At 62.6% G+C, this 56,141-nt stretch carries 53 protein-coding genes, 2 tRNA genes, 1 rRNA gene and 2 pseudogenes; 32 read left to right on the top strand and 26 right to left on the bottom strand.

Annotated features, from left to right (window positions below):
- Positions 1-141: 141 nt before the first annotated feature.
- The 4 genes from HB375_RS16665 to HB375_RS16650 all read left to right on the top strand — a co-directional run bounded on the left by HB375_RS16665 (position 142) and on the right by HB375_RS16650 (position 4,707).
- Complete coding sequence (locus HB375_RS16665) at positions 142-1,479, top strand: epoxide hydrolase family protein (RefSeq protein WP_205800240.1); 1,338 nt, start codon at positions 142-144, stop codon at positions 1,477-1,479.
- Positions 1,480-1,608: 129 nt separating this feature from the next.
- On the top strand, positions 1,609-2,901 hold the full coding sequence (locus tag HB375_RS16660) for an epoxide hydrolase family protein (RefSeq protein ID WP_167674142.1): 1,293 nt from the start codon (positions 1,609-1,611) through the stop codon (positions 2,899-2,901).
- Between the two features lie 83 nt (positions 2,902-2,984).
- Positions 2,985-4,028: an alpha/beta fold hydrolase gene (locus HB375_RS16655; RefSeq protein ID WP_167674141.1), complete on the top strand. Its 1,044-nt coding sequence runs from the start codon at positions 2,985-2,987 to the stop codon at positions 4,026-4,028.
- Between the two features lie 382 nt (positions 4,029-4,410).
- On the top strand, positions 4,411-4,707 hold the full coding sequence (locus HB375_RS16650; RefSeq protein WP_167674140.1) for a cupin domain-containing protein: 297 nt from the start codon (positions 4,411-4,413) through the stop codon (positions 4,705-4,707).
- Positions 4,708-4,785: 78 nt separating this feature from the next.
- On the opposite strand, the pseudogene HB375_RS16645 reads toward HB375_RS16650, so the two are convergent.
- Positions 4,786-5,701: pseudogene (locus HB375_RS16645) on the bottom strand (alpha/beta fold hydrolase).
- Between the two features lie 166 nt (positions 5,702-5,867).
- Here HB375_RS16645 and HB375_RS17965 point away from each other — a divergent pair.
- The 6 genes and pseudogenes from HB375_RS17965 to HB375_RS16620 form a co-directional block, all read left to right on the top strand.
- Positions 5,868-6,041 (top strand): annotated as a pseudogene (locus HB375_RS17965) (DDE-type integrase/transposase/recombinase); the annotation flags it as partial.
- An 81-nt stretch (positions 6,042-6,122) separates the two neighbouring features.
- On the top strand, positions 6,123-6,863 hold the full coding sequence (locus HB375_RS16640; RefSeq protein WP_167674139.1) for an alpha/beta fold hydrolase: 741 nt from the start codon (positions 6,123-6,125) through the stop codon (positions 6,861-6,863).
- A 261-nt stretch (positions 6,864-7,124) separates the two neighbouring features.
- Positions 7,125-7,880 carry an SDR family oxidoreductase gene (locus HB375_RS16635; RefSeq protein ID WP_167674138.1) on the top strand — a complete coding sequence of 252 codons (756 nt, stop codon included), beginning with the start codon at positions 7,125-7,127 and terminating at the stop codon, positions 7,878-7,880.
- Between the two features lie 285 nt (positions 7,881-8,165).
- Positions 8,166-9,311, top strand: coding sequence for an efflux RND transporter periplasmic adaptor subunit (locus HB375_RS16630; protein WP_167674137.1), 1,146 nt, complete (start codon positions 8,166-8,168; stop codon positions 9,309-9,311).
- Entirely contained in the window at positions 9,308-12,445 is a 3,138-nt protein-coding gene (locus HB375_RS16625; RefSeq protein ID WP_167674136.1) for an efflux RND transporter permease subunit, read from the top strand. Before HB375_RS16630 ends, HB375_RS16625 begins: the two co-directional genes overlap by 4 nt.
- 288 nt (positions 12,446-12,733) lie before the next feature.
- Positions 12,734-12,883, top strand: coding sequence for a hypothetical protein (locus HB375_RS16620; protein WP_167674135.1), 150 nt, complete (start codon positions 12,734-12,736; stop codon positions 12,881-12,883).
- A gap of 137 nt (positions 12,884-13,020) precedes the next feature.
- On the opposite strand, the gene HB375_RS16615 is transcribed toward HB375_RS16620, so the two are convergent.
- Positions 13,021-13,110: transfer RNA gene (locus HB375_RS16615), tRNA-Ser, on the bottom strand.
- Positions 13,111-13,385: 275 nt separating this feature from the next.
- Between HB375_RS16615 and rplU the strand changes: the two genes are divergently transcribed.
- The 5 genes from rplU to proB all read left to right on the top strand — a co-directional run bounded on the left by rplU (position 13,386) and on the right by proB (position 17,147).
- Entirely contained in the window at positions 13,386-13,778 is a 393-nt protein-coding gene (gene rplU / locus HB375_RS16610; protein ID WP_167674134.1) for a 50S ribosomal protein L21, read from the top strand.
- Between the two features lie 35 nt (positions 13,779-13,813).
- Positions 13,814-14,080 carry a 50S ribosomal protein L27 gene (gene rpmA / locus HB375_RS16605; protein WP_167674133.1) on the top strand — a complete coding sequence of 89 codons (267 nt, stop codon included), beginning with the start codon at positions 13,814-13,816 and terminating at the stop codon, positions 14,078-14,080.
- A gap of 187 nt (positions 14,081-14,267) precedes the next feature.
- The gene (locus HB375_RS16600; protein ID WP_167674132.1) at positions 14,268-14,912 is read left to right on the top strand and encodes a GNAT family N-acetyltransferase; all 645 of its coding nucleotides are present in this window, start codon (positions 14,268-14,270) and stop codon (positions 14,910-14,912) included.
- Between the two features lie 85 nt (positions 14,913-14,997).
- Complete coding sequence (gene obgE, locus HB375_RS16595; protein ID WP_167674131.1) at positions 14,998-16,035, top strand: GTPase ObgE; 1,038 nt, start codon at positions 14,998-15,000, stop codon at positions 16,033-16,035.
- Positions 16,023-17,147 (top strand): glutamate 5-kinase, encoded by a 1,125-nt coding sequence (gene proB, locus HB375_RS16590; RefSeq protein ID WP_205800239.1) that lies wholly within the window; start codon positions 16,023-16,025, stop codon positions 17,145-17,147. Before obgE ends, proB begins: the two co-directional genes overlap by 13 nt.
- Here proB and HB375_RS16585 read toward each other — a convergent pair.
- Positions 17,144-17,992 (bottom strand): DUF72 domain-containing protein, encoded by an 849-nt coding sequence (locus HB375_RS16585; RefSeq protein ID WP_167674129.1) that lies wholly within the window; start codon positions 17,990-17,992, stop codon positions 17,144-17,146. The two genes, proB and HB375_RS16585, sit on opposite strands and share 4 nt — an antisense overlap.
- Before the next feature lie 88 nt (positions 17,993-18,080).
- Between HB375_RS16585 and HB375_RS16580 the strand changes: the two genes are divergently transcribed.
- From HB375_RS16580 to HB375_RS16550, 7 genes are all read left to right on the top strand, one after another.
- A complete protein-coding gene (locus HB375_RS16580; protein ID WP_425515192.1) occupies positions 18,081-19,322 on the top strand; it encodes a glutamate-5-semialdehyde dehydrogenase in 1,242 nt (413 codons plus the stop codon).
- Entirely contained in the window at positions 19,319-19,984 is a 666-nt protein-coding gene (locus HB375_RS16575) for a nicotinate-nucleotide adenylyltransferase (RefSeq protein WP_343232433.1), read from the top strand. The genes HB375_RS16580 and HB375_RS16575 overlap by 4 nt, the downstream gene beginning before the upstream one ends.
- 166 nt (positions 19,985-20,150) lie before the next feature.
- Positions 20,151-20,465 (top strand): ribosome silencing factor, encoded by a 315-nt coding sequence (gene rsfS / locus HB375_RS16570; RefSeq protein WP_246728561.1) that lies wholly within the window; start codon positions 20,151-20,153, stop codon positions 20,463-20,465.
- A 15-nt stretch (positions 20,466-20,480) separates the two neighbouring features.
- Positions 20,481-20,975 carry a 23S rRNA (pseudouridine(1915)-N(3))-methyltransferase RlmH gene (gene rlmH, locus HB375_RS16565; RefSeq protein ID WP_167674127.1) on the top strand — a complete coding sequence of 165 codons (495 nt, stop codon included), beginning with the start codon at positions 20,481-20,483 and terminating at the stop codon, positions 20,973-20,975.
- A gap of 3 nt (positions 20,976-20,978) precedes the next feature.
- Entirely contained in the window at positions 20,979-22,328 is a 1,350-nt protein-coding gene (locus tag HB375_RS16560) for a murein hydrolase activator EnvC family protein (RefSeq protein ID WP_167674126.1), read from the top strand.
- Positions 22,328-23,644, top strand: a complete 1,317-nt coding sequence (locus HB375_RS16555; RefSeq protein ID WP_167674125.1) for a S41 family peptidase — start codon at positions 22,328-22,330, stop codon at positions 23,642-23,644. The genes HB375_RS16560 and HB375_RS16555 overlap by 1 nt, the downstream gene beginning before the upstream one ends.
- A gap of 147 nt (positions 23,645-23,791) precedes the next feature.
- Positions 23,792-24,319: an RNA pyrophosphohydrolase gene (locus HB375_RS16550; protein WP_167674124.1), complete on the top strand. Its 528-nt coding sequence runs from the start codon at positions 23,792-23,794 to the stop codon at positions 24,317-24,319.
- Between the two features lie 100 nt (positions 24,320-24,419).
- Here the strand turns inward: HB375_RS16550 and HB375_RS16545 are convergent.
- Positions 24,420-24,504 (bottom strand) — tRNA-Leu (locus HB375_RS16545).
- A gap of 155 nt (positions 24,505-24,659) precedes the next feature.
- Here HB375_RS16545 and HB375_RS16540 point away from each other — a divergent pair.
- Together HB375_RS16540 and HB375_RS16535 are read left to right on the top strand one after the other, a co-directional pair.
- The gene (locus HB375_RS16540) at positions 24,660-25,241 is read left to right on the top strand and encodes a YqaA family protein (RefSeq protein ID WP_167674123.1); all 582 of its coding nucleotides are present in this window, start codon (positions 24,660-24,662) and stop codon (positions 25,239-25,241) included.
- A gap of 13 nt (positions 25,242-25,254) precedes the next feature.
- Entirely contained in the window at positions 25,255-25,743 is a 489-nt protein-coding gene (locus tag HB375_RS16535; protein ID WP_167674122.1) for a disulfide bond formation protein B, read from the top strand.
- Between the two features lie 4 nt (positions 25,744-25,747).
- Here the strand turns inward: HB375_RS16535 and HB375_RS16530 are convergent, their stop codons facing one another.
- On the bottom strand, positions 25,748-26,317 hold the full coding sequence (locus HB375_RS16530; protein WP_343232432.1) for an HNH endonuclease: 570 nt from the start codon (positions 26,315-26,317) through the stop codon (positions 25,748-25,750).
- A 201-nt stretch (positions 26,318-26,518) separates the two neighbouring features.
- On the opposite strand from HB375_RS16530, the gene HB375_RS16525 reads away from it, so the two are divergent.
- The gene (locus HB375_RS16525; protein ID WP_167674121.1) at positions 26,519-27,037 is read left to right on the top strand and encodes a DedA family protein; all 519 of its coding nucleotides are present in this window, start codon (positions 26,519-26,521) and stop codon (positions 27,035-27,037) included.
- A gap of 4 nt (positions 27,038-27,041) precedes the next feature.
- On the opposite strand, the gene HB375_RS16520 is transcribed toward HB375_RS16525, so the two are convergent.
- The 8 genes from HB375_RS16520 to HB375_RS16485 form a co-directional block, all read right to left on the bottom strand.
- Positions 27,042-27,923, bottom strand: coding sequence for a 3-hydroxybutyryl-CoA dehydrogenase (locus tag HB375_RS16520; RefSeq protein WP_167674234.1), 882 nt, complete (start codon positions 27,921-27,923; stop codon positions 27,042-27,044).
- A gap of 77 nt (positions 27,924-28,000) precedes the next feature.
- The gene (locus tag HB375_RS16515; RefSeq protein ID WP_167674120.1) at positions 28,001-28,945 is read right to left on the bottom strand and encodes an electron transfer flavoprotein subunit alpha/FixB family protein; all 945 of its coding nucleotides are present in this window, start codon (positions 28,943-28,945) and stop codon (positions 28,001-28,003) included.
- 18 nt (positions 28,946-28,963) lie between these two features.
- Complete coding sequence (locus HB375_RS16510; RefSeq protein ID WP_167674119.1) at positions 28,964-29,713, bottom strand: electron transfer flavoprotein subunit beta/FixA family protein; 750 nt, start codon at positions 29,711-29,713, stop codon at positions 28,964-28,966.
- Positions 29,714-29,814: 101 nt separating this feature from the next.
- The gene (locus tag HB375_RS16505) at positions 29,815-30,522 is read right to left on the bottom strand and encodes a rhomboid family intramembrane serine protease (RefSeq protein ID WP_167674118.1); all 708 of its coding nucleotides are present in this window, start codon (positions 30,520-30,522) and stop codon (positions 29,815-29,817) included.
- 114 nt (positions 30,523-30,636) lie between these two features.
- On the bottom strand, positions 30,637-31,212 hold the full coding sequence (locus tag HB375_RS16500; protein ID WP_167674117.1) for a cob(I)yrinic acid a,c-diamide adenosyltransferase: 576 nt from the start codon (positions 31,210-31,212) through the stop codon (positions 30,637-30,639).
- Positions 31,213-31,238: 26 nt separating this feature from the next.
- The gene (locus HB375_RS16495; RefSeq protein WP_167674116.1) at positions 31,239-31,820 is read right to left on the bottom strand and encodes an acyloxyacyl hydrolase; all 582 of its coding nucleotides are present in this window, start codon (positions 31,818-31,820) and stop codon (positions 31,239-31,241) included.
- Between the two features lie 112 nt (positions 31,821-31,932).
- Complete coding sequence (locus HB375_RS16490) at positions 31,933-32,124, bottom strand: twin transmembrane helix small protein (protein WP_167674115.1); 192 nt, start codon at positions 32,122-32,124, stop codon at positions 31,933-31,935.
- Between the two features lie 89 nt (positions 32,125-32,213).
- A complete protein-coding gene (locus HB375_RS16485) occupies positions 32,214-34,733 on the bottom strand; it encodes a TIGR02302 family protein (RefSeq protein ID WP_167674114.1) in 2,520 nt (839 codons plus the stop codon).
- A gap of 515 nt (positions 34,734-35,248) precedes the next feature.
- Between HB375_RS16485 and HB375_RS16480 the strand changes: the two genes are divergently transcribed.
- Complete coding sequence (locus tag HB375_RS16480) at positions 35,249-38,812, top strand: cadherin domain-containing protein (RefSeq protein WP_167674113.1); 3,564 nt, start codon at positions 35,249-35,251, stop codon at positions 38,810-38,812.
- A gap of 302 nt (positions 38,813-39,114) precedes the next feature.
- Here the strand turns inward: HB375_RS16480 and lysA are convergent, their stop codons facing one another.
- Together lysA and lptM are read right to left on the bottom strand one after the other, a co-directional pair.
- Complete coding sequence (gene lysA / locus HB375_RS16475) at positions 39,115-40,383, bottom strand: diaminopimelate decarboxylase (protein WP_167674112.1); 1,269 nt, start codon at positions 40,381-40,383, stop codon at positions 39,115-39,117.
- Between the two features lie 8 nt (positions 40,384-40,391).
- Positions 40,392-40,643, bottom strand: coding sequence for an LPS translocon maturation chaperone LptM (gene lptM / locus HB375_RS16470; RefSeq protein ID WP_167674111.1), 252 nt, complete (start codon positions 40,641-40,643; stop codon positions 40,392-40,394).
- A 276-nt stretch (positions 40,644-40,919) separates the two neighbouring features.
- On the opposite strand from lptM, the gene HB375_RS16465 reads away from it, so the two are divergent.
- Positions 40,920-42,983 (top strand): calcium-binding protein, encoded by a 2,064-nt coding sequence (locus tag HB375_RS16465; RefSeq protein ID WP_167674110.1) that lies wholly within the window; start codon positions 40,920-40,922, stop codon positions 42,981-42,983.
- 93 nt (positions 42,984-43,076) lie between these two features.
- Positions 43,077-43,736, top strand: coding sequence for a thiol:disulfide interchange protein TlpA (gene tlpA, locus HB375_RS16460; RefSeq protein WP_167674109.1), 660 nt, complete (start codon positions 43,077-43,079; stop codon positions 43,734-43,736).
- A 3-nt stretch (positions 43,737-43,739) separates the two neighbouring features.
- On the opposite strand, the gene HB375_RS16455 is transcribed toward tlpA, so the two are convergent.
- The 9 genes from HB375_RS16455 to purC all read right to left on the bottom strand — a co-directional run bounded on the left by HB375_RS16455 (position 43,740) and on the right by purC (position 50,106).
- Positions 43,740-44,054: a hypothetical protein gene (locus HB375_RS16455; RefSeq protein WP_167674108.1), complete on the bottom strand. Its 315-nt coding sequence runs from the start codon at positions 44,052-44,054 to the stop codon at positions 43,740-43,742.
- A gap of 171 nt (positions 44,055-44,225) precedes the next feature.
- Positions 44,226-44,561 carry a Grx4 family monothiol glutaredoxin gene (grxD, locus tag HB375_RS16450; protein ID WP_167674107.1) on the bottom strand — a complete coding sequence of 112 codons (336 nt, stop codon included), beginning with the start codon at positions 44,559-44,561 and terminating at the stop codon, positions 44,226-44,228.
- A 44-nt stretch (positions 44,562-44,605) separates the two neighbouring features.
- Complete coding sequence (locus tag HB375_RS16445) at positions 44,606-44,842, bottom strand: BolA family protein (RefSeq protein WP_167674106.1); 237 nt, start codon at positions 44,840-44,842, stop codon at positions 44,606-44,608.
- A 12-nt stretch (positions 44,843-44,854) separates the two neighbouring features.
- On the bottom strand, positions 44,855-47,065 hold the full coding sequence (gene purL, locus HB375_RS16440; protein WP_167674105.1) for a phosphoribosylformylglycinamidine synthase subunit PurL: 2,211 nt from the start codon (positions 47,063-47,065) through the stop codon (positions 44,855-44,857).
- Between the two features lie 117 nt (positions 47,066-47,182).
- Positions 47,183-47,881, bottom strand: coding sequence for a phosphoribosylformylglycinamidine synthase subunit PurQ (purQ, locus tag HB375_RS16435; protein WP_167674104.1), 699 nt, complete (start codon positions 47,879-47,881; stop codon positions 47,183-47,185).
- 7 nt (positions 47,882-47,888) lie between these two features.
- Complete coding sequence (locus tag HB375_RS16430; protein ID WP_167674103.1) at positions 47,889-48,425, bottom strand: hypothetical protein; 537 nt, start codon at positions 48,423-48,425, stop codon at positions 47,889-47,891.
- Positions 48,426-48,453: 28 nt separating this feature from the next.
- On the bottom strand, positions 48,454-48,702 hold the full coding sequence (gene purS / locus HB375_RS16425; protein ID WP_167674102.1) for a phosphoribosylformylglycinamidine synthase subunit PurS: 249 nt from the start codon (positions 48,700-48,702) through the stop codon (positions 48,454-48,456).
- Between the two features lie 64 nt (positions 48,703-48,766).
- Positions 48,767-49,294, bottom strand: coding sequence for a hypothetical protein (locus tag HB375_RS16420; RefSeq protein ID WP_167674101.1), 528 nt, complete (start codon positions 49,292-49,294; stop codon positions 48,767-48,769).
- A 17-nt stretch (positions 49,295-49,311) separates the two neighbouring features.
- Positions 49,312-50,106 (bottom strand): phosphoribosylaminoimidazolesuccinocarboxamide synthase, encoded by a 795-nt coding sequence (gene purC / locus HB375_RS16415; RefSeq protein ID WP_167674100.1) that lies wholly within the window; start codon positions 50,104-50,106, stop codon positions 49,312-49,314.
- 236 nt (positions 50,107-50,342) lie between these two features.
- Here purC and HB375_RS16410 point away from each other — a divergent pair, with 236 nt between their 5' ends.
- From HB375_RS16410 to gluQRS, 3 genes are read left to right on the top strand one after another with little or no spacing between them, the layout of a single operon-like run.
- Positions 50,343-50,666, top strand: a complete 324-nt coding sequence (locus tag HB375_RS16410; protein ID WP_167674099.1) for a DUF1476 domain-containing protein — start codon at positions 50,343-50,345, stop codon at positions 50,664-50,666.
- A gap of 60 nt (positions 50,667-50,726) precedes the next feature.
- A complete protein-coding gene (locus HB375_RS16405) occupies positions 50,727-51,497 on the top strand; it encodes an HpcH/HpaI aldolase family protein (protein ID WP_167674098.1) in 771 nt (256 codons plus the stop codon).
- 7 nt (positions 51,498-51,504) lie between these two features.
- Positions 51,505-52,401: a tRNA glutamyl-Q(34) synthetase GluQRS gene (gene gluQRS / locus HB375_RS16400; RefSeq protein ID WP_167674097.1), complete on the top strand. Its 897-nt coding sequence runs from the start codon at positions 51,505-51,507 to the stop codon at positions 52,399-52,401.
- Here the strand turns inward: gluQRS and HB375_RS16395 are convergent.
- Complete coding sequence (locus tag HB375_RS16395) at positions 52,380-53,297, bottom strand: AEC family transporter (RefSeq protein ID WP_167674096.1); 918 nt, start codon at positions 53,295-53,297, stop codon at positions 52,380-52,382. The two genes, gluQRS and HB375_RS16395, sit on opposite strands and share 22 nt — an antisense overlap.
- 5 nt (positions 53,298-53,302) lie before the next feature.
- Complete coding sequence (locus HB375_RS16390; protein ID WP_167674095.1) at positions 53,303-55,330, bottom strand: peptidoglycan DD-metalloendopeptidase family protein; 2,028 nt, start codon at positions 55,328-55,330, stop codon at positions 53,303-53,305.
- Positions 55,331-56,077: 747 nt separating this feature from the next.
- On the opposite strand from HB375_RS16390, the gene HB375_RS16385 reads away from it, so the two are divergent.
- Positions 56,078-56,141 (top strand): 16S ribosomal RNA (locus HB375_RS16385); the annotation flags it as partial.

Below are 56,141 nucleotides of genomic sequence, written 5' to 3'. Positions count from 1 at the left end.
GTACCTGGCCAAATTTCGGGACCTCCGGATATTCAAGGAACGAAAGTTCATCCCGGTAATTCACGGTTGCGGAGGGTGATGCAAGCTGATCTTCGGTCAAATCATTCACCGGCACGCAAGCCCGCTTGTCCACCAAGGAGAATGACGATGTCCTTTCTTACAACCTCAGCCGCAATGCTTCTTGCCACGTCGGCAACCGCGGTAGCCGTCAGCCTGATCCCCGTAGGGCTTGCCGCGGCACCCGCCACACCTGGCACAGCGGCCGCCACACCGGGCAAAGCGACCGAAGATACCGCAATCCACCCTTTCCGCACCGTCATTCCCGACGATGCGCTTGTCGATCTCCGCCGCCGCATCGCGATGACCCGCTGGCCCGATAAGGAAACCGTCACGGATCAGTCGCAGGGCGTTCCATTGGCAACGATGAAAGAGCTGGCGAGCTACTGGGGGACAGACTACGACTGGCGCAAGGCCGAGGTGAAGCTGAACGCCTACCCGCAGTTCGTAACGAACATCGATGGGCTGGACATTCATTTCATTCACGTTCACTCGCCTCATCCGAACGCGATGCCGCTCATCGTCACGCACGGATGGCCCGGTTCGATCGTCGAGCAGCTGAAGATCATTGAGCCCCTGACCAATCCCACCGCCCATGGCGGACGTGTGGAGGACGCCTTCGACGTCGTGATCCCATCGATGCCAGGCTATGGCTTTTCCGGAAAGCCAACAGGCACCGGCTGGGGCCCCGAGCACATGGCCCGGGCCTGGGCGGAGCTGATGCAGCGCCTCGGCTACAGCCACTACGTCGCCCAGGGTGGCGACTGGGGGGCGTTTGTCGTCGACCAGATGGGCTTGCAGGCCCCGGCGGGATTGCTTGCCATCCACACTAACATGCCTGCCACCGTTCCAGCCGACGTTGACAAGGCTCTCCAAACCGGCGGCCCGGCGCCATCGGGTCTCTCAGCCGAAGAACAGCGTGCTTATGAGCAGTTGGTGAGAACTTTCAAGCAAGTCGACTACGCCAGGCTGATGGGGTCGCGCCCGCAGACCTTATACGGCATTGCGGATTCACCTGTCGGCCTCGCCGCTTGGCTTCTGGACCACAATGATGCTGATGGCCAGCCGGCCGCCGCAGTCGCGTCGGCACTGAACCGGACCACGAGCGCCACGGGCGAACTGACGCGGGACGAGATCCTCGACAACATCACGCTTTATTGGCTGACAAATACGGGTGTCTCGGCGTCTCGCCTCTATTGGGAATACAAGGGCGGCTTTTTCAACGCCAAGGGGGTCTCCATCCCGGTTGCCGTAACCGTCTTTCCGGGCGAGCAATATCAGGCACCGCGGAGTTGGACCGAGAGGGCGTATCCCAAACTCATCTACTACAACAGGGTCGACAAGGGCGGCCACTTCGCCGCGTGGGAGCAGCCGGAGCTATTCGCTCAAGAGATCCGTGCCGCGTTTCGACCGCTCCGCTGATCGCTCAGAGGACGCGGCGCACGCGCCATGCGCCGGCTCCCGTGCATGGGCCGAGTTGATCGCGTCCTTCGAATTCGAACCGACCACGACCGACTGAGGCCTCATCGACCCCTACGCAGGAGAATGACGATGTCCTTTCTGACCACCTCAACCGCCATGCTTTTGGCCTCGTCAGCAGCCGTGCTCGCCGTTAGCTTGATCCCCACGCCTCTGGTTGCGCAGCCAGCCACAGCGGGCGCTGCGACTGAAGACGCAGCGATCCGGCCGTTTACATTCCGCGTGTCTGACGAGGAACTTGCCGATCTCAAACGGCGGATTAAGGCGACCAAATGGCCCAGTCGGGAGTTGGTCGTGGATGACACGCAGGGCGTGCGCCTTGCGACGATGCAGAAACTCGCCGACTATTGGGCCAGCCAGTACGACTGGCGAAAGGTCGAGGCGCGCCTCGCCGCGCTGCCGCAGTTTGTCACCAACATCGACGGTGTCGACATCCACTTCATCCACGTCAAAGCAAAGGAACCGAACGCGCTGCCGGTGATCATCACGCATGGTTGGCCGGGTTCGATTATCGAGCAGCTGAAGGTCATCGACCCGCTGACCAATCCGACGGCTCATGGCGGGACTGCGGCGGACGCGTTCGACATCGTCATTCCCTCGATTCCAGGGTACGGCTTTTCCGGTAAGCCGACAGAGCTCGGATGGGATCCACAGCACATCGCGCGCGTCTGGGCGGTGCTGATGGACCGGCTGGGGTACAAGAAATATGTCGCACAGGGCGGTGACTGGGGCGATGCCATTTCCGAGCAAATGGCGCTTCAGAAGCCTGCGGGGTTGCTTGGCATCCACACCAACATGCCGGGAACCCTCCCTGATAATATTTCAGCGGCGCTTGCCGGCGGACCACCGCCCACGGATCTCTCAGCTGACGAAAAATATGCATGGGACCAGCTGGACTTCTTCTACAAGCACCGTGTGGGTTACGCGCAAGAAATGGGCAACCGTCCGCAGACGCTCTACGCTCTGGAGGATTCGCCCATCGGCCTTGCCGCGTGGATGCTCGACCATGATGCGGCCAGCCAAAAGCTCATCGGACGAGTCTTCGACGGGCAGTCAGAGGGCCTCACGCGTGACGATATCCTCGACAACGTCACGCTCTACTGGCTGACGAACACGGGTGTCTCGTCGGCGCGTCTCTTTTGGGAGAGCAAGCTTGCATTCTTCGCTCCCAAGGGCGTTACCATTCCGGTCGCGGTGAGCGCGTTTCCGGACGAAATCTATACCGCACCGCGTCGTTGGACCGAGAAAGCGTTTCCCAACCTGATCTACTACAACCGCCTCGGCAAAGGCGGCCACTTTGCGGCATGGGAGCAGCCGGAACTCTTCACCCAAGAGATCCGGGCAGCGTTCAAGTCACTGCGCTGATCGGGAGGAGGCAGCGTGCACGTAATGCGCGCCGTTGTCTCCCGCCACACGAGGCACGTTCGGTGCCAATTGGGGAGAGGTCGATGCCCGAAGACGTCAAATACAATCGCCGTCGCTTTTTGAGCACCGCGGCCATGACCATTGCTGCGGCCGAACTCGCCATGATCGGTTCGGCGAAAGCGCAAACCAGCGGAGGAGCATCGCCCGCGATCAAGCCGGTGACGAGTACGTCGTTCGGCTCGCTGAAGCAGATCGATGCCGGCGTCCTGAACGTCGGATACGCCGAAGCCGGCCCTGCCAATGGCCCGGTGGTCATTCTTCTGCATGGCTGGCCCTACGACATTCACAGCTATGTCGATGTCGCCCCGTTGCTGGCATCGAAGGGCTACCGCGTGATCGTGCCTTACCTGCGCGGCTATGGCTCGACGCGTTTTCTCTCAAGCGAAACCTTCCGGAACGGTCAGCCTTCGGCGCTCGCGGTCGATATCACCGCGCTGATGGATGCGCTCAAGATCGAGAAGGCGATCCTCGCCGGCTTCGATTGGGGAGCGCGGACGGCCAACATCATCGCTGCGCTGTGGCCGGAGCGTTGCAAGGCCATGGTCTCGGTCAGCGGTTATCTGATCGGCAGCCAGGAAGCCGGCAAGATGCCGTTGCCGCCCAAGGCTGAGCTCCAATGGTGGTACCAGTTCTATTTCGCCACAGACCGCGGCCGCGCCGGCTACGATCAATACCGGCATGATTTCAACAAGCTCATTTGGCAGCTCGCGTCGCCGAAATGGGATTTCAATGACGCCACATTCGATCGCACCGCGGCGTCCTTCGACAACCCGGATCATGTGAGCATCGTCATCCATAATTACCGCTGGCGGCTCGGCCTCGCGGCCGGAGAGCCGAGGTATGACGATCTGGAGAAGCGCCTTGCCGAAGGCCCGGTCATTGCCGTGCCGACCATTACGATGGAAGGCGATGCCAATGGGGCGCCACACGCGGACGCCAGTTCCTATGCCAAGAAATTCTCGGGCAAATACGCGCACCGGCTCGTCACGGGCGGCGTCGGGCACAATTTGCCCCAGGAAGCGCCGAAGGCCTTTGCCGATGCGGTGGTCGAAGTAGATCGCTCTTGATCGGCCCTTGTCGCATTCAAGAACCCGTTCTCTGGCCATTGAGGTCCACATCGACAAGAACCGCGAGCCGCCGTGCGGAACGACGAAACCGGGACCTCCGCGATCAAGCCTGCGGTCGCTGCCGATCGATCACCCGCGTTGAAGCAGTTCCCGTGAGCAATGATCGCTTGCGACCCTCACGTCTCTGACCGATCTGTTTAATAAGGAGGACCGCGATGACTCAAATCCACCAGCCGGGCCAAGCCGCTTTCAGTGCGGTCCTTCCCGAAGACATCGACTGGAAGCCATTCCCGGCGTTCCCGCCTTCGGTCCGCCTTGCTGTCATTGTCGGTCAGCCATCCGAACTGGTCCGTACGTCATCAGGGTCAAAGTGCCATCGGGCGTGAAGCTGATGCCACACCGACATCCGGAGGATCGGGTCTACACAGTCATATCCGGCGTTTTTTACATTGGCCTTGGGGATCAGTTCGACGGCAACAAGCTGGAGGCTTATCCACCGGGTAGCGTCATCGTTCTTCCGGGCAATACATCCCACTTCCACTGGGCAAGGTCCGGCGAGTACGTCACCCAAGTCACCGCCATTGGTCCGTTGGGAATAGGATACATTCATCCCGACGACGATCCGCGTGGCGAGAGTTTTCAGGATCAGAGCGGTGACGCTGGCCCGCGAGATGATTGAATAGAAGAGGCTCTGACTTTGCCCCAGCCTCACAGCACACCGTGTTAATCGACATTCCGGCTCCCTCAATCGAGTCGATCAGCTCTTGTCGAGGAAAGCACGTACGGCGCTGATCGTGGCGGCAGGCTGCTCCTCCATTAGCCAGTGCCCGGGAATTCGGGATTACGAGTTCGGTGACGTCGGTCGCAGCAGCCCGCATGACCACCGCCATGGTGGGTCCGAATGATTTTACGCCGCCGACTGCCAACACCGGCATCGTCAACTTTCCTTGCGCCACGAAGACCCTGTTGTCGTTCGCGTCCTGGTCGAAGGCCGCGAACTGATTGAAGCCGGCGTGCATCGCGCCAGGCTGGGCATAAATCCTCGCATAGTGTTCCCGCGAGGCCTCGCCAAAGCTCTTCGGGTTGGCCGAGAACTCGTTCCAGAAGCGATCGAGATAAATCCGTTCCCGCCCGGCCACCAGTCGCTCGGCGTCGGGACCCTGAAACGAAAAATGCCACAGGGCCCAATTGCGTACGATCTCGTCCCATGGGCCAATCCCCGGCAGTGGGGCGTCCATGATCACGAAGCGCGCGACCCGCTCGTGATGCTGCGCGGCAAACGCGTAGCCAACCATGTTGCCGATGTCATGGGTGACGAGGTCGACTTTGTCGATCTTCAGGGAGTCGAGCACGCCCGCCATGTCTTGGCCCTGGGTTTTCTTGTCGTAGCCGGTTTCGGGCCGGGACGAGAGTCCCATGCCACGCAGATCCGGGGCGACGACGGTATGATCGCGGGCGAGGTCGGTGGCCAAAGGCGCCCACATGTCACCGGTCTCGCCATAACCATGCAGCAGCAGGACTGCCGGTCCCTGGCCGCCGACCCGGACATGTAGGATTGTCCCGTTGGTCTGGATCTCTTGCGTGCGAAAACCGTCGGGATAGGGCTGAACCTGCGCCGCGACGGGCAGCGATGTGACAAGGGCAGTTAAAGCGCTCGACACAATCCGGAACATGTCGGACCTCGTCCAATCGAAGGAAGGCAGCTCTATGCGATCTCTTTAGCCTTTCCGAGAGCCGAGAGTATGGCATGCGTGCCGGATCGCCCGGCGTGGAAAAGGAGGGGATGGAGCCCGACACCTACGAGGTGGCTTTGTCGAACCAACGGAGGTACGTGACCAGTGGCGGTACCGAGCAATCGACAGCACCGCGACACGGTGGAATTCTGGTTCAGCGTTCGGAGAAATCTCACGGACGCCAAGGTTTCCGCGCAAGGCATTGAAGCGGCACGGTCGGCCTGAGAGGATTGTGATCAATGGCAGCCAGACGAACCGTGAGGCGGTTCTATTATCGGACATTCGGCGCTATCGGCGTTGAATTGTTCGGTGCACCAGCCAAATATACAGCAGCTGCCGCCAAACTCAGCGGAGTAGCACCATGAAACGCTCGATTCTGGCTCTCCTCACGGGAACCGCGCTTGCGGCGTCATCCCCTACGTACGCAGCCGTCAAGACTATCGTTTTGGTGCACGGCGCCTTCGCCGATGTCTCCGGATGGAAGCCGGTAGCGGACATTCTCCAGAGTCACGGTTACTCGGTACGGGTCGTCCAGGAGCCCGAGACGAGTTTCGCGGCAGATGTGGCTGCGACGCGCCGGGTTCTCGACACGTTGGGTCCTTGCGTGCTGGTCGGCCATAGTTATGGCGGGATGATCATCACCGAGACGGGAGCGCATCCCGACGTCAAGGCTCTTGTTTATGTAGCGGCGATGCAACCGGACGTCGGTGAGAGTCTGTCTGATCTGGCAGGTAAAATGCCAGCGGCTGCCAAGAGCATCGGGCCTGTTGGCGACGGCTTTCTGGCCGTCAACCCCGCTGCGTTTGCGAGTGATTTCGCTGCGGACGTTCCCAATCCGGTCGCTCGTTTTATGGCGATCTCCCAAGTACCAGTTTCAGGCGAGGCCTTCGATGCGAAGGCCACGGTTGCGGCTTGGAAACAAAAGCCGAGCTACGCAGTCATTCCCACACAAGATCGAATGATCAATCCAGACCTCGAGCGATTCATGGCGAAGCGAGCCCAATCGCAAGTCATTGAACTTCCAGGCAGCCACGCAATCTTTCTTTCGCACGCGCGCGAAGTGGCAGCATTGATCGAGAAAGCGGCTACGGCAGCGAAGTAGGCCATCATTTCTCGATGTCTGCCTCCGGCGTATTGCAACGGACGCGCCGGTCAATCCGGCGCGTTCAGTGAGGTACGTGGAACTGAAATCCCCTGGAACATGCTGGGTGCTCCAGGGTCATGCGGTAACGGCGGTCGACTGGTAACAGCGTGTGGCGCTGCCCCCGGCTTATGGCCTCCTCTGACGGAGCGCACTGCGTTCTGAATCTCGTCGCACTGCAAAGTGGCAGGGTCTCCGGTTATCTACAAGGGAGGGTAAGTCATGAAGATCGTCGTCATCGGCGGCACCGGCCTGATTGGCTCGAAGACCGTTGCGATTCTGCGCCAGGGCGGCCACGAGGTCGTCGCCGCCTCGCCGCAAAGCGGAATCAACAGCATCACCGGCGAGGGGCTGACAGAGGCCATGGCCGGCGCGCAGGTCGTGATCGATCTCGCCAATTCGCCTTCATTTGAAGACAAGGCGGTGCTGGAGTTCTTCGAGACCTCCGGCCGCAACCTTCTCGCGGCGGAGGGCGCAGCGGGCGTCCGGCATCATGTCGCGCTATCCATCGTCGGAACCGACCGGACGCCCGACAATGGCTATTTCCGCGCCAAGGTCGCCCAAGAGAAGCTGATCCAGACCTCCCGTGTCCCCTACACCATCATCCGCTCGACTCAGTTCCTGGAATTCCTCGGCGGCATCGCCGATGGAAGTGCAGTTGGAAATGTCGTCAGGCTTTCGCCCGGCCTCTTCCAGCCCATCGCCGCGGACGACGTTGCTGCCATCGTTGCCGATGTGGCGCTCGCGGCGCCGCGAAACGGCATCGTCGAGATCGCCGGCCCGGAACGAGCGCCGTTCAACGAAATCGTCGCCCGCTACCTGAAGGCTGTCGGCGACCCGCGTGAGGTCGTGCGCGATCCCGACGCCCAATACTTCGGCGGCCGGGTCGAGGAGCGCTCGCTCGTGCCGTTGGGCGAGGCACGCCTCGGCCGCATCGGCTTCGACGAATGGCTCCGCCGCTCCCGGGCAGGAGCCTGATACCGCATCCGCCATCCGAAGGATGCCATTAGGAGTAGGGGGCAAGCCAGCGCGGCGGTGGCTCCCCATGCTGCGTGCCATACTCTGGGCACGTAGTCAGGTTAAACAAAGCCACTTGGGTCGCTTTCCTTCTCCGGCGGAAGAGTGGCTCCGGTTGCACTGTTATCCCGAGCACGGAGCCGGGCCCGCGACCGTCGGACGATGACGGCACCCCTTTCGCCCACGGTCCCGCTCTCCGGTACGCTCTGGCCGGGATGACGGTGAGTGCGTTGGGGAGGAGATACGATGAGCCCGTATCAGTGCAAGACCCCCTCGTGGAGGCTGGCCTTTCTTCTCGGTCTTCTGCTGCCGGCGGCGTGCAACGCTCCGCAGCAAGCGGCGGCTCCGGCGCCGCAGCCAGCGGTCGGTGTGCGGCCCGCGGAGATGCGCGGGGTGAGCCAGTCCTTCCAGTTCGTTGGGCACATCAAGGCGGTGAGCAAGGTCGATCTGCGGGCTCGCGTCGAGGGCTTTCTCGAGCGGGTCGCGTTTCGGGAAGGTCAAACCGTCAAGGCCGGCGAACTCCTCTACCAGATCGAGAAGATCCAATTCAAAGCGCGGGTCGACCAGGCAAAAGCGAACGTGGCTTCGGCCGAGGCCGTCGTGACGAACGCCCAGCTCCAGTACGATCGACAACTGTCGCTCTCTCAGCGCCAATTCGCGTCCCAGTCGGTCGTCGATCAGGACAAGGCCAATCTCGACAGCGCCAAGGCCAACATCCTGCAGATGAAGGCCGCACTCACACAGGCTGAGGTCAATCTCGACTACACCGAAATCAGGTCGCCGATCGACGGGCTGATCGGTCGCACGGCCTACACGGTGGGGAATCTCGTCAATCCGGCGAGTGGCGTGCTTGCGACGATCGTGAGCAAGGACCCGATCTATGTGCTCTTTCCGGTGAGCGTGCGCGACCTCGAACTTATTCGCGAGGCAAGGCGCGAGGAAACGGGCAGCCCCGCCAAGATCGAGATCCGCCTCCGCCTGTCGAACGGCGCCAAATACCCGCATCGCGGTGTGTGGGATCTAACCGACCCGCAAGTCGATCAGCAGACGGACACGCTCATCATGCGCGCCACGGCGCCCAATCCCGACGGGCAGCTGATCGACGGCCAGTTCGTGACGGCGGAGGTCCGCCTGCGCCAGGAAGAGCCGCGCTTAGTCATTCCGCAGGCAGCCTTGCAGTTCGATCAGAGCGGCTATTACGCCCTGGTGGTCGATAATCAGCACAAGGTGCAGCAGCGCCGCATCACGCCTGGTGCGAACCGCGATGCCGATGTGGTCGTCACCGCGGGCCTTCAGGAAGGTGACAACGTGATCGTCGACGGGGTTCAGAAGGTCCAGCCCGGGCAGGTCGTGCAGGCGAATGTGCTGGCGCCAGAGGCCAAAAGCCAATGATCTCGAACATCTTCATCGACCGGCCTCGTCTCGCCTTCGTGATCTCGATCGTCATCACTCTTGCTGGTCTGCTCGCGATGCGGGCGATCCCGGTCGCCCAGTTTCCCGATATCGTGCCGCCGCAGGTCTCGCTCACGACCCTCTATCCCGGAGCCGACGCGGAGGTGGTCGAAACGACTGTCGCTCAGCCAATCGAGCAACAGATCAACGGCGTCGACAATGCCCTCTATTATCAGTCGACGAGCGGAGCCGACGGCAGTTACTCGCTAACCGTCACCTTTGCGCTCGGCACCGATCCTGACATCAATACGGTGAATGTCCAGAACAGGGCCCAGCTTGCAACGCAGCTCCTGCCGCAGGAAGTCCAGCGTCAGGGATTGGTCATCCGCAAGAAATCGGCGGCGCTTTTGCAGGTCATCACGCTCTCGTCGCCGCGGGGAACTCATGATGCGCTGTTTCTCAACAACTATGCCACTATCAACATCATCGATCCGCTGGCGCGCATCCCCGGCGTCGGCCAGGCAAGCCTCTTCGGTCCCCTCGATTATTCCCTGCGCCTTTGGCTCGATCCCGACCGCCTGACGGCTTTCAATCTGACTCCGGCCGATGTGATCTCGGCGATCCAGTCCCAGAACCTGCAAGCCGCAGTGGGCCGCATCGGCGCGGAGCCCGCACCGGGCAACCAGCAACTGCAGCTCACCATCAAGACCAAGGGACGTCTGACCCGGACGGAAGAGTTCGAGAACGTTGTCCTGCGCGCAAACCCCAATGGTTCCGTCGTCCGCGTCAAGGACGTGGCCCGTGCCGATCTCGGCGCAAAGACACAGGACCGTTACACCCGATTCAACGGCGCACCATCTGCAGCGATTGGTATCTATCAGACGCCCGGCGCCAATGCGGTCGAGGTGGCGCGGCGCGTACGGGAAGTGATGGACGGCCTGGCAAAGCGTTTTCCGGACGATATGCGCAGCGATCTCTTCTGGGATGCGACCACCTTCGTCACCGCAACCGTCAACGAGGTCATTCGCACCCTGATCGTCGCTTTCCTGCTGGTGGCGCTCGTGGTGTTCCTGTTCCTCGGCAAGCTGCGGACGATGGTGATCCCGATGATCGCGGTGCCGGTCTCGATCATCGGCACCTTCGCGGTCATGCTCGTCATCGGTTATTCAGCCAATACGGTATCGCTCCTTGCCTTGGTGCTCGCCATCGGCATCGTCGTCGACGATGCAATCGTCGTCACCGAGAACGTGGAGCGAGTGATGGAAGAGGAGCCGACTCTGTCGGTCCCCGACGCCACCAAGAAGGCCATGGCGGAGATCACCGGGCCGATCATCGCGATCACCCTTGTCCTGTTGTCAGTGTTCATTCCGGTGGCATTCATTCCCGGTATCAGCGGTCAGCTTTTCCGCCAGTTCGCCGTCGCGGTGTCGACTGCGATGGTCATCTCCGCAGTGAACGCCCTCACTTTGAGCCCGGCCTTGTGTTCGGTTCTTCTGAAGCGCACCGGGCCGCGTCGCGGACCGATGCGTTACGTGCTCGGCGCGATCGATCAAGCGCGCGACGGGTACGCCGCGCTGGTGCGCCATTTCGTCCGTGTCGCAATCGTCAGCCTGATTGTCGTGGCCGGAGTCGCGGCGGGCTCGTTCTTTCTCTTCAGAGTGACGCCGCAAGGCTTCCTGCCGTCGGAGGATCAGGGCGCGATCTTCGCCGCCATGCGGCTGCCCGAGGGCGCGTCCAACGAGCGCACCGAGAAGCTTGTCGCTCAGGTGGAAGACATCATCCGACAGACCCCGGGGGTCGCGCGCGTCCTGTCGGTGGTGGGTTTGAATTTCATCGATTACGTGGCCTCGTCGAACAATGCCTTCTTCGTGATCCGCATGAAACCGTACGAGGACCGTACCGATCCGGCTCAGAGCGTCGATGCAGTCCTCGCCCGCCTGCGCCCACAGCTCTCCGCCATCCAGGGAGCCGTCGTCTTCCCGTTCAACTTGCCGCCCATTCTCGGGCTGGGCAATACCGGTGGCTTCCAGTACGCGCTCGAAGCTCTGCAGGGCCAGAGTCCCACGGACATCGCGGCCGTCAATCGCGCGCTTCTCGTTGCCGCCAATCAGCAACCCGAGCTTGCCGCCGTCTTCAGCACCTTCGCCGCTGACACGCCGCAGATCTATCTCGACATTGATCGCGACAAGACACAGGTGCTGGGCATCCCCATCAGCAGCATTTTCAACGCGCTTCAGGCGTCACTCGGCGGATTTTACGTCAATGATTTCAATCTCTTCGGCCGGACTTGGCAGGTCAATGTCGAGTCGGAGGCCAAGTTCCGCAATGAGATCGAAGACATCTACCGGGTTTATGTCCGCAATGCCGCGGGCGCGATGGTGCCGATCCGCGCCCTGGCACAGGCGCGGCTCGTGCAAGGACCGCAGGCGCTCGTGCGCTACAATGGCTTCCGCGCCACGATCATCAACGGCGCCCCCAAGCCGGCCTACAGCTCCGGCCAGGCGCTCACGGCGATGGAGCGGATCTCGGCGACGACACTCCCGCGCGGCTATGGTTTCGAATGGACCGGGACCGCGCTGCAGGAAAAGACAGCAACCGGTCAGACTGGCGTCGTGCTCGGCCTCGCCGTGCTTTTCGCCTATCTGTTCCTGGTCGCGCTCTATGAGAGCTGGAACATCCCGATCCCGGTTCTCTTGTCGGTCACCGTCGCCGTGTTCGGCGCCATCGCGGCGGTGAAGCTGTCCGGTCTCGCCTTCGACGTCTACGCGCAGATCGGGCTTGTGGTGCTGGTGGCACTCGCCGCCAAGAACGGGATTCTGATCGTCGAGTTCGCGCTTCAGCAGCGGCTCCAGGGCGCAAGCATCGGCGATGCGGCGATTACTGGCGCGCGCCTGCGCTTCCGGCCGGTGATGATGACGAGCCTTGCGTTCATCTTCGGCCTCCTCCCGCTGGTGATCGCCGAAGGCGCCGGAGCGCTCAGCCGTCGTGCCGTCGGCACTCCTGTCTTCGGCGGCATGCTCGCTGCCGCATTCTTTGGTATCTTTGTGATCCCGATGCTCTACGTGGTCTTCCAGAAGCTGCGCGAACTCAGCGCCGCAAAGTCGGCATCGAAGGCCCGCCTCGCAGCGGAGTGAGGGGCAGCCTGTCTCGGTTCCCCATTCGCCATCGACGCTGGCTTTGATTGCGATTCAAAAGTGGCTTCGCAATCGCGGGCGTTCAACGGGCGGAATCGTTCAGTCGTAGGCTCTCCGGTCAAGCGGATAGCCCCCACGAGGCTCAGGCATTGTCGTGAACGTGTGGCGCCGTCTTTTTGTCCCGCGGTGACGTCACGCACGACGTCACGCACGACGTCACCGGTGACGTCATAAGTGACGGTCTAAGTGACAAGGGCTGCGTCGCGGGTGCGACAAGAGGGCGGCCACATGAGCCGCTGGTTTCGCTTTTATGATGCCGTGCTGGATGACCTGAAGATCCAGAAATTGTCGCCGCACATCTTCAAGGCATGGGTCAACAGCGGCCGGTTCGGTCAGCTCCCCTGCCTGCGAGTAGTTGCCTCACCCGATCAAGTGTAGTCCATCAATCGATGGGACTACTAGGACGCGGCGGGATTTGACGGCGGCAGAGCGCGCAGCTGCTGGGGCCCATGTTGGGACCCAAAGCGTGTCCGCTCAATAACTTGCTTATAAATCAGATACTTAATCGAATAAGATGGCGGAGAGGGGGAGATTCGAACTCCCGATACGGTTGCCCGTATGCCGCATTTCGAGTGCGGTGCATTCAACCACTCTGCCACCTCTCCGGAGGGCCTGATCCTGTTGCCAAGGTCGGCTGGTTGAGGCGGGGTGGATATCATGGGCCTCTCAGGTCTTCAAGCACCCTTCTGCGGGTTTTTGCCGGGTTTTTGATTGACATCGGGGCGGGCTGTCCCTACAGACACCCCTCTGTACGTGAGGGGCCTTGTGCCCGCGCGTCTCGCTGCGATGGCCTCGGCCATCGTGAAATGAAGCCGGAAACTGCCAAAAAGCCGACCCTGCGGGTTCCCGCGGAGAGTTGGGTTTGAACACGAGGATGAAGATGTTCGCAGTGATCAAGACCGGCGGCAAGCAATATCGCGTCGCCGCCGAAGACGTCATCACCATCGCCAAGCTCGAAGGAGAGCCGGGCGCCACCGTCACGTTCGACCAGGTTCTTATGGTCACGAACGACAACGGCACCCAGGTCGGCGCGCCCCTCGTCGAGGGCGTCACCGTGGCGGGCGAGGTGGTTGAGCACACCCGCGGCGAGAAGGTCATTTCCTTCAAGAAGCGCCGCCGCCAGAATTCGCGCCGCAAGCGCGGGCATCGCCAGGACTACACGGTCGTGCGGATCACCGAGATCCTCGCCGGCGGCGAAAAGCCCAAGAAGGCTGCGGCCAAGAAGACCACCAAGGCTGCAGCGAAAGACGCTGCGCCGGCCGCCGCTGAATAAGCGAACGGAAACTGACAGGAATACGGGAGTAACCCATGGCTCACAAAAAAGCAGGCGGTTCGTCTCGCAACGGTCGTGATTCCGACGGCCGTCGTCTGGGCGTCAAGAAGTTCGGCGATCAACAGGTCGTGTCGGGCAACATCATCATTCGTCAGCGCGGCACGAAGTGGCATGCGGGCGCCAACGTTGGCATGGGCAAGGATCATACCCTCTTTGCCACCGCCAATGGACGCGTCCGATTCCTTACGAAACAAGGCCGAGCTTTCGTATCGGTCGTCCCGGCCCAAGAGGCCGCAGAATAAACGGCGAGAGCAAAGCGAAGGAGCTCCCGCCGGTATCACACCGAACCCGGCGGATCCAAAAAGCTCCCGAAAAGGCCCCTCAAACGGCCGAGCTCTGATCCAGAAAATGCCAGGGGAGGTGGGATACCACCTCCCCTTCGCGTTTTCGGGCCTTGAAAGATGGCCCAATCTGGATCGGAGCAAGACCATGTTTCCCGACCTCACCCGTGACGATGTTTTCCGCTTGGAAACGCGCCGCCTTTGGCTGCGTTGGCCCCGTCTTGCCGACGCCCAAGCCATCGTACGCCTTGCCGGTGAGAAAGCTGTCGCGGAAATGACGGCGCTTATTCCGCATCCCTACCCACCGGAAGATGCCGAGCGGTTCATCTTCCACGCCCGGCGGGCGAATGCCGACGGGCAGGGCCTGCAACTCGCCATCACCCCCAAAGGCCGGCCCAACAGCCTCATCGGCATGGTCGGCATCAGTCCGGGGCCGGAGGACGGCAAGCCGCATCTCGGCTATTGGCTGGGCCAGCCTTCCTGGGGGCAGGGCTACGGCACCGAGGCGGCGCGCGCGCTGATCGACGCCTTCTTCGCCTATGGCGAGGAGGATGAGCTGATGGCTTCCGCCAGGGTTATCAACCCGGCCTCGCGCCGCGTTCTGGAAAAGTGCGGCTTCGCCTATCAGGGCGCGGGCCTCATGGAGTCCAGGGCGCGCGGCGGGCTCTATCCGGCCGATCATTTCCGCCTCGACCGGCGGGCCTGGAACAGCCTGAAGAGCTGGGGACACACGGGTCTCGTCCGCGGCCCGGCAACGGCGGATGCCGCGGCTGGTCTGTCCCTGGCCTCCTAAGTGTTAAGCGCCTCCGAGAAATTCGGAGGCGCTTCTTGCCTGGTGCGTTGCTCCCGCACGCCTTGTCCCGTAAAGGATGCGGGCTATGAAATTTCTCGATCAAGCCAAGATCTATATTCGCTCCGGCGACGGCGGCGCGGGCTGCGTGTCCTTTCGCCGCGAAAAGTTCATCGAATTCGGCGGCCCGGACGGCGGTGACGGCGGGCGCGGCGGTGACGTCTGGGCGGAATGCGTCGAGGGGCTGAACACCCTCATCGACTATCGCTATCAGCAGCACTTCAAGGCCCAGAAGGGCGAGCACGGCATGGGCAAGAACCGCGCCGGCGGCAAGGGTCGCGACGTGGTGCTGAAAGTGCCGGAAGGCACGCAGATCCTCGACGAGGATGGCGAGACCGTCATCGCGGATCTGACCAAGGTCGGCCAGAAGATCCTGCTCGGGCGCGGTGGCAATGGCGGCTTCGGCAATGCCTATTTCACCACCTCGACGAACCGCGCACCGCGTAGGGCGAATCCGGGTCAGGAGGGCCAGGAGCGTTGGATCATCCTGCGGCTCAAGCTGATCGCCGATGCCGGTCTGGTCGGCCTGCCGAATGCCGGCAAGTCGACATTCCTTGCGACCGTGACGGCGGCCAAGCCCAAGATTGCCGACTATCCCTTCACCACGCTGCACCCGGGCCTCGGGGTCGTGCGGGCTTACTCACGCGAATTCGTGCTGGCCGATATTCCGGGCCTCATCGAAGGCGCATCCGAAGGCGTTGGCCTCGGCGACCGCTTCTTGAGCCACGTGGAGCGCTGCCGCGTGCTGCTGCACCTCGTCGAGGGCACGAGCGAGCACGCGGGCAAGGCCTACAAGACCGTCCGCAACGAGATCGAGGCCTATGGCCATGGTCTCGCGGAAAAGCCCGAGATCGTCGCTCTCTCGAAGACGGATGCGCTCGATGAGGAAACGCTGAAAGAGCAGCTGGCGCGCCTGAAGCGGGCGGCGAAGCGGACGCCTTATGTCGTGTCCTCCGCTTCCGGTCAGGGCGTGCAGGAGGTTCTACAGGCGCTGCTTTCGGTCATCGACGCGGCGAAGGCCGAAGAGCAGATCGTCGAGACCAAGCAGGAAGAATGGCATCCGTGAGCCCTAAGCTTCATCAGTTTCGCCGTGTCGTTCTGAAAGTCGGCTCGGCCCTGCTCGTCGACCGCGCGCGGGGCCGCTTGAACCATGCCTGGCTTGCAGCGCTGGCGGAAGATATTGCCGATCTGCACGCGCGCGGAGCCGATGTGCTCGTCGTATCCTCGGGCGCCATCGCGATGGGCCGCACCGTGCTCGGGCTTCCGGCGGGACCGTTGAAGCTCGAAGAAAGTCAGGCCGCCGCCGCCGTCGGGCAGATCGCACTGGCGCGCACGTGGTCCGAGGTTCTGGCGCATCACGGAATTACCGCGGGTCAGATTCTCGTGACGCTCTCCGATACGGAAGAGCGGCGGCGCTATCTCAACGCCCGCGCAACGACGCTGAAACTGCTCGACATGCGCGCCGTACCGGTGATCAACGAAAACGACACGGTCGCAACCTCGGAAATCCGCTATGGCGACAACGACCGCCTTGCGGCGCGCGTCGCGACCATGATCGGCGCTGACCTGCTGGTGCTGTTCTCCGACATCGACGGCCTCTACACCGCGCCGCCCGCATCCGATCCAAATGCAAAACACATTCCGGTCGTTGAGCGTATCACGCCGGAAATCGACGCGATGGCTGGCGGACCGGCGTCCGAGCTGTCACGCGGTGGTATGCGCACCAAGATCGAGGCGGGCAAGATCGCCACCGCCGGCGGCACGCATATGATCATCGCCGATGGGCGCACGAAGAATCCACTGAAGCGGATTGCAGATGGCGGGCGCTGCACGTGGTTCCTCACGCCCTCCAACCCCGCGACAGCACGCAAGACGTGGATTGCCGGAGCGCTCGAGCCGCGCGGCACGCTCTATGTCGACGACGGCGCGGCACGCGCGCTGAAGGCGGGTGCGAGTCTGCTGCCCGTCGGCGTGCGCAAGGTCGAGGGCACGTTCGCTCGCGGCGATGCGGTTGCGATCCGCGATGCAAATCGCATCCTCGGACGGGGCCTTGTCGCTTATGACGCGGACGATGCGGCGCGTATCATCGGCCGTCCTAGCAGCGAGATCGAAGCGATCCTCGGCTATCCCGGCCGCGCTGAAATGATCCACCGGGACGACATGGCGCTGGCCGACTAGTTTTCCTTCGCGCTCAAGGAAAGCAGCGTTTCCGCATCTCTGGGCGCGGCGCATTTCACGTCGTTGTCGAAATAGACATAGACGTCGCGCCCCTCGCGTCGGAATTCCGCGATGGAGCGGCCCCACGCGCGCAAGGTCTCGGTGTCGTAGCGTCCTGTATAGCGCCCCTGGATGCCGTGGCCCCGCACATAGACGAAATCGGCTGTCGTCACCCAGGGAGCGGGCGCATCGACGTGGTCCGAGATGCAAAAGGCCACGTTGTGGTTGCTCAAGAGGTGAAAGGTCTCGTCCTCGAACCAGCTTGCGTGCCGGAATTCGAAGACGCAGCGGCGCTTCTTGGGAAGGAGGTCGAGGCACTGGACCAGCCGATCCCTGTTCTCAGGCTTGGCGGCGAATGAGGGTGGCAGTTGGAAGAGGGCGGGGCCGAAGGCCTGCTCCAAGCCGCCCATACGCTCGAAAACCAACGTGATGCTGTCTCCCACGTCCTGAAGGCGCTTGATGTGGGTGATGAACCGCGAGACCTTCCAGGCGAAGACGAAGCCCTCCGGCGCGGTGTCGTGCCATGCCTTGACGGCTTTCTCAGTCGGAAGATGATAAAAGGAATTGTTGATCTCCATCGTATTGAAATGTTCGACGTAAAAGGACAGGAAGTCCTTGGGCGACATATCGGCGGGATAGAAGGGGCCTCTCCAGTCCTCGTAGTGCCAGCCGGAGGTGCCCACGCGAAGCGCGGCGGTGAGGGCATGCTTTGCCTTGTCGGGAGACAGGGTGCGGCGCGGCTCCCGCGACGCTCTTCGTGCGATGGTTTTCGTTTTCGGGGCGGATGCTCCGTGAGGCTTGGACATGGGTGACACTCATCGCGGGACCTCTCCCGCCAGCCGATTCAACGTCGCGCAAGCGGTTTCGGGTGAGCCGTCCGATGTCCCGGCCCTGATGCGCGACATCGGTCGCCGCGCACGCTTGGCGGCGCGCCGCCTCGCTATTGCCACGGCAGACGAGAAGAACGCTGCCTTACGAGCCATGGCCGCACGCATCCGTGCCGCTTCGGCTGCAATTCTCGCTGCCAATGCCGAAGACGTGGCCGAGGCGCAGGCCAAGGGCCAGACGCCCGCCTTTCTCGACCGTCTGACACTCAACTCCGAACGGCTTGCCGATATTGCCGACGCGGTCGAAAGCATCGCCGCCTTACCTGATCCGGTCGGACGTGTCCTGGCACAGTTCGAGCGCCCGAATGGCTTACGGATCGAGCGTGTGGCGACGCCGCTCGGCGTGATTGGCGTCATCTTTGAGAGCCGGCCCAATGTCACGGCGGATGCCGGGGCGCTTTGCCTGAAGGCCGGTAATGCGGCGATCCTGCGGACCGGGTCGGAGAGCTTTCGTACCTCGCTCGCCATTGCGGAGGCGATGGGACAGGGTCTGAGCGATGCTGGCTTGCCGTCCGACGCGATCCGCCTCGTGCCCACCCGCGACCGGGCGGCGGTGGGAGCGATGCTGAGCGGACTTGAAGGCCAGATCGACGTCATTGTGCCGCGTGGCGGCAAAAGCCTCGTGGCGCGCGTGCAGGATGAGGCGCGGGTGCCCGTCTTCGCGCATCTGGAGGGCATCTGCCACGTCTTCGTCCATGCTAAGGCTGATCTGAAGATGGCCAAGGGCATCGTGCTCAATGCCAAGATGCGCCGGACCGGCGTCTGCGGCTCGGCTGAGACGCTTCTGGTCGACCGGGCCTGCGCCGCCACACATCTGAAGCCGCTCGTCACGACGCTGCTGGAGGCCGGTTGCGCCGTGAGGGGCGACGAGGCCACGCAGGCCGCCGATCCGCGTGTCACACCCGCGACGGAAGAGGATTGGCGCACGGAATATCTCGACGCCATCATCGCGGTGCGGGTCGTGGACGGGCTCGACGCAGCCATTGCCCATATCGAGGCCTTCGGCTCGCACCACACCGATTCTATCGTGACCGACGATGCGGCGGTGGCCGAGCGTTTCATGGCTGAGGTCGATTCCGCCATCGTGCTCCACAATGCTTCGACCCAGTTTGCCGATGGCGGCGAATTCGGGTTTGGTGCGGAAATCGGCATCGCGACCGGGCGCATGCATGCGCGCGGGCCGGTGGGTGTCGAGCAGCTGACCTCGTTCAAATATCGTATTCGCGGTTCGGGCCAGATCCGCCCGTGAGTGCATCTCCTCCCGCGCCGTCGCGCTTTCGCTTGAGCCCGTCGGGCCTCGCTCGTCTGCCGCGCATCGCGCCCGGCATGCGGATCGGGCTTTATGGCGGCTCCTTCAACCCGGCACATGACGGTCACCGTCATGTGAGCCGCATGGCGGTGAAACGGCTCGGACTCGACCGGATCTGGTGGGTCGTGACGCCAGGCAATCCATTGAAGGATGCCGGCGATCTCGCGGCTACCGAAACGCGAGTCGCGGAAGCGAAAAGGATAGCCTCTCATCCCCGCATCGACGTGACGACCTTTGAGGCAGATATCGGCGCGCGCTACACCGTCGATACCCTGACCTACCTCAAGCGCCGCTATCCCGGCGTGCGATTCGTCTGGATCATGGGGGCGGACAATCTGGCGAGCTTCCATCGCTGGCGCGGCTGGCGTCGCATCGCTCAGCTGATGCCCATTGCGGTTATCGACCGGCCGGGATGGACCCTGAAGGCAGCCCGGTCGCGGGGCGCGACCACCCTTGCCTCAGGCAGAATCCCGGAAAGCGATGCCCTGGCTCTGCCGGACCTCGCAGCCCCCGCCTGGGTGTTCCTGCACGGGCCGCGCTCGCCACTCTCCTCCACCGAGCTTCGCCGGGCGCGGCGAACTTCCCATTCGGAAGGCCGTTGAAATAAAGTGCCATCAGGCATTATTCTATAAGCACAGCGCGATTTGCAGCGCTGGATGAAAGGGTCTGAACCTGAACCGACTATCTCCGATTGGAGCGGACAAGAATCCGCTTCCCCCTCTCTCCGGAGCGAATGCTCCGCAAGATGAGGATCTCCGGGTCGTCGCCCTGGCTTCCATCGAGGACATGAAGGCCGAAAACACGGTCGTCATCGACCTGGCCGGGAAAACCTCGCTCGCAGACACCATGATCGTCACGTCGGGCCGTTCCAACCGTCATGTGGGCGCCATCGCCGACCGCGTCATTCAGGACCTCAAGGACAAGGGGTTCGGAAATGCGCGCGTCGAGGGCCTGCCTGCCTGCGATTGGGTGCTGATCGATGCCGGCGACGTGCTGATCCATGTGTTCCGTCCCGAGGTTCGTGGCTTCTACAACCTCGAGAAGATGTGGGGCGCCGACCGTCCTCACGACAAAGCCAGCTAATCGAGGCTGCCTGTCGTGCGATTGAGCTTGCTGGCCGTGGGCCGTCTCAAGAGCGGCCCCGAGCGGGAGCTGGTCGAGCGATACAGGCAGAGGATCGAAGGCATGGGCCGGAGCCTCGGCGTGGCCGGGCTCGACATGGTCGAATTGCCCGAAAGCCGGGCGCGCCGGGATGACGATCGCCGGGCGGAGGAGGCTTCTGTTCTTCTCGAAAAGGCAGGATCGTTTGCGATCATCGCCTTCGACGAACGTGGCAAGAGCCCGACCAGCGAAGAATTTGCGAACCGGATCCGGCACTGGCGCGATGAGGGCCGTGCGGGACTGGCCTGCATCATCGGGGGTCCGGACGGGCTTGATCCCAAGATCCGCCAGAAGGCCGAGCTTGTCGTTTCCTTCGGTGCGCTCACCATGCCGCACCAGATCGTCCGCGCGCTGGTGGCCGAGCAGCTCTACAGGGCGCTGACAATGATCGCCGGTCACCCTTATCATCGCGCCGGACACGACGATTCCTGACGCATGGACCGCTTCCGCTTCTCCACTATCGGCAAAGCTCTTGGCCTCGCCCTGATCGCCGCCCTCGCGACCGGGCCGGCGCGGGCGCAGCAGGCCGTCGCGCCCGCGGCGAACCCGCAGCCGCCGCTTGAGACGGAGGAGCAGCGGGTCCAGCGGGCCAACGATCTCAAGGCGCTTGAGGAGGCCATGGCGGCGAACGCCGAGGCCCGCAAGCGGCTCGAAGCCGAGGTTGAGGGGATCAAGACCGACCGAGCCAAGCTCAACGCGGCCCTGATCGAGACGGCGGAGCGGACCCGGGCTACCGAGGATCGGATTCGCTCCCTGGAGCAGCGGCTGCAGACGCTCGCCGCCAGCGAAACGGCGATTCGCCGCTCCCTCGACGGGCGCCGGGGCGTGATCGTGGAGGTTTTTGCCGCCCTGCAGCGTATGGGCCGCCGCCCGCCGCCGGCGGTTCTGGTGCGGCCCGAGGATATGCTGGAGGCGGTCCGGGCCTCGATCATGCTCGGCGCCGTGCTGCCGGAATTGAGGGCTGAGACCGAAGCGCTCGCGTCCGACCTTGCCGAGTTGGTCCGCCTCAAGAATGCCATCGCAACCGACCGTTCCACCCTCGGAACGGAGCTGTCGGCTCTGGGCGCTGAGCAGGAACGCCTCAAGGCGCTGATGAACGCCCGGCAGGGCCGCATCGCGGAGGTGGAGCGCAACATCGGGGTGGAGCGGGAAAAAGCCGCCGAGCTCGCCCGCCAAGCCGGCACTCTCAAAGAATTGATCGACCGCATGGAGCAGGAAAGCGTGGCCGCTCAGCGCGCCGCGGACGAGGCTCGCAAGGCGGCGGAAGCCCAGGAGCGCAGTGCCAAGGAGAAGTTTGCTCAGGCTGCTTTCCGCGACCCTGCGCGGCTTGCTCCCAAAATCCCGTTTTCCGAGGCGCGCGGCCTGCTTCCACGGCCTGTCAGCGGCGAAAATACGCTCAGTTTTGGCGTGCCGGACGGCTATGGCGGAACGACGCGCGGCATTTCTATCACGACCCGTCCGAAGTCAAATGTCGTATCACCGGCTGACGGCTGGGTGGCCTTCGCGGGGCCCTTCCGATCATATGGTCGACTCTTGATCATCAATGCCGGCGGGGGCTATTATGTTCTTCTGGCCGGTATGGACCAAATCAACGTCGATGTTGGGCAATTCGTGCTCGCTGGCGAACCAGTCGCAACCATGGGGGAAACGCCTCTCATGTCGCTGACGGGGAACGCCATAGAAAAGAACAATCCCGTCCTCTATGTAGAGTTCAGGAAAGACGGCGGTTCGATCGATCCGAGTCCATGGTGGGCGAAATCGCAAAGCGAGAAGGTTCGCGGGTAATGCGCAAACTGTCCCTTTTAATTCTTGGCGTGGCCATTGGTGCCGGTTCTGCGACGATGGTGTCGCAGACGAGCTTGCTGTCGAGCACGAGCGCAATTGCCGCCTCGTCCGACACTTATCGTCAGCTGAGCCTTTTCGGCGACGTGTTCGAAAAGATTCGCACGGATTATGTCGAGAAGCCGGATGAGCCGAAGCTGGTCGAGTCGGCCATCAACGGCATGTTGACCTCGCTCGATCCGCATTCCAGCTACATGGATGCCAAGAGCTTCCGTGACATGCAGGTGCAGACGCGCGGCGAATTCGGTGGCCTCGGCATCGAGGTGACGATGGAGGATGGCCTCGTGAAGGTCGTCACCCCCATCGACGACACGCCTGCTTCGCGCGCTGGCATTCTCGCCAACGACGTCATCACGCAGATCGACGGCGACAACGTTCAGGGTCTCAACCTGAACCAAGCCGTCGACAAGATGCGCGGTCCGGTCAACTCGTCCGTCATGCTCAAGATCCAGCGCAAGGAAGCGAAGGATCCGATCGAGGTGAAGCTGACGCGCGAGACCATCAAGGTTCGGCCCGTTCGCGCCCGTGTCGAAGGCGACGTCGGCGTGCTGCGCATCACCCAGTTCAACGAGCAGACTTATGAAGGCCTGAAGGCCGGCATCGACAAGCTCACGAGCGATATCGGCGCCGACAAGCTTTCCGGCTTCGTCATCGACCTGCGCAACAACCCCGGTGGCCTGCTCGACCAGGCGATCATGGTGTCCGATGCGTTCCTCGATCGCGGCGAGATCGTTTCGACCCGCAGCCGCAATCCTGAGGACACGCAGCGCTTCAATGCCAAGTCGGGCGACCTGACCAAGGGCAAGCCGCTCGTGGTTCTGGTCAACGGCGGCTCGGCCTCGGCTTCCGAGATCGTGGCCGGTGCGTTGCAGGATCACAAGCGCGCCACGGTGCTCGGCACCCGCTCCTTCGGTAAGGGCTCCGTGCAGACCATCATTCCGCTCGGGGGCAACGGTGCCGTGCGCCTGACCACTGCCCGGTACTACACGCCGTCGGGCCGCTCGATCCAGGCCAAGGGCATCGAGCCGGATGTCGAGGTGTTGCAGGACATCCCGGACGAGCTGAAGGGCAAGGACGAGACCAAGGGCGAAGCCGGTCTGAAGGGCCACCTTCAGAATGGCGCCGAGAAGGAAGAGCGCGGCGGTTCCTCCGCCTATATCCCGCCGGATGCCTCGAAGGACAAGCAGCTGATCGCCGCCTACGACTACCTCCATGGCGTGCGCAAGGGTGCCTCCAACGCGACGACTTCGCCAAACTAAGGCGCTGTCACTCTTTGTCTGCGAATTCATCAGGCCCGGCGGTTAACCACCGCCGGGCTTTTTCGATTCGAGCGACGTGTGGAAAGGCTTGTCTCGGGCTGTCTGAAGCGTCACTCTTATATCCCGCACAAGAGAGGTTTATGTCCGATGAGGAGCGCGAAGGGAGTACCGAACCTGAAGGATCTGCCCTACCGGTCCTGCGTCGGCGTGATGCTTCTCAACAGCGAAGGACTGGTTTTCGTGGGCCGCCGCCGCTCCGAATCCGGCAGCGAGCATGTGGCGGACGGCTATGCCTGGCAGATGCCGCAAGGTGGCATCGATCCGGGTGAAGACCCCTATCAGGCCGCGATCCGCGAGCTTTATGAGGAAACCAGCGTCAGCACGGTCAGCCTCTTGGCCGAAGCACCCGACTGGTACGCCTACGACCTGCCCTCCATGGTGGCCGGCCGCGCCTGGCGCGGGCGCTATCGCGGCCAGATCCAAAAGTGGTTCGCCTTCCGCTTCGAGGGCGATGAAAGCGAGATCAACATTCTTCAACCCGGCGGCGGCCACCACAAACCGGAATTCGACGAATGGCGCTGGGAAGAAATGAGCCGCCTGCCAGAGCTGATCATTCCGTTCAAGCGGCCGGTTTATGAGAATGTGGTGGCGGCGTTTCGGGGGCTGGCACGGTAGCGCGAATAAGAACGCGCGCCTGTGACGAGAGCTTGATGTCGCAAATACCGAAAGCGCGAAGAGGGGATTGTTCGCGGCTCACCGAAAGCGGCGTGATGAATGGTGCCCCTGGCCGGGATCGAACCAGCACTCCTTGCGGAACTCGATTTTGAGTCGAGCGCGTCTACCAATTCCGCCACAGGGGCAACGCGGTTGCCGAGTTACCATGGGGTATGAAGCGGGGTCAATGGAGGAGATGTGATCGGGCGCGGCATGCACACCCCTCGTCAGGGGCGCGTGCTTGTGCTCAAAGGAGGAACGGCCGGACGGCCCCAATCCTCGTCGCACCCCTCGGATGTCCATGCTGAGACGCCTCTACGACTGGACCCTTTCCCTCGCGGGCCGGCCTTCGGCTCCCTACGCGCTGGCCGCCGTGTCTTTCGCGGAAAGCTCGTTCTTCCCGGTTCCGCCGGATGTGATGCTCGTGCCGATGATGCTGGCGCGGCCCGACAAGGCCTGGAGCTACGCCCTCATCTGCACGATCTCGTCCGTTATTGGCGGGGTGCTCGGCTACATGATCGGCCTGCTGCTCTACGATTCGGTCGGCACCTGGCTGTTTCAGCTTTATGGCCTGACTCAGGGTGCGGAGGCGTTTCGGCACTCTTATGCCCAATACGGGCACTGGATCATCCTGCTCAAAGGCCTGACGCCGATCCCCTACAAGCTCGTCACGATCACCTCAGGCTTTGCCGGGTATAATCTTGGCTGGTTCATCGTGCTTTCGATCATCACGCGCGGGGCGCGCTTCTTCATGGTCGGATTTTTGATGAGCAAGTTCGGGTCGACGATTAAACGTGTCATCGACAATCACTTCAACCTGGTCGCGGCCGTCTCCGTCGCCGTGATCGTCGGCGGGTTTGTCGCCTTCCGGTACCTTTTCTGAGAGATCGAGAGCGATGCGCTTCAAATTGGACGTTCGGCAGGCGGCGCTCGCCGTCGCGCTGGGAGCAGCGGCGACGATCGGCGGCGCGCTCGTGTTCCAGCATGTCTGGGGCTATCAACCCTGCAAGCTCTGCCTCATGCAGCGCGATCCCTATTATCTCGGCATTCCACTGGCTCTGGCGAGCGCTCTTCTGCCTCGGCAATGGGCGCGGCTCGGCCTGTGGCTTTTGGTGCTGGTCTTCATCGTCAGCGCAGGCATGGGCGCCTATCACGCAGGCGTCGAATGGGGCTGGTGGCTAGGCCCTAGCGATTGCGGCGGGGCGGCTGGCGGTGGCGCGGGCAACGTTGGCGATTTTCTCAATCAGCTGCAGAAGACGCGGGTAGTGAGCTGCACCGAGGCCGCGTGGCGTTTCCTCGGCCTGTCGCTGGCCGGCTGGAACGTGCTGATTTCGCTAGGGCTCGCCGGCGTGGCGGGCTTCGCCGCTCCGAAGAACCGGATTTAAGCGGCTACGGTTCGAGTTCGCTGTCCCAGTAGAGATAGTCGAGCCAGCTTTCGTGCAGATAATTGGGCGGGAATAGACGCCCATTGGAATGCAGATCGTTCAGTGTCGGAGCGAAGGGGCTTTGGCGCGGCCACATTTCCACATCACGGGGCATTCGGTCGCCTTTGCGCAGATTGCAGGGGGCGCAGGCGGCGACCACGTTTTCCCAGGTCGTCTGGCCGCCCTTGGAGCGGGGAATGACGTGATCGAAGGTCAGATCCTCGTGGGTGCCGCAATATTGGCAGGTGAAACGGTCGCGGAGGAAGACGTTGAAGCGGGTGAAGGCCGGTTGTCGGGAAGGCTTGACGTAGGTCTTGAGCGAGATGACCGAGGGGAGGCGGATTTCCGAGGTCGGACTTCGCACGACCTTGTCATACTCTGAGACGATGTTCACCCGGTCGAGAAACACCGCCTTGATCGCATCCTGCCAACACCAGATCGACAAGGGGTAGTAACTCAAAGGCCGGTAATCGGCATTGAGGACGAGGGCCGGGCAGGCCTCCGGTCGCACAACAGGCTGGACGTGTATCGTCACCTCACCTCCTCGAAGAGAGAAGATCTGTATCCCGTTTGTATCAGACTATGAAACTGTGACGCTGTTGTGAAGCGTAACCACGCGCCCTTCATGCCACACCCACAGAAATCGCATGAGTACCGACAAGGTGACGGATGATGTCGGAGCGTGAATACTGGCGAGCCGCTTAGACGAGAGGCGGTGACGAAGGCGGGAGGTCCCATGAGCGTCCTGGAGCATGGCCTGGGCTCGTTCGATGCGGCCGTCGCGGCCTATGGCGTCGCGGCCCTTTTCGTCATCATCTATCTCGAGAGTTTCGGTGCGCCGCTGCCGGGTGAAAGCGCTCTCATCGGAGCTGCGGTGCTGGCGACGAGGGGCGACCTTGCCATCGGGCACGTCTTTCTCGCGGCCTGGTCGGCGGCCGTGCTTGGCGACAGCACCGGCTACCTCATCGGCCGCTACGGCGGCCGCCCCCTGCTGCACCGCTATGGATCTTTGGTGAAGCTAACGCCGGAGCGTTTGTCCCATCTCGAAGGCGTGGCGCGAGAGAAGGGCTTCGTGATGGTGATGACGGCGCGGTTCGTCGTGCTGCTGCGCCAGCTCAATGGGCTGGTCGCAGGCACGGTTGGGATGCCATGGCTCCACTTCGTCAGTGCCAACGCCATCGGAGCGGTGTTTTGGGCCGGGCTGTGGAGCTTCGGCCCTTACTTCTTCGCCGACCTGTTCCGGCGCTTCGTTTGAGGCCTTAGCGGGTCGGAACGGGCTTTTCGCCGCGGTAATCGTAGAAGCCGCGCTTGGCTTTGCGCCCAAGCCATCCGGCTTCCACGTATTTCACGAGAAGCGGGCAGGGGCGATATTTCGAGTCGGCGAGGCCTTCGTGCAGTACCTGCATGATGGAAAGGCAGGTATCGAGGCCGATGAAGTCCGCCAATTGGAGCGGGCCCATGGGGTGGTTGGCCCCGAGCCGCATGGCGGTGTCGATGGCATCGACCGATCCGACGCCCTCATAGAGCGTATAGATCGCCTCGTTGATCATCGGCAGGAGAATGCGGTTGACGATGAAGGCCGGGAAATCTTCCGAGACGGTCGCCGTCTTGCCGAGCTTGCCGATGAATTCCTTGGAGGATTCGTAAGTCGCATCCTCGGTCGCGATGCCGCGGATCAGCTCGACGAGCTGCATCACCGGCACGGGGTTCATGAAATGGATGCCGATGAAGCGCTCCGGCCGGTCCGTCGAGGCGGCGAGGCGCGTGATTGAGATCGAAGACGTGTTGGTCGCGATCATCGTCTCGGGACGCAGGGACGGACAGAGTGCGGTGAAGATTTTGCGCTTCACTTCCTCATTCTCGGTCGCGGCCTCGATCACGATATCGCAGGGCGAAAGGTCGTCGTAGGAGAGCGCCGGCACGATCCGGGCGAGGGCGGCCTGACGCTCGGAATCCTTGATCGTTTCCTTGGCGACCTGACGGGACATGTTGCCGTTGATTGTCGCGAGGCCGGTCTTGATCCGCTCCTCGGACAAATCGTGCAGCCGCACGCCGAAGCCTGCCAGCGAGCAAACATGGGCGATGCCGCTGCCCATCTGACCGGCGCCGATCACGCCAACGGTTTTGATCTCGATACCCATCTGTCCGCCGCCCCGAACCTCCTTGCCATCGAAAGAACCGGGCAGGAGGCCCGCCTGGCTCTTCTTCATTCCTGACCTCAACGACCGGCTTTGGTCAACTCCTCCTGAAGTTCAGGCAGGATTGTGAACAGGTCGCCGACGAGGCCGTAATCGGCCACCTGGAAGATCGGGGCCTCCTCGTCCTTGTTGATGGCGACGATGACCTTGGAGTCCTTCATGCCGGCGAGGTGCTGGATTGCGCCGGAGATGCCGACCGCGATGTAAAGGTCTGGCGCCACGACCTTGCCGGTCTGGCCGACCTGCCAATCGTTCGGGGCATAGCCCGCATCGACCGCCGCGCGCGACGCGCCCATGGCCGCGCCGAGCTTGTCGGCGATGGGCTCGATGTACTTGGCGAAGTTCTCCGCCGAGCCCAGCGAGCGGCCGCCCGAGATGATGATCTTGGCCGAAGTCAGCTCCGGCCGGTCGGACACGGCGATCTCCTCGCCCTTGAAGGTCGAGACCTGCGGATCGGCAGCCGGGGCCACGCTCTCGACCGGGGCGGAACCGCCCTCGGCAGCCGCCGGGAAGGAGGCCGTGCGCACGGTGATAACCTTCTTGCCGTCCGTCGCCTGCACGGTCTGGATGGCGTTGCCGGCATAGATCGGCCGCTCGAAGGTGTCGGCCGAGACGACCTTGGTGATGTCGGAGACCTGCATCACGTCGAGGAGCGCTGCGACCCGCGGCAGCACGTTCTTGGCCGTCGTGGTCGCGGGGGCGACGATGGCGTCATAGGGGCCGGCGAGCGACACGATCAGCGCCGCCAGCGGCTCGGCGAGCTGGTGTTGATAAGCCGCATTGTCGGCCAAGAGCACCTTCTCGACGCCGCTGAGCTTCGCCGCGGCATCGGCTGCGGCCTTGGCGTTCGCGCCGGCCACCAGCACATGCACGGGCGCGCCGAGTGCAGCGGCGGCGGAGAGCGCCTTGTTGGTGGCGTCCTTCAGGTGAGCGTTGTCGTGCTCGGCAATGAGAAGCGTCGTCATGTCTTCAAATCCTTCCGCTCAGAGCACGCCAGCTTCTGTTTTGAGCTTGTTCACCAGCTCGGCGACGGAGCCGACCTTGACGCCCGCCTTGCGGCCGCCGGGCTCCGCCGTCTTGAGCACCTTCAGGCGCGGAGCGACGTCGACACCGAGCGCCTCAGGCGTGGTCTCATCGAGCGGCTTCTTCTTGGCCTTCATGATGTTGGGAAGAGACGCGTAGCGCGGCTCATTCAGGCGCAGGTCCGTCGTGACGATGGCCGGCAGCTTGAGGCCGACCGTCTGCAATCCGCCATCGACCTCGCGGGTGACGTCGATGGTGCCGGCATTAAGCGAGACCTTGAACGCGAAGGTGCCCTGCGGCCAGCCGAGCAAAGCTGCCAGCATCTGGCCCGTCTGGTTGGAATCGTCGTCGATGGCCTGCTTGCCCATGATGACGAGCTGCGGGCTTTCCTGCTCGACAACCTTCTTCAGGATCTTGGCCACGGCCAATGGCTCGACGGTTGCGTCCGTCTTCACCAGGATGCCGCGATCCGCGCCCATGGCGAGCGCGGTGCGCAGGGTCTCAGCCGCCTGCGCCGGGCCGACGGAAACGGCGACCACTTCGGTCACCTTGCCCTGCTCCTTCAGCCGGACCGCTTCCTCGACAGCGATCTCGTCGAAGGGGTTCATCGACATCTTCACGTTCGCCAACTCAACCCCGGACCCATCGGGCTTCACCCGGATCTTCACGTTGAAGTCGACGACACGCTTCACAGGCACCAGAAGCTTCATTTGTCTGTTCCTATCGAAAGGTCAGATCCGGAGGCGGCGTGGCCTGCTTCCGGACAGGCAGGAAAAAGATGAGAGGGACCGTAGCGGTCGGTTTTCGATTGTCAACGCGGCGCCTGCAGTTCCTGCGCCTCGATGCGCGCCCGAATGGGATCGGGGTGAAGACGCATGAAGGGGATAAGAATAGCGCCCGTGATGAAACCGCCGAGATGCGCATACCAGGCAACACCGTCGTCGCTGCCGAAGAAGGCTGCCACGATTTGCAGGGCAAACCAGAATCCGATGGCCCAGTAAGCTGGCAGACGCAAGGGAATCCCTTGCAGGAAAAGGCACCAGATGCGGACACGGGGATAAAGAATGAGATAGGCCGCGACTACACCGGCAACCCCGCCCGATGCGCCGATCAATGGTCGGTCTGAAGTCGGGAGGGCAAGTGCATGGGTCAGGCTGGCGATGCTGCCGCTCAACAGGAAAAAGACCAGGAAGCGCACGTGCCCCATCGCGTCTTCCACGTTGTCTCCGAAAACCCAAAGAAACAGCAGGTTGCCGGCAAGGTGGAGGAACGACACGTGCAGGAACATGCTGGTGGCAAGCGTCAGCGCCACGGGCACGAAAGGATAGCCATCGGGAAGGCTTTCCGTGCCGAAAAGCACGGATGGGATCAGGCCTAAGCCCGCCACCAGCGCGTCGCCCCCCAAGGGTTCATAGAAGGTCAGGAGATAGACGACGATGCAGGCCGCGATCAGCGATCGCGTCATGATCGGTGTCTTCATGTTTCGAAGAGGGACGCCGTCGTGAAGCGGAAGAAACATCGTCCGCTCCTCTTGAGCGTGATCGCTGCGGATTGCCCGGCTGGCCACGCCTCAAAAGGTCGAGGTGAGGCGTGATCTTTCGACCGGATCGTTATCATCCCGGTCGAACGGGCGCTAGCGGTTTTGGCCGGGGACCCAGAGGACGTCCAGCGCGCCCTTGTCGTTGATGTAACGCGAGGCGACGAACAGAAAGTCGGACAGCCGGTTGAGGTATTTCAATGCCTCCGCAGAGACCTTTTCCTCCGGCTTCTCCATCAAACTGACCACGCACCGCTCGGCGCGGCGGCAGACGGTCCGCGCCAGATGAAGCGCTGCTGCGGCCGCCGTTCCGCCGGGCAATACGAAGGAGCGCAGCGGTGAAAGGTGGGCGTTCAACTGGTCGATTTCCTGCTCCAGACGCTCGACCTGTTCCTTCGAGATTCGCAGAGGTTCGTAAGGCAGCGGTTTGCCGGTCTCGACCGTCGCTAGGTCCGAGCCTAAGTCGAACAGGTCGTTCTGGATGCGTGCAAGCATCGGATCGATTTCGTGGCCGGCCGTGTGGAGTCGGACGAGACCGAGACAGGCATTCGTTTCATCGACGGTGCCGAAGGCCTCGATGCGCAGATCGTTTTTCGGGCGACGGCCACCGGCCGCGAGCGCGGTCGTGCCTTTGTCGCCTGTGCGTGTGTAGATGCGGTTGAGAACGACCATCGGATGCTCAAAAGGTTGGAGTTCGTTTAGAACGAATAGCCAACCCGCGCGCCCACATTCGTCAAGCCCCGATTTTCCGAGCAGGAGCCGGCATTCGAGAGATGTTCGATGGTGGCCACCACGCTCCAGTTGGCTGCGAGACGCACGCCGACCGAGCCCGCTTCACGGAACAGGGGCGAGCACCCCAAGGGCTGCAGATCCGCCGGCGTGGAAACATGATTCCGGCTGCCGTTGTGGACCGCGCCACCGAAACTGCCTTCGACGAAGAGCTGCGGCGTCAGATCCACGGTCCAGGACAGGCCCGCATAGGCAAAGCTGGTTCGACCGTCGAAGTTCACGCTGCCGCCGATATGGGGACGCGGAATGAAGTAGCTTGTGAAGAGGTCCGACGGCGTAAACGGCTTCGCGAAAAGGATTTCGCCGGTCAAATTGGCCGAGCCGTCTCTGCCTTCCGCCCCCCAGGGGTCCTGCGCGGAAAACCCGAACCGGAATTCGGACAGGAGACTGGGCTGCGTGAGGGCCGGCTTCTTAACCTCGGCGGCAAACGCTCCTGCGGCCCCCAATGAGGCAATCAGAACGCTCAGGCCAATGGCTTTGCCGACACGCATCAAGCGATCCATCGAAGGGGTTAAGAGTTAGTTCGTCGGAGGTACTTTCTCCGACTATGCCTAACAGTCTCTTAAAAAGAACAATGGCGAAAAAGTGTCAACACGGCGGAAGCTAGGCCGCTCTCCACCATATAACGCCCATGATGATGATAATGGCGAGCAATTGCAGCAGGATGCGCAGGCGCATGAGCTGCTGAGACCGATTCGGGCTTCCGCCACGTAACATGTTGATAAGGCCGAGAAGTAGCACAAAGGCCACGGCTACAACGGCTACGGGCACGAGCAGATCGACGAAGCTATTCATCCTGATTCCATCGCAAAAGTCGGCGGACCGTGGCCCGAACCCGGCGGCGAGGCAAGGGCCGATCCGTTAGCAGGCTCATTAACCTTGATTTAATTGCGACGAAGAAGCCGGTCGAAATAGTCGAGCTCTTCCTGGGGCCGGTTGGGATCGCCCAGTTTCCGACGCAATTCGTCCAAGATTTGCCGTGCCCGGGCGGCGGCGTCGGGCCCTGGCACGACGACAGAGCCGTCAGACATGCCTCTATCGCGCAAGGGGCGTCCTAGCGGGTCCGCATCCCGTTGCGTGGTCTGCTCGCCGCCTTGGCCTACGCCCGGCTGATCGCCCTCGCCCTGCTGCATCTGTTGCATCTGCTGCGCCATGCCTTGCATCCCGCGCCGCAGCGCGTCCAGGGCGCGTCCCTGGGCGTCGACCGCCGGACTGTCCTGCCCCTGGCCGAGAGCGTTCTCGGCCTCGCGCATAGCCTGATCGGCGTCCGAGAGGCCCTGTTCGTTCTGCATGCCGAGGCCCTGCATCCGCCGCTGCAATTCCCCGAGAGCGTCCCTCAGCGCCTGCTGTCGCTGGCTGAGGGCCTGGCTGTCCTGGCTCTGCTGCCCATCCTGGCCGCTCTCGGCCTGGTCCTGTTCCTCGCTGTCCGGGCGCGGCCTCTGCCGCATGCGATTGCGCTCGCCCTGCTGCATGCGTTTGTTCTGGCCCTGGCGGAAGGTGTCGTCGCGCAGGTTCTGCTGCTCGCGCGCCATGTTCTCCAGATCCCGCATGGCCTGGTTCATCTCGCGGCCGAGAGGATCGGTCATGCGGCTGTTGGGCTGGGCGGTTTGAAGGTTATCGAGAATATTGCGCAACTGCTCGAGGAGCCGCTGGGCCTCGGCCATGTCACCGCGGCGCATCGCGTCTTCCATCTGCCGCAGCATGCGGTTGAGATCGTCCTGTGAAATCACGCGCTCGGGTCCGCGCTGGTTCGGGTCGCGGGTTTGCGGGTTCTGTTGCATGCGCTGGGCGAATTCGCGGAGGAACTTGTCCATGGCTTGGCGCAGTTCGTCGGTGAGGCGCTTGATCTCTTCGTTCGGCGCGCCGCGTTCCATGGCTTCGCGCAAGCGTTCCTGCGCCGCGCGCAACTCACGCTCCGCATCCGACAGGTTCCCATCCTCGATCTGGACCGCCATGGTCCAGAGCCAGTCGGCCACATCGAGAAGATCCTGATCCGTGTGTGCCCGCCGCAAGCGGCTCGCCCCAACGCGCAGGCCCATATACACGCCCCATTGCGGAGTGAAGGTGTCGGGCGCGATGAGCAGCGCATCGAGCGCCGTCTGCACCCGCTTGCGATCATCGGGCACCATGACCAGATGGCGCCGCTGTTCGACCAGGGCCTTGGCGAGAGGATCCGTGAACGGGCGCTGCGGCAGCGTGAAGGTGATGGCCTCGCTCGTGCCCTCCTGGGCGGCTTCGTCCTTGGCTTTGAGCTTGATCGTGACCTTGGCTCCTGCCCATGAGTGATTGGTCAGATCGACCTGAGAGCGGGTTTCGGGAGCGTTTTCCTCGTGGCCGGGGAGAGCCAGATCGAGACGGGGCGGCGCCACCAGAGACCGCCCCCTGGCGCCCTCGGGTCTCTCCACCAGGCCTTCCACGGAGACGATGCCGTAATCGTCCTTGCCCTTGTAAAGCAGGGTGAAGGTGCCGCGGGCGTTGACCTCGGGCGGCGCGGTGAACGCGATTTCGGGCGGCTTGTCGGGTATCGACTCGAGTGTCAGCCGGACGCTTCGGGAGCCTGTCCGGACAGCAACCTCGGCATTGTTCTCAAGAGTGAAGCGCTCCTCGCGAAGACCCGCCCGCTGAGTGCCGTGAGGCGGCAGGGGCATCAGCCCGGCGGTGGGGACAATCTCGGCTTTCCCGTCGCCCGCGATGCGAACGACCACTGTCGAATGGACCGGCGCCCGCAGGTGCTGGTCCTTGGCAAGGTCGATCATGACGGGCGGGGTTCGGGTATAGCGCGGCGGGTCGATCCAGCCGTCGATGCGAAAGGCCGGAGCGGCGGCTTTGGGCGCATGCCAGTCGAAAGCCGCGCCGATCCGTGAGCCCATTTCCGGCCCCGCAACGAATGCACTGGCGACAAGCGCCAGAACCCCCATCGCGCGCAGCGCATAGCGGTCGCGTTTGGGCATGTCGGGCCGGGGAGGTGCCACGCGCATCCGCGCAACCGCTTCCTCGGCGCGTTTGCGATGGAGGGCCCAGAGGGCCTGGGTGCCGGGATCGTCGGTGCCTGAGGCCAACGTGTCGTCCAAGGCGCGCGCGGGCGCATCCTTGAGGCCGGTGTCGCGGTCGAGGCGGTCGAGCGCGTTCAATCGGCTCGGCCAGCGCAACCGAAGCAGCGGCCAGACCGAGAAAAGGGCAGCGGCCGCGAACAGGCCAAGACCCACGATCCGCCAGAAGGGAGGCAGATCGAGCCAGAGGCCGAGCCAGGAAACTGTCAGGAAGAGGGAGAGGACAAAAAGCGGTAGCCAAATCCGCGGCCACGCACGCTCCCACCACAGGAACCGGCCCGCCCGCGCGACGAATTGCTCGAACTGCCGGTTCAAGGGCGTCTGCGTCGATTTCGGCTGTGGGCCTTCGCTCATGCCACGGTCTCCGGCTGCACGGCCTTTCCTACATAACGCCCGGCGAGCGAGGTTAGCACGGCTCGTTCTCGTGGGCAGCCGCCAAATCGGCACGGATCGAGGTTTGCGCGGTCATGCGGGGAGATCAATTTTCCGTCATGTCGGCCAACCAAGAGGCATGGGGCGGTGCAGCTTTTCGCGTGTCGCGAGACGACCGTTCCTGTCCTTGTCGTTGCGGAAAATTCCCGCTGGCTCGCGATCTCTGAGCTTATGGCGTGAGAGGGAGGTAAAGCGTGGGCGGTCCAGGCTAATAGAATAGCATACCATCGCCTCGGGCGGCGGCCCTTGCGAGCGCAGGCCAGAAGTTCCAGAGAATGCGCAACCGTAAGTTTAATTTATTGCGCCATGCTGAAAAGATATTCCCATTCAAAGGGTTGCTCTTCTGCCAGCGGTTGAAGGTTTAGGTTGAAATAATGTTCCCATAACGATATATGATCCGCTCCTTTCTAGGGAAGACGCTTCAAGGGGGCACTCTCATGACGACTTTAAGTTCAACTTTCCTCGCCGGCGGAACGCTGGAGCTTTCCAAGGTCAATATCGCCGAAAATCCCCATGCCGGCGACGTGATCGGCACGCTCAGCTACGATGTGGGCACCTACACTTTCGAGCTCGATGGCGGGTCGGAAGTTTTCGATATCGATCCGGAAACCAACAACCTTTTCGTGAAGAACCCGGGCGCCTTCGATTACGAGAACCCGGGCGATCTCGTTGCCAAGATCATCGTGCGGGACGCTGGCGGCGAAATCGTCGCGCGGGAGCAGTTCACGATCGCGCTTGACGACGTGAACGACAGCGCCCCGACGGACATCAAATTCACCGGGGGCACGGTTGTCGAAAATGCGGACATTGGCACTGTCGTTGCGTCCCTGAAGGCGGTCGATGCAGACACGGCCGCGGTCAACAACTTCACCTTCAAGCTCGTCGACGACGCGGGCGAAGAAATCTCGAACGAATTCTTCAATGTCGTACAGAACGAAGACGGCACCTGTGTGGTCATTCTGAAGGCCGCGCTCGACTATGAGTTCGCGACCTCGCACACGCTGAAGATCCAGGTTTCGGACGGCGAAAACACACCGTTCACGAAGGACATCACGATTACCGTCGACAACGATCCGTCCGACGATCCGGTCGACGCTGCCGCTCTTCTCGCGGCGTTCAACGATGCTGCCGACGCGACCGCAATTCTGACCGCGATCGATACTTACGAAACGAGCCTTCTCGATGGCGTGAATGCGGCGCATTTCCACGAGCTTCCGGACAATGCCGGTCGTCAGCAGGCGATCGCGCTCGGCGTGAAGGAGATCGCGAACCTGTTCGGCAGTTATACGTCGGTTGCGGACCTCAAGCTGGCTCTGAACCATCAGATCGAAGTCGAGTATGCCAAGTATCAGTTCATCAACGCGATTGACGCTGCGACGACGGCTGAAGAGATGGCGGCTGCGATCTCGGCTCATGTGGCCGTGGTCAACGCGGATCGCCAGGCTCTGATCACGGAATGGAGCGCAGTGATCGGTAATGACGCCGTTGCCGCGCGCGTTGCGGAGCTGCAGGCTGATTCCTACACCACGGTTCTGAAGGGCCTTGCCGGACATCTCGGTGATGCCGCCTACGTGGCGGATGTGGCAGCCAAGCTTCTTGCCGCTCGTGCTGAACAGCCGGGCGAGAAGTTCTTCGGCGTCGTCAAGATCGTCACTGCGATGGACGCTGCGGTCGAGGCTGTGGATACCGCCGCTCTTCTCTCGGCGTTCAACGGTGCTGCCGACGCGACCGCAATTCTGACCGCGATCGATGCTTACGAAGCGAGCCTTCTCGATGGCGTGAATGCGGAGCATTTCCACGAGCTTCCGGACAATGCCGGTCGTCAGCAGGCGATCGCGCTCGGTGTGAAGGAGCTCAAGACCCTGTTCGGCGATTATACGACGGTTGCCGACCTCAAGGTCGCTCTGAACCATCAGATCGAAGTCGAGTATGCCAAGTATCAGTTCATCAACGCGATTGATGCTGCGACGACGGCTGAAGAGATGGCGGCTGCGATCTCGGCTCATGTAGCCGTGGTCAACGCGGATCGTCAGACCTTGATCACACAATGGAGCGCTGTGACCGGTAATGACGCCGTTGCCGCGCGCGTTGCGGAGCTGCTGGCCGATTCCTACACCACGGTTCTCAAGAACATTGCCGGACGTCTCGGTGATGCCGGCTTCGTGGCGGATCTGGCGGCCAAGCTTCTTGCCGCCCGCGTTGAGCAGCCGGGCGAGAAGTTCTTCGGCGTCGTCAAGATCGTCACTGCGATGGACGCTGCGGCCGAGGCTGTGGATACTGCCGCTCTTCTCGCGGAGTTCAACGGTGCTGCAGACGCGACCGCAATTCTGGCCGCGATCGATGCTCACGAAGCGAGCCTTCTCGATGGCGTGAATGCGGAGCATTTCCGCGAGCTTCCGGACAATGCCGGTCGTCAGCAGGCGATCGCGCTCGGTGTGAAGGAGATCAAGACCCTGTTCGGCAATTATACGACGGTTGCCGACCTCAAGGCCGCTCTGAACCATCAGATCGAAGTCGAATATGCCAAGTATCAGTTCATCAATGCGATTGATGCTGCGACGACGGCTGAAGAGATGGCGGCTGCGATCTCGGCTCATGTGGCCGTGGTCAACGAGGATCGTCAGGCTCTGATCACCGAATGGAGCGCAGTGACCGGTAATGCTGCCGTTGCCGCGCGCGTTGCGGAACTGCAGGCCGATTCCTACACCACGGTTCTCAAGAGCATTGCCGGACATCTCGGTGATGCCGCCTACGTGGCGGATCTGGCAGCCAAGCTCCTTGCCGCTCGCGATGCGCTGCCGGACGGGAAGTTCTTCGGCGTCGTCAAGATCATCGACGCCCTCGCTGTGGCCGATAACGAAGCACCAGTTGTGAACGTCCCGACCGTGGCTCACAGCGTTCTCGACAATGCGACCATCGCGCCCTTCGCCGACGTCGTCATCTCCGATAACGACAGCGCGAAAGTGACGGTCAAGATCACGCTTAGCAACAAGGCGAACGGCGTCCTGACCAACCTTGGTGGCGGCGAATATGATCCCGCGACCGGCGTTTACACCATCACCGACACGGCGGCTGCTGTGACGGAGGCGGTCAAGGGGCTCAAGTTTGATCCGAACGACCGTCCGAACGGCGTCGTCGGCGCGAGCGAACTCACCGAGTTCACCATCGCGGTGACGGACGAGCAGGGCGCGAGCGCGGTCGAGAAGGTCGTTACCGTGGACGCGACGGTTGCCAACCGCGCTCCGACGGAGCTCAAGCTCAGCGATCTGTCGGTGGCCGAGATGGCCCGCAACGGCCTGACGGTCGGCACTCTGTCGGCGACCGACCCGAACGAGGGCGACAACGCCACCCTCGAGTTCAAACTGATCGACACTGCCGGCGGTCGTTTCAAGCTCGACGGCACCAAGATCGTGGTGGATGACGGCCTTAAGCTCGACTACGAGCAGGCCAAGTCGCACAAGATCACGGTGCGCGTGAAGGACGGCTCGGGTGGGTTCCTCGACAGGGACTTCACCATCACCGTCAAGGACGTCGCAGAGAGGGGCGTCGTCGGCTCGAAGGACCATGATTACCTCGTCGGCGGCTCCGGAAAGGACAGCTTCGATGGCAGCGCTGGCAACGACACGCTGAACGGCGGCCTTGGCAACGACACCCTGAAGGGTGGCGCGGGCAAGGACGCGTTCGTGTTCAACACCAAGCTCGGCAAGACCAATGTCGACAAGATCGTGGGCTTCAACGTCAAGGACGACACGATCTTCCTCGACAACGCGATCTTCAAGAAGCTCGGCACCAAGGGCACGTTCGCGAAGCCTGCGAAGCTCGACAAGAAGTTCTTCACTATCGGCACCGAGGCGAAGGACAAGAACGATTACATCGTCTACGACAAGAAGACGGGCAAGCTCTTCTACGATGCCGACGGCAACGGAGCTGCCAAGGCGGTTCACTTCGCCACCTTGGACAAGAACCTCAAGATGACCTATGCCGACTTCATGGTGATCTAACCCGATCATCGGAGGATCGAAACAAACCCCGGCGCGAAAGTGCCGGGGTTTTGTTATGCGCGCTTTCCGGCAGCCTGCTTACTCGCCGCGGTTGCGACTTCACGGGGGTGCAAAGGAACTCCCCGCAGCCCTTTTCGGGCAACGTGGTGGGATAGCGGCTTAAGATCCGCGATCATGTGGGCCGAATTGATCGCGTCTCAGCGATGCGCGAGTTGGTCGGGCGTTCAGATAAACACTGCGTCCGAAATCGCACGCCGGAGGCGTGCGATTTCGAGCTTTGAAAAAGGGGCTGTCGCTGCGATCTAGATTAGCCAGCCCGGAACCCGGTCGAGATCGATCAGATCCTCATAAGACGGGCGGGGCCGCACGACGGCGTGATCGGAATCGCGCACAAGCACTTCGGGCACCAGCCGACGGGTGTTGTATGTCGTCGCCTGGACGGCGCCGTAGGCTCCGGCGGTCATGAGGGCGAGGAGATCGCCCGGCTTCACTGCGGGCATATCGCGGGAGAGCGCCAGATAATCGCCCGTTTCGCAGACGGGGCCGACCACGTCGGCCACGATGTGCTTTGCATCGCGCGCCGGTTCCACGATAGGCTTGATGTCGTGATAGGCGTCGTAGAGCGTCGGGCGGATCAGGTCGTTCATCGCAGCGTCGACGATGACGAAAGTCTTGCCCGCGCCTTCCTTCACATAGATAACCTGCGTCACCAGGATGCCAGCGTTTCCGGCGATCAGGCGGCCCATTTCAAAAACGAGCTTGAGGCCGAGGCCGCGCGTATGGCGCTTGATGATCTCGGCATAGGCCTGTGGGTCCGGCGGGGGCTCGTTGTCTTCACGATAGGGAACGCCGAGGCCGCCCCCCAGATCGATGTGATGCAGCTTGTGCCCGTCGGACATCAGATCGCGGGCAAGCTCCGCGAGCAGCGCCGACGCGTTGTCGAACGGCTCAAGATCCGTGATCTGACTGCCGATATGCATATCGACGCCGGTGATCTCGATGCCTTTCAGTTGCGCTGCCCGGGCATAGACCTCCCGCGCGCGGGCGATCGGGATGCCGAACTTGTTCTCCGATTTGCCGGTCGAAATCTTTTTGTGGGTCTTGGCGTCCACATCGGGGTTGATGCGGATTGAGATCGGCGCGCGCCGTCCTTTGGAAATGGCGACGTCCGACAGGGCCTCGAGCTCGGGTTCGGATTCGACGTTGAAGCAGAGAATGTTGCTGTCGAGGGCAAAGGCCATCTCGGCCTTGGTCTTGCCGACGCCGGAGAAGACGATCCGTTCTCCCGGAACACCCGCCGCAAGCGCGCGGCGCAGTTCTCCCTCGGAGACGATATCCATGCCGGCCCCAAGGCGGCCGAGTGTCCGCAGCACCGCCTGATTCGAATTCGCCTTCATGGCGTAGCAGACGAGGGTGTCGGTATCGGCAAAAGCTTCAGCGAAGACGCGATAGTGCCGCTCCAGCGTCGCCGAGGAATAGCAATAGAACGGGGTTCCGACTTCATCCGCGAGACGGCGCAGATCGACGTCCTCCGCATGGAGAACGCCCTGACGGTAGGCGAAATGATGCATGGCCGGGCCTAGAGCAGCGGGTCGAGGATGAAGGGCTGGTCGGGGATCTTATAGGCGCGGTTGACCTTTTTACGCTGTGTGCCGACCGGCGAGGGGAGCGCACTTTCATCTTCGCTCCCGCTTGCGGCCCCCTGCTGAGCCGTCGGAGCCGAGGGATCCGGCGGGGGCTCAAGCGCGCCGCGGCGGCCACAGGCCGAGAGGCTGAGGACGAGGAGGCCCGCAACAAGCACTGCGCGGGAAGAAACAAGGCGTGGCGACATCAGATGCTCCGAAACGTGGCCGCACCATAACGGGAAGGAGCCGCGGAGGCGAGAGGCTAGAACAGGGTTCACGCGCTCCGAATCTTCTATTGCCACGAGATCCCGGCAGGCAAACCGGTTCGCCTTGCCGCAACCGAGGCTGCAGCTGGGCTTTACGCCCTGCTCGCCAGCCCTGGTCCGCTTTCCATTGCGCTCCGTAAGGACATTTCAGGTGACACCGCCATCTCAGCTCAATAATGATGAGATAACGTAACGGTTTTGTTGAGAGGGCTCATTATGGCGCAACCTGTTCTGTCGGGATCCGAACAACTGATTGCTGGGGGAACCGCATCTGAACTGACGGCGCTGGCGGACGGCACGCTTCTCGCTGTGTGGAGCCGCGCGAAGGAGGGAGGAGGGAGCGACGCTGTCGCCCGTGTCTTCAATGCCGATGGCACGCCGAGCGGGGCGGTCTTCGTCCTCGCGTCGGCTTCCAGCGGCTTCATCACCTCCATCGCCGCTTCCGTGCTCGGCGATGGCCGCTATGTCGTCGCCTGGACGCAAGACGATGGGCTGGGCGCAACGACGATCAAGTCTCAGATCATGCGCGCCAATCATGAAGCGGACAGCGGTATCATTGCGGTCGGTGCGGGTACGGCGCTTTCTTCCCCGCGAATCGCTGCGTTGGCCGACGGCACCTACATGATCTCTTACGAAGACGCGACGACGGTTCGGCGTGCGTTCTTCGATAAAGCCGGGGTTCAAGAGCATGATGAGCCTCTATCTTCCCACGGCTCCATGCCCGTGAGCGCCGGGTTGACGACCGGCGTCGGCGTGACGCTCGATTATGTGATTCCAGACTTGGATCCGGGCGTTGATCTCGTTGCCTATGTCGGTTCGGAGAGGATTGTCACGATCACGCATCTCGACAATGTCTCGTCTCCGCCGGCGATTGCTGCCCTCGCCAATGGCCGCTTCGTCGCCGTTTGGGGCGATGGCGTCGCGGCGGGTGGGGCGCTCAAGGCCCGGATATATGACGGGAACGGCACCCCCGTCAGCGACGAGATCCTTATTTACAAGAACAACGATGCAAGCGTCGCTTCGCCCGTGGTCAAGGCGCTGCCGGATGGCGGTTTTGCGGTGGCGTTCTCTCGCTATGGCGCGGATTCGGATATCGTCGCTGCCACGTACAACTCCTCCGGCGGTGAGGTCTTCGCTCCTTTCACCATTGGGGCAAACAAGACGGGAGATCAGGACGGCCACTCGCTGACCGTGCTCAACGATGGACGGTTCGTCACTTCCTGGGTCGACCACAACGGCGATGCTGCGCAGACGCTCTCGCAGATCTTCGATCCGCGTCCTACGGGCGTTCAATGGCAGGCCGGCGACGGCGGTGAACAGTTCGGCGGCACGATCTATGGCGACACCCTGTCGGGTGGGCGGGGTGACGACAAGCTCTATGGGTATGCCGGAAGTGACATCCTTAGGGGCGGCGAGGGGCGCGACACCCTCGTCGGCGGCGCCGGCGATGACGTCTATTACTTGACGCCCGGCGATGCCGTCATCGAGGAGCGAGGTGGAGGGTACGATACCATCATCGTCGGCTACACCGCCAATCTCGGCAACGATACCGAGGTTGAAGTCCTCAAGGCCCAGGAGGGTATCGCCAACATCAACCTGGGCGGCGCCAACAAGAACGACACTCTCGTCGGCAACAGTTTGGCAAACGTGCTAAATGGCAGCACGGGGGCCGACACGATGCAGGGTGGGGCCGGGAATGATACTTACTATGTCGACAATGCTGCCGATAAGGTTGTCGAAACCTCGTCCGGCGGCACCGACACGGTGATCACGCTCATTGACTATAAGCTTGCCGCCTTCCTCGAGAATCTCACCGCGGCGGGTGCCGCATCCCTCAAGCTGACGGGCAATTCTCTGACCAATGTCATCACCGGCAATGCCGGCGCCAACGTAATCGATGGCGGATCCGGTAACGACAAGCTTGCCGGTGGCCTTGGTAAGGATACGCTCAAAGGCGGGATCGGCAAGGACGCCTTCATCTTCGATACGAAGCTCAACGCCAAGACCAACGTGGACAAGATCGTCGACTTCAACGTCAAGGACGACACGATTCATCTCGCCAAATCGATCTTCTCGAAAATTGCGAAGAAGGGTGCGCTAGCGAAGGGCGCTTTCTGGATCGGCGCGGCGGCTCACGACAAGGATGACCGTATCATCTACAACGACAAGACCGGCGCGCTCCTCTACGATGCCGATGGGTCGGGCAAGGGCAAGGCGATGCAATTCGTGACCCTGTCCAAGAATCTGAAGATGACGTCGGCGGATTTCTTTGTGATCTGACCCGCTTTGCCGCTCCCAGCAGCACGGGATCGTGATCATCCCGCCGCGTTCGGGGGTTGAGGGGCGCGAGAAAACGCGTCAGATGCATGGATCATGTCTTCTGCATCTCACACGCGTTCGGTGCCCCGTCTCCTCTGGGCCGCCGTCATCGTCGGGCTGGGCCTCGTTGCCGCTGCCGGCGTTTGGTATGGGCTTTCGAGGCCGGAGCTGACCGCTTCCGGCGCCTCCGAATGCCGGCTCGCGAAGCCCGTTCTCGATAGTCTCAAACCCCTGGCGAAGGGCGAGGTGGCGGCCGTCGGGGTGAGCAGCACGCCAAAACCCGCGCCCGCGATCAATTTCACCGGACCGGACGGCCAGCCCAAAACGCTGTCCGACTTCCGCGGCAAAACGATTCTCGTGAATTTATGGGCGACGTGGTGCGTGCCGTGCCGCCAGGAAATGCCGGCGCTCGACAAGCTCCAGGCGGAACTCGGCGGCAAGGATTTCGAGGTCGTCGCGATCAATGTCGACACCCGCAACCCCGACAAGCCGAGGGCATGGCTGCAGGAGAACGGGGTCCACAACCTCGCCTACTACGCGGACCCGACGGGCAAGGTTTTGCAGACGCTCCAGAAGTCCGGGCACGTGGTCGGCCTGCCGGCGACCTTCGTCGTGCATGATTCCGGCTGCGAACTGGCGCTTCTGAAGGGCCCCGCGGAATGGGCTTCGCCGGACGCGCTGGCCTTCATGCGCGCGGCTTTGGGACGTTCCTAGGCGCTAGGCCAGAAAGGCTCCCATTCCATCCGGCGCCCCGGCCCGCCCGGTGAAGGCGGGCTTGGATAGCCGCCACGGTCGGCCTGTCGCTTGGCCGCGGATGACTGGCTGGATCGTGCCGTTGATCTGCACTTGCTCGATGACGAGCAAACCTAGCGCTTCCAGCATCGTGGCTGCCGTCTTGGTGGCGATGTCGTCCGCCGCGACCGCGATGGAGCCGGCCGCATAGACCCTCTCAAGCAGGCTTTTGGCCGGGTACCGTATCTCGGCGCCCTTGCGCGGCCTGAACATGACGACGTTCGTTTGCTGTTCGGACATGAAACCCCCGATCGAAGATCGCCGCATATCGTTCTTGTGGCGGCGAATGCGGGCGCAATGTGCCCGAAAGCGCCGGGTCGGGGCTATGTGACAAAACATCGGGCGCAGGCGGCGGCCCAATAAAAAAGCGGGGATGGGCCCCGCTTTTGAATACGTGATTGGCGCAGCGCCTCAGGCGCTCTGCTCGATCTTGATGCCCTTGTCGGCAAAGAGCTGCTGCAGCTCGCCGGCCTGGAACATCTCGCGAGTGATGTCGCAGCCACCGACGAACTCGCCCTTCACATAGAGCTGCGGAATGGTCGGCCAGTTGGAATAGTCCTTGATGCTCTGGCGGATGCCCTCGTCCTCGAGAACGTTGACGCCCTTATAGGGCACACCGAGGTAGTTGAGGATCTGGACCACCTGGCCCGAGAACCCGCACATGGGGAATTGCGGCGTGCCCTTCATGAACAGCACGACGTCGTTGGACTTCACTTCGTTGTCGATCACCTGGCGGGCGTCGGTCATGGAATTCTCCTGTTCCTCGGCGTTCAAGGCGCCGGGTTCGATCATTAATTGTCGGGCGTCAGTGTCGTCAGTGCAAGAGCGTGCAGCGCGCCGCCCATGCGGCCTTGCAGCGCCGCGTAGACCATCTGGTGCTGCTGCACCCGGCTTTTGCCCTTGAAGGCCGAGGAGGAGACGGTGGCGGCGTAGTGATCGCCGTCTCCCGCCAGATCCTTGATCTCGACCTCCGCGTCGGGGAGGGCGGCCTTGATCATGTTTTCGATTTCGCGCGCATCCATCGGCATCGTGTCAGTTCCTCAAGCCTTGCCGGCCATGTAGTCCGGCAGCCAGGATTCATGCGCTGCCTTCAATTTCGTCACCGATATGGCCTGCCCGCCGGGCAGAATCAACGAATCGCCGCCCGTGATGCCGAGCGCCATCGCCGGAACGCCGATGGATGCGGCCTCATAGAGGATGTCAGCGGCTTCATCCGGGTCGACGGCGAGCACATAGCGGCCCTGATCCTCACCGAAGAGGAAGGCATGGAGGGCCAAGCCCTCCGGCGCGGTGGCAATGGTCGCGCCGATTCCGCCGGCCATCGCCATCTCGGCCAGCGTGAGCGCGAGGCCGCCATCGGAGCAGTCGTGCACCGTCTTGACCTGTCGCGAGCGGATGAGCTGGCGCACGAAGTCGCCGTTACGCCGCTCGGTGGTGAGATCGACCGGCGGTGGCGCGCCTTCTTCGCGGCCGCAGATGTCGCGGAGGTAGATCGACTGCCCCAGCCAGCCTGCAGTTTCGCCGATGAGGATGATGGCCTCTCCCTCGTCCTTGAAAGCGACGGAGGCATTGACCGTCACGTCGTCGAGCAGGCCGACGCCGCCGATGGCCGGGGTCGGCAGAATGCCTTGACCGTTGGTCTCGTTGTAGAGCGACACGTTGCCGGACACGACGGGGAAGTCGAGCGCGCGGCAGGCTTCCGAAATGCCGCGCAGGCAGCCGACGAACTGGCCCATCACCTCGGGCCGCTCGGGGCTGCCGAAGTTCAGGTTGTCGGTGATGGCGAGTGGCAGGCCGCCGACGGCGGTGATGTTGCGCCAGGCTTCCGCCACCGCCTGCTTGCCGCCCTCGACCGGATCGGCCTCGCAATAGCGCGGCGTCACGTCGGTGGTCATGGCAAGGCCCTTCGGCCCATCCTCGATCCGCACGAGGCCGGCGTCCCCGCCGGGGATCTGGACGGTGTTGCCGAGAATCAGGTGATCGTACTGCTCCCACACCCAGCGCTTGGAGCACTGGTCGGGCGAACCCACGAGCTTGACGAGCGCGTCGGCTTCCGAGACCGGGGCCTTCACGCTTTCCGGCGCGATGACCGGCAGATGGGTGTTGGGAATGTGCGGGCGGTCGTAGAGCGGCGCTTCGTCGCCCAATTCCTTGATCGGCAGGTCGGCCATCACCTCGCCGTGGTGCTTCACCACGAAGCGCAGCGTGTCGGTGGTCTTGCCGATGACCGCGAAATCGAGGCCCCATTTCACGAAGATGGCTTCCGCTTCCTTCTCCATGCCGGGCTTGAGCACCATGAGCATGCGCTCCTGGCTCTCGGAGAGCATCATCTCGTAGGCCGTCATGCCCTCTTCGCGGCAGGGCACCTTGTCGAGGTCGAGTTCGACGCCGAGATCGCCCTTCGCACCCATTTCGACGGCGGAGCAGGTGAGGCCCGCTGCGCCCATGTCCTGGATCGCGATGACCGCGCCGGACTTCATGAGTTCAAGGCAGGCTTCGAGCAGCAGCTTTTCTGCAAAGGGATCGCCCACCTGCACGGTCGGGCGCTTCTCCTCGGAGGCATCGTCGAACTCGGCGGAGGCCATGGTCGCGCCGTGGATGCCGTCACGCCCGGTCTTGGAGCCGAGATAGACGATGGGATTTCCGACGCCGGTCGCCGCTGCGTAGAAAATCTCATTGGTGCGGGCGAGGCCCACCGCCATGGCGTTGACGAGAATGTTGCCGTTGTAGCGCGGATGGAAGCCGACGCTGCCGCCAACAGTCGGCACGCCGAAGGAGTTGCCGTAGCCGCCGATGCCCGCAACGACGCCAGACACGAGGTGACGGGTCTTCGGGTGATTAGGTTCGCCGAAGCGCAAAAAATTCAGCGCCGCGATGGGGCGCGCGCCCATGGTGAACACGTCGCGCAAGATTCCGCCGACACCCGTCGTCGCGCCTTGGTAGGGCTCGATGAAGGAGGGATGGTTGTGGCTCTCCATCTTGAACACGCAGGCGAGCCCATCTCCGATATCGATCACGCCTGCATTCTCGCCGGGACCCTGGATAACCCACGGCGCCTTCGTCGGCAGGCCGCGCAGATGCATGCGCGAGGACTTGTACGAGCAATGCTCGTTCCACATGGCCGACACAATGCCGAGTTCGGTAATCGTCGGCGTGCGGCCGATGAGCGCCACGAAACGCTCGTATTCGTCAGGCTTCAGCCCGTGCTCCTTGACCAGCTCCGGGGTGCTGGCGACGTCGTTGCGGATCATCAGGGTCTCGTTTCTTTGCGCTTCCAAAAGGAAGATAGAAGGAACAATCGGCGTCCTCATTTGAGATGCTTCGCTTCCCGTTAAGGGAGCCGGGGGCGTCTCGTCCCCGCTATCGACTTATGCCGCTTTGGCGAGCGAAGACACGAGGCTCTGGAAGAGGCCGCGTCCGTCCGTGCCGCCCATCATGTCTTCGATCAGGTTCTCGGGATGGGGCATCATGCCCATCACGTTGAGCTTTTCTGAATAGATGCCGGCAATGGAATTCATCGAGCCGTTGCGGTTGGCATCGGGCGTCACCTGCCCGTCGGCGTCGCAATAGCGGAAGGCGACGAGGCCTTCGCCTTCCAGGCGCTTCAGGGTTTCGGCATCGGCGGTGTAGTTGCCCTCGCCATGCGCCACGCAGACATCGATGGCCTGGCCCTTGGCGTAAGCCTTGGTGAAGGCCGTGTCGTTGCGCTCCACCCGCAGGAACTGACGGTGGCAGATGAATTTCAGGTTCGCATTGCGCATCAGGATGCCCGGCAAAAGCCCCGACTCGCAGAGGATCTGGAAGCCGTTGCAGACCCCGAGGACCAATCCGCCACGCGCCGCGTGGGCGCGCACCGCATCCATGATGTGCGCGCGCCCGGCAATTGCGCCGCAGCGCAGATAGTCGCCATAGGAAAACCCCCCCGGCAGAACGACGAGGTCGGTGCCGGGAGGCAGCTCGGTATCCGCATGCCAAACCTTCTCAACCCGTGAGCCGGCCTGTTTGAGCGCCCGCAACATGTCGCCTTCGCGATTGGAACCGGGAAAAACGATGACAGCGGATTTCATGAGGTCCTCAGTTCAGGATAGGTGGAAGCTTGGCGAGCTTGAGACTGTCTTTCGCCATTTTAGCCGATTCTGAGAATGCGACACCCGTTACCATCCGATTGCCTCGGACACGGGCTTCAACGGCGAAGTAGGCGTTTGTGCCTTTGGCGTTCGTTGCCGTGCCGTCATAATAGAAGCCTAGTGGCTCCGCATTGATCTTCCGGACGGTTTTAATCTCGATCGTCCCGGTTTTGCTCGTCGTGTGAAGGTTCGCCATTTCCCTGAGCAAGGGTTCGTTGACAGACTTCAGACGAAGGACATCTTCCGTTGTCAGGAGGGCCGTATTCCGCCCTTCAAATTTGGCTATGGCGACTATCACCAACTCGCCGCACTTGGTCGGCGGGCAGATATACGCAGTGCTTTCGAACTCGCTAGATTTTATGCTCCTTGTAGCCCACTTGTCGGCAGGAAACCGTGTGCTTTCGGAGAATAGATTCGTTGACGAGCGCGTCGTTTGGCAAGCCGTCAAGAGTCCCAGCAGAAGACAGGACAGGAGAATGCGCATTGAAAACCTCGGTTGCATCTGAGCGGCCTCAGTGGCCGCTTTCAATTGCAACGTTATAGTTTTCGATCACCGTATTCGCCAACAGCTTCTCGCAGGCCGCCTTGAGGGCCGCTTCGGCCTTTGCCTTGTCGGTGGTGCCGAGCTCGATGTCGAACACCTTGCCCTGCCGCACGCCATCGATGCCCTCGACTCCGAGCGATTTCAGCGCGCCTTCGATGGCCTTGCCTTGCGGATCGAGAACGCCGTTTTTCAGGGTCACGGTGACGCGAGCTTTCATGGGATCCTCGGCTTTTGAAAAGATGGCCAACGCCATAAAGCCAATGGCTTCAAGAAACAACGGTTCATTGCCCCAATTCGGCACGGGCGACCCGGCGTGCGGTGGCCTCCACCGCGTCGGCCGCATCGCCAATGACCAGGACCACCATCAGGTCCTCGCCAGAGCGCTGCCCGAGGACCGCGCCGAAGGCCGGCGCCTTGCCGCCTTTTTGAGGGCCGAGGCTGATTGTGAAGCCGTAGGACGGGCCTTCCTGCAACGCTACCGTGGACACGGCTGTCTTGGGAGAGCGCAGGGCCTGCGCCAGAGCCGCGGGCTTTCTCATGAGGCGGTCGGTTGTCTCCGCGTCCTTTCCCTTCAGACGCACAACCGCCACGGCAAGTCCGGGGCGGCATTCGGGCGGTGCACAGAAGGACAGAGCTTGTGGCTCCGCCCGGTCCTCGGCGAGCCACTTGCCCAAGGGCAGCGCCTCCCACGGCGGCCCGGGCGGCACGCCTTCGACCGGGCGGGGGACGTAGCCGCACCCGGCGAGCGCGAGAAAAAGGGCCAGCCCAAACGACAATGCCCGGCGTGGAACCGGGCATTTCAGTTTCAATGACGAAGGAAACCCGCTCACTGCACGAGACGCGGGCCGCCCATGGTCGGGTTCTCGTTCTCGGACATGATGCCGAGACGGCGAGCCACTTCCGAATAGGCCTCGACCAGCCCACCCATGTCGCGGCGGAAACGGTCCTTATCCAGCTTGTCCTTGGACTTGATGTCCCACAGGCGGCAGGAATCGGGGGAGATTTCGTCGGCGACGACGATGCGCATCATCTCGCCTTCCCAGAGGCGGCCCGTCTCCATCTTGAAGTCGACGAGGCGGATGCCGACGCCGAGGAAGAGGCCGGAGAGGAAATCGTTGACGCGGATGGCGAGCGCCATGATGTCGTCGATCTCCTGCGGGGTCGCCCAACCGAAGGCCGTGATGTGCTCTTCCGACACCATCGGGTCGTTGAGCGCGTCATTCTTGTAATAGAATTCGATGATCGAGCGAGGGAGCTGCGTGCCCTCCTCGATGCCGAGGCGGGTGGCAAGCGAGCCTGCCGCGACGTTCCGTACCATGACCTCGAGCGGGATGATCTCGACTTCCCGAATCAGCTGCTCGCGCATGTTGAGGCGGCGGATGAAGTGGGTCGGGATGCCGATATCGTTCAGATGCTGGAAAATATGTTCCGAGATCCGGTTGTTGAGCACGCCTTTGCCGTCGATCACTTCATGCTTCTTGGCGTTGAAGGCGGTTGCGTCATCCTTGAAGTGCTGGATGAGCGTGCCGGGCTCGGGGCCTTCATAAAGGATCTTCGCCTTGCCTTCGTAGATGCGACGGCGACGATTCATAGGCGTGTACCGTGGTTTGAGGAAATCCATTGCCGTGGCCCCTTGAGGAATAAACTGTCAGTTCCGCGGCTGGCGTGAGCGCGGTCTGACCCGCCGCCCCGCTTGCGGCGCAACCTATCCGATCCCTCACATAAGCACAACGCGGCGCTTTTGCTGCTTCGTTACAGCCCGCTTGGGACCATTCTGTGTAGAAATGGTGGCGATTGGCGGGAACGCGAGTGCGTTCCTATATCGCAGAAGGGTTCAGACAGGGAGAAGAGGGGTCTATGACCACTTTCGACGAACGGGAACAGGCCTTCGAGAAGAAATTCGCCCACGATGAGGAGCTTCGCTTCAAGGCGACGGCACGGCGCAACAAGCTTTTCGGCCTCTGGGTGGCGGAAAAACTCGGCAAGAGCGGCCCCGAGGCGGACGCCTACGCCAAGAGCGTGCTCCTCGCCGATTTCGGGGAGGAGGGAGATGCCGACATGATCCGAAAGGTCGGCCGCGACCTCGAAGCCGCGGGCAAGGCAACGGACGAGGCGGAGTTCCGCCGCGTTCTTGGGGATTTGATGGCAAAAGCCATCGAAGAAGTGAAGGCCGGCCGGTAAGCTGCGGCCCCGGACGCCGTCAGGCGCCCAAGAACTCTTCAGACCTCGGGGAAGGGCGCCATGCCGACCAATCCATCGTTTCTGGATCGCCTCAATGGCGGCCCATCCGCCGTTGCGGCCTGGTGCGGCCTGCCCGATCCGACCATCGCGGCGCTTCTGGCGCGCGAGAATTTCGATGCAGTCATCGTCGACATGCAGCACGGGGCGGTGGATTTCTCAAATGCTCTCCGCGCCGTTCCGCTGATCGCGGGCGCGGGGAAGCCAGCGGTCGTGCGGGTTCCGGTTGGGGAATTCGCCACCGCCTCGCGCTTTCTCGATGCGGGTGCTTCCGGCGTGATTGCGCCGATGATCAACACCATCGACGATGCGCGGCGCTTTGCCTCCTTCATGAAATACCCGCCCATCGGCGAGCGCAGCTGGGGGCCGCATGGCGCTCTGTCCCTGACAGGCATGCAGGCGGCGGAATATTTCCCCGTCGCGAACGGCCTCTCGGTCGCCCTCGCGATGGTGGAAACCCGCGAGGCGTTGAACATCATCGACGACATTCTGGCCGTTCCGGGCATCGACGGCATCTTCATCGGCCCTGCCGACCTTTCCATCGCCCTGTCCCAGGGCGCGAAGGTCAATCCGCTGAGCGCAGAGGTTGAGGAGGCGATCGATTACGCCCTCTCCCGCGTGAAGGCCGCCGGCAAGGTGGCCGGCATCTATGCGCCCACTGGAGCGCGCGCGGCGGACATGGTCGCCAAGGGCTTCCACCTCGTGTCGGTCGCCAGCGACAGCGCCTACCTCCGCCACGGGGCCCAGATGGCGCTCGCAGCAGCGCGGGCGTGACTGGCCCGTGGCGAGACCCGTTTTCCGATTCGCTCCGAGCCCGAATGGGCGGCTGCATTTCGGTCACGCTTACTCGGCGCTCCTGAACGCCGATTTCGCCGAGCGTTTCGGCGGACGCCTTCTTCTGAGGATCGAGGATATCGACCTCACTCGCTGCCGACCGGAATTCGAGGCCGCTATCTATGATGACCTGACCTGGCTTGGCCTGAACTGGGAAAGGCCCGTGCGCCGGCAATCCGAGCATTTCGACGATTACCGGGCCGCCTTCGCCAAGCTGAAGGAGCAAGGCATTGTCTATTCCTGCTTCTGCTCCCGGAAAGAGATCGCCGATGCGGTCGTCCTCCGCGAAGCTACGACGGGGCAACCTTGGCCGAGAGATCCCGATGGCGCTCCGCTTTATCCCGGGACCTGCCGGACATTAAGTGCCGGCGAAGTTGCGCACCTTTCAGCGTCGGGCCGACCGCATAGCTGGCGCATCGACATGGCGGCCGCCCTGGCGCTCGCCCCCGGTCCTCACCTGTTCAAACGCTTCGACAAAAACGGAGAAGAGACGACTTGTCACGCGGACCCGGCGCGCTGGGGAGATGCGATCATCGTCCGCAAGGACGTCCCGACGAGCTATCATCTTGCCGTCGTCGTCGACGATGCGCTCCAAGGCGTCACCCATGTGGTGCGCGGCAAGGACCTCGAGGCTGCAGCCGATCTGCATGTTTTGCTACAAGCCCTGCTCGGCCTGCCGACGCCTCTCTACCACCACCACGACCTCGTCCTTGACCAAGTGGGAGACAAGCTCGCGAAGAGCAGACAGTCGGAATCGCTGGCGGAAGTGAGGGGGCAGGGAGCGACGCCGGACGAGGTGCGTCGCCGACTCGGGTTTTCGCCTCAGCCGACCCCGAGCACGTAAAGCCAGACCAGGGTCGTGCCCAAAGCCAAAATGGTCGAGAGCGTGACGGCGCTCGATGCCAAGGCAACGCCTTCCCCGTAACGCTCGGCGAAGAGATAGGCATTGATGCCCGAGGGACAGGAGGCAAACAGCACCGCGACCCCGGCCCAGACTGGCGGAACATGGAAAACCTGCGTCGCCAGCACCAGGACGATGAGCGGGTGCAGCACGAGCTTGAGCGCGGAAATCAGCGTCGGCAGCTTCCAGCCCGCATCGAGGCCATAGCGATGGAGCGCAACGCCCATGGAGATCAGGGCGCAGGGGATCGCCGCGCTGCCGAGCAACTCGACGATCTGCCAGACCGGCCCCGGGATGAAGGACGCCAGAGGGCGACAGGCTGAACCCGCGATAATGCCGACCACGATGGGGTGGGTGGCCAGCCGCCCGAGAATGCGGAGCGGCGAGGCTTGGCGGCCCTCAGCCAAAATCGTCGCCAGCGTCATGGTCACGGGCAGATGCACGGCGATCAACATGAAGAGCGGCACCGCCCCGGCTTCTCCATAGGCTTTCAGGATCATCGGAACGCCGACGAAGACCGTGTTCGCCTGTCCCGCTGAGAACCCCGCGACGACAGCAGAGATGCCTTTCAGCCCAAACGCCCGCTGCCCGATCACCGTGGCGATGGCCCACACGATGGCGACCCCGGCAAAGTAGGAGATCCAATAGCCCCAAGGCTGCACAGCTGGAATGTCCGCCCGCACCAGCGTCTTGAAAATCAGGCAGGGCAGGGAGAGCGTGAAGACGAATTCGGAGAGGCCTTCCCCCGCTCTGTCGGAGACATATCCCGTGCGCCGGGCCAGATAACCGACGCCGATCAGGCCGAAGACCGGCAGAACGATCATCAGAAGATCAAGCATGGGCCTTATCGGATCTCAGCGCGCTGGGCGAGGTTGGCGGAGGCGCCCGCATGGCCCATCAACTCGTTGACCTGCTCGCGCTGGCGCTTGAATTCGGTAAGTCCGCGGCCTTCAAGCTCGCGGCCTCGGGGCAGGCGGATTTTCAGCGGATCGACAAAGCTGCCGTTGATCTTCACCTCATAGTGGAGGTGCGGCCCGGTCGAGAGGCCCGAATTGCCAAGAAAGCCGATCACTTGGCCCTGCTGGACTTTGACGCCTGCCGCGATGCCTTTGCCGAAATTCGACATGTGCGAATAGGTCGTCACGTAGCCGTTGGTGTGCTGGATCTCCACATGGCGACCATAGCCCGATTCCCAGCCGGCCGAGAGCACGGTGCCGTTACCCGCGGCGATGATCGGCGTTCCGATCCTATTGGCCCAGTCCACGCCCGTATGCGGACGGGTGTAACCCAGAATCGGATGATATCGGGAGCCGAAGCCCGAGCGCAGGATGCCTTCGGTGATGGGCTTGCGGATCAGGAATTTCTTGAGGGAGCGCCCGGCTTCGTCGAAGAAGTCGATGGCACCATCGTCTCCCTGGTAACGATAGACGCGCCGTGCCTCGCCGCCGACCGAGAGGGCGGCGTAAAGGACTTCGGGGGGCGCGTTTTCGTCGTCCGAGCCGTAGAAGATCTCGAAAGTGTCTCCGGCCGAGACCCGGCGCTGGAAATCGACATCGTAGCCGAAGATCCGGACCAGCTCGTCCACAGTCTGGCGGGGCAGGTCGTTCTTCAAAGCCGTTTCATACAGGCTTTGATAAAGGCTCACGCCGCCGCCTTCCTCATCCGTCTCCTCGTCGTCGGCAGCGACCTGCTTGGGATCGGTCTGGTCGGCCGGGGGCGTGACCGACACGAAAACGCCGCGGTCGTTCGTCGCCGCAATCGCGTCGAGGCCTTTGTCGCCGAGCACAAGCACGCGCACGATCTGCTTGGGGTCGCCGAGCCGCGGGCCGGGGGCGATGAGAATACGCAGCCGCTGACCCTCGGTGAGGGCGGTCACTTTGATGCGGGCCGCAAGCGCTGTGGTGATGGCCTGAATCTGGTCCGGGCTCGCGCCGTAAGCGCGCAGTGTCGTCTCGAGAGTCTCGCCTTTCTTGAGAACGACGTCCCGCTCCTCGATGAGGGGGGTGGCGGTCCGCTGATCGACTTTCGGAAGGTTGGTGACGTTCTCCGGCACCACCCGCACCTCGATGGAGCTGAAGGGCGCGTCGACGAGACGGGCATAGCCGAGCGCTTCTCCAAGCCCGTCCGGCTGCCGGAGAGTGCGCGAGAGCATCTGCTGGGCTGGAATCGGCACGGAGGTACGGCGGCCGGCCTCGGCCGACATGCGGCGCTCTTCCTCGAGAATCGCGAGGACGTCGCTGTCCGCCAGAGACGGGGCGCTCGCCTCGATGGCGATCAGGGCCAGGTCCCGACGGACTACGGACACGTCCGCATCGGCGACTTCCGGGGCGGGCTCGGTCGCCCGCTCCTGCGAATCCTCGGCGAAGAGACGCATCGGATTGAAGGGAGGAATATCGCTCGCATAGGTGCCCGCCGTCAGCGATAGGTTGGTTGCGACCTTGACGAACTGGCGCACCTTGATCGCCTCGCGGTCGCCGTTGCGAATGGTCATGGGCGCCCGGAAGCTTTGCTTGGCGGAGGAAGTGTTTTCGACCCGATTCAGTCTGTCGCCCTTGCGAGCCACATTCGTGATGCGCTCGTCGGCGTTCTCACCGCGGGCGGCGTTCACGGTCGCCCGCTCGGGCTGGGACACGGAGTAGGTCGCGCCCTCGATCGCTATATAGATAGAAGCGCCGATCAAAGCCGCGCCGGTGACGCCGGTCAGGACGCTTGCGCCGAGCCAGCGCAGATTGACCTCGCGGCGGTCGACCTCGGGCGCGGCGGCGCCCGCAGGGCTCAGCGGCGGCTCATGTCCCAGATCCACCGACGACGCGCGCGAAAAGTCGCGGAGGGCGCCTTTCGCGGGGGGCTCGTCTGGTGGGGGATGAATCATCGGGAGCGGAGTTCGGCAGGCGTGAGAGTTAATATTGAAACGGCGCTCTAGCACAATCGACGACGACCGCACAGAGCGGGACCGCGCGAGCGTCGCTGTGACAAGCGTTGCTATTGCCGGTGCTTCGATCCGCACTGTGTCCGCAGTGAGGCAGGCCAGCTGGTTTTCGCCGAATTCCAAGGGTTCGGCGAAAGAGATCCGAAACGCGTCAAAAAACTTTCACATCGTTGTTGACAGGCCCAAAAGGTTGAGCCTATAAAGCGCCCATCGACGCCGCCGCTGACGCGAACGGCGCCAAACACTTCCTCTGAAACCGGGCCGTTTCGCCCGACCTTGGTCGGGAAAGAAACGCCGTTCACTGGAAGTGCTCATCTTCGGATGGGGGTCAAAAACCGGTTCGGTGAAGATCGAATACGGAGTTGACAAAGGAATTCGGCGAGCCTACATGGGCTCAACACGAGGCGAGCCACTGAGTGGTTTCGATCTCGCGAGTTCTCTGAAATATAGCGCGGCCTGAAGCCGGGATTTCCGGTGCAGGTCGTTGTTGTCTTCGGATGGCTCGTGCTCTTTGACAAGTGAAGAAAGAAAGAGAAACGTGGACGGCGAGGTCCTTGCGGACTGCCTTCGGGCAGTTGATAAAGAGACTTCGACCAATCTACGTTTTGAGAGTTCACCATTCCGGCGGAAACGCTGGATATGAGTGGATCTCTGTCAATTTGCGTAGAGTGAAGTCGAGATCAAATTCTTTAACTTGAGAGTTTGATCCTGGCTCAGAACGAACGCTGGCGGCAGGCTTAACACATGCAAGTCG

Source organism: Microvirga terricola (assembly GCF_011777495.1).
In the GTDB taxonomy this organism is placed as follows: Bacteria; Pseudomonadota; Alphaproteobacteria; order Rhizobiales; family Beijerinckiaceae; genus Microvirga; species Microvirga terricola.
This window is presented reverse-complemented; position numbering and strand designations above follow the sequence as displayed.

What these genes read in the sequence shown, in the direction of transcription:
- HB375_RS16665 (WP_205800240.1), top strand. Translation starts at nt 142, where the DNA reads ATGACGATGTCCTTTCTTACAACCTCAGCCGCAATGCTTCTTGCCACG.
- HB375_RS16660 (WP_167674142.1), top strand. Translation starts at nt 1,609, where the DNA reads ATGTCCTTTCTGACCACCTCAACCGCCATGCTTTTGGCCTCGTCAGCA.
- HB375_RS16655 (WP_167674141.1), top strand. Translation starts at nt 2,985, where the DNA reads ATGCCCGAAGACGTCAAATACAATCGCCGTCGCTTTTTGAGCACCGCG.
- HB375_RS16640 (WP_167674139.1), top strand. Translation starts at nt 6,123, where the DNA reads ATGAAACGCTCGATTCTGGCTCTCCTCACGGGAACCGCGCTTGCGGCG.
- HB375_RS16635 (WP_167674138.1), top strand. Translation starts at nt 7,125, where the DNA reads ATGAAGATCGTCGTCATCGGCGGCACCGGCCTGATTGGCTCGAAGACC.
- HB375_RS16630 (WP_167674137.1), top strand. Translation starts at nt 8,166, where the DNA reads ATGAGCCCGTATCAGTGCAAGACCCCCTCGTGGAGGCTGGCCTTTCTT.
- HB375_RS16625 (WP_167674136.1), top strand. Translation starts at nt 9,308, where the DNA reads ATGATCTCGAACATCTTCATCGACCGGCCTCGTCTCGCCTTCGTGATC.
- HB375_RS16620 (WP_167674135.1), top strand. Translation starts at nt 12,734, where the DNA reads ATGAGCCGCTGGTTTCGCTTTTATGATGCCGTGCTGGATGACCTGAAG.
- rplU (WP_167674134.1), top strand. Translation starts at nt 13,386, where the DNA reads ATGTTCGCAGTGATCAAGACCGGCGGCAAGCAATATCGCGTCGCCGCC.
- rpmA (WP_167674133.1), top strand. Translation starts at nt 13,814, where the DNA reads ATGGCTCACAAAAAAGCAGGCGGTTCGTCTCGCAACGGTCGTGATTCC.
- HB375_RS16600 (WP_167674132.1), top strand. Translation starts at nt 14,268, where the DNA reads ATGTTTCCCGACCTCACCCGTGACGATGTTTTCCGCTTGGAAACGCGC.
- obgE (WP_167674131.1), top strand. Translation starts at nt 14,998, where the DNA reads ATGAAATTTCTCGATCAAGCCAAGATCTATATTCGCTCCGGCGACGGC.
- proB (WP_205800239.1), top strand. Translation starts at nt 16,023, where the DNA reads ATGGCATCCGTGAGCCCTAAGCTTCATCAGTTTCGCCGTGTCGTTCTG.
- HB375_RS16585 (WP_167674129.1), bottom strand. Translation starts at nt 17,992, where the DNA reads ATGTCCAAGCCTCACGGAGCATCCGCCCCGAAAACGAAAACCATCGCA.
- HB375_RS16580 (WP_425515192.1), top strand. Translation starts at nt 18,081, where the DNA reads ATGCGCGACATCGGTCGCCGCGCACGCTTGGCGGCGCGCCGCCTCGCT.
- HB375_RS16560 (WP_167674126.1), top strand. Translation starts at nt 20,979, where the DNA reads ATGGACCGCTTCCGCTTCTCCACTATCGGCAAAGCTCTTGGCCTCGCC.
- HB375_RS16555 (WP_167674125.1), top strand. Translation starts at nt 22,328, where the DNA reads ATGCGCAAACTGTCCCTTTTAATTCTTGGCGTGGCCATTGGTGCCGGT.
- HB375_RS16550 (WP_167674124.1), top strand. Translation starts at nt 23,792, where the DNA reads ATGAGGAGCGCGAAGGGAGTACCGAACCTGAAGGATCTGCCCTACCGG.
- HB375_RS16540 (WP_167674123.1), top strand. Translation starts at nt 24,660, where the DNA reads ATGCTGAGACGCCTCTACGACTGGACCCTTTCCCTCGCGGGCCGGCCT.
- HB375_RS16535 (WP_167674122.1), top strand. Translation starts at nt 25,255, where the DNA reads ATGCGCTTCAAATTGGACGTTCGGCAGGCGGCGCTCGCCGTCGCGCTG.
- HB375_RS16525 (WP_167674121.1), top strand. Translation starts at nt 26,519, where the DNA reads ATGAGCGTCCTGGAGCATGGCCTGGGCTCGTTCGATGCGGCCGTCGCG.
- HB375_RS16520 (WP_167674234.1), bottom strand. Translation starts at nt 27,923, where the DNA reads ATGGGTATCGAGATCAAAACCGTTGGCGTGATCGGCGCCGGTCAGATG.
- HB375_RS16515 (WP_167674120.1), bottom strand. Translation starts at nt 28,945, where the DNA reads ATGACGACGCTTCTCATTGCCGAGCACGACAACGCTCACCTGAAGGAC.
- HB375_RS16510 (WP_167674119.1), bottom strand. Translation starts at nt 29,713, where the DNA reads ATGAAGCTTCTGGTGCCTGTGAAGCGTGTCGTCGACTTCAACGTGAAG.
- HB375_RS16505 (WP_167674118.1), bottom strand. Translation starts at nt 30,522, where the DNA reads ATGTTTCTTCCGCTTCACGACGGCGTCCCTCTTCGAAACATGAAGACA.
- HB375_RS16500 (WP_167674117.1), bottom strand. Translation starts at nt 31,212, where the DNA reads ATGGTCGTTCTCAACCGCATCTACACACGCACAGGCGACAAAGGCACG.
- HB375_RS16495 (WP_167674116.1), bottom strand. Translation starts at nt 31,820, where the DNA reads ATGCGTGTCGGCAAAGCCATTGGCCTGAGCGTTCTGATTGCCTCATTG.
- HB375_RS16490 (WP_167674115.1), bottom strand. Translation starts at nt 32,124, where the DNA reads ATGAATAGCTTCGTCGATCTGCTCGTGCCCGTAGCCGTTGTAGCCGTG.
- HB375_RS16485 (WP_167674114.1), bottom strand. Translation starts at nt 34,733, where the DNA reads ATGAGCGAAGGCCCACAGCCGAAATCGACGCAGACGCCCTTGAACCGG.
- HB375_RS16480 (WP_167674113.1), top strand. Translation starts at nt 35,249, where the DNA reads ATGACGACTTTAAGTTCAACTTTCCTCGCCGGCGGAACGCTGGAGCTT.
- lysA (WP_167674112.1), bottom strand. Translation starts at nt 40,383, where the DNA reads ATGCATCATTTCGCCTACCGTCAGGGCGTTCTCCATGCGGAGGACGTC.
- lptM (WP_167674111.1), bottom strand. Translation starts at nt 40,643, where the DNA reads ATGTCGCCACGCCTTGTTTCTTCCCGCGCAGTGCTTGTTGCGGGCCTC.
- HB375_RS16465 (WP_167674110.1), top strand. Translation starts at nt 40,920, where the DNA reads ATGGCGCAACCTGTTCTGTCGGGATCCGAACAACTGATTGCTGGGGGA.
- tlpA (WP_167674109.1), top strand. Translation starts at nt 43,077, where the DNA reads ATGTCTTCTGCATCTCACACGCGTTCGGTGCCCCGTCTCCTCTGGGCC.
- HB375_RS16455 (WP_167674108.1), bottom strand. Translation starts at nt 44,054, where the DNA reads ATGTCCGAACAGCAAACGAACGTCGTCATGTTCAGGCCGCGCAAGGGC.
- grxD (WP_167674107.1), bottom strand. Translation starts at nt 44,561, where the DNA reads ATGACCGACGCCCGCCAGGTGATCGACAACGAAGTGAAGTCCAACGAC.
- HB375_RS16445 (WP_167674106.1), bottom strand. Translation starts at nt 44,842, where the DNA reads ATGCCGATGGATGCGCGCGAAATCGAAAACATGATCAAGGCCGCCCTC.
- purL (WP_167674105.1), bottom strand. Translation starts at nt 47,065, where the DNA reads ATGATCCGCAACGACGTCGCCAGCACCCCGGAGCTGGTCAAGGAGCAC.
- purQ (WP_167674104.1), bottom strand. Translation starts at nt 47,881, where the DNA reads ATGAAATCCGCTGTCATCGTTTTTCCCGGTTCCAATCGCGAAGGCGAC.
- HB375_RS16430 (WP_167674103.1), bottom strand. Translation starts at nt 48,425, where the DNA reads ATGCGCATTCTCCTGTCCTGTCTTCTGCTGGGACTCTTGACGGCTTGC.
- purS (WP_167674102.1), bottom strand. Translation starts at nt 48,702, where the DNA reads ATGAAAGCTCGCGTCACCGTGACCCTGAAAAACGGCGTTCTCGATCCG.
- purC (WP_167674100.1), bottom strand. Translation starts at nt 50,106, where the DNA reads ATGGATTTCCTCAAACCACGGTACACGCCTATGAATCGTCGCCGTCGC.
- HB375_RS16410 (WP_167674099.1), top strand. Translation starts at nt 50,343, where the DNA reads ATGACCACTTTCGACGAACGGGAACAGGCCTTCGAGAAGAAATTCGCC.
- HB375_RS16405 (WP_167674098.1), top strand. Translation starts at nt 50,727, where the DNA reads ATGCCGACCAATCCATCGTTTCTGGATCGCCTCAATGGCGGCCCATCC.
- HB375_RS16395 (WP_167674096.1), bottom strand. Translation starts at nt 53,297, where the DNA reads ATGCTTGATCTTCTGATGATCGTTCTGCCGGTCTTCGGCCTGATCGGC.
- HB375_RS16390 (WP_167674095.1), bottom strand. Translation starts at nt 55,330, where the DNA reads ATGATTCATCCCCCACCAGACGAGCCCCCCGCGAAAGGCGCCCTCCGC.